The organism is Galbibacter sp. L-19, from assembly GCF_056857615.1.
The window spans coordinates 1-57,671 of the sequence record NZ_JBSXNL010000046.1 but is presented as its reverse complement, the minus strand read 5'-3'; the positions used below and the strand labels follow the sequence as shown (position 1 = coordinate 57,671).

The window sequence follows — 57,671 nt, the reverse complement described above, 5'->3', positions numbered from 1 at the left end:
AAATTCCTCAACAAGCATTTATGGCGGTATTAAAACTTAACGATTAAACATAAAAAAAGACTGTTAAAAACGGTCTTTTTTTATGTTGTTTATATTTTTAAAAGAGTAGGTTATACTTTTCGGATGTAATAATCGCCTATTTTGTCTACTACAAATTCGTAATCTATATAATTTTCTGCGGAAGGGTTGTAAAATGTAACCGAAAATACTACTTCATTTGTAGTAGAAGCAATTTCATTCAGTTTAAAAGATTGCATAAATGCAGCTTCTAACATAGGGTTGTCTTTTATATTGAAAGTATCTTTTTCAACACGCTTTTTCAGCACAAGATTGTTTTTATAATAAACAGAAAGATCAGAATGAAATTCTTTATAAACAGTTTTATGGATCTCTCCAAGCTTGTTTTTTTCTACTTTAAGAATTTTATCATCTGTAGTATGATATTTTGTATTTACAACAAAATTGTTTGCTAAAGCAGAATCGATTTGAATTTCTGCATAGCCTTCGGGCACTTCTTTAGATGTGTAATTTGTAGTTGCTAGGTATGGATTTTCCCCAAAAAGTTGATTGCCTTTATTACGAAAGCGTGTTTGGTCACAACTAGAAATCCAAATAATAGCAAGTAAGAAAATTATCAGTTTTAAAAAGAGAGTTTTCATGTGTTTGTTTTTTACCATTTTTTAAACGGTCAAATGGAACATCCAAATAATTATTCTGCTGTGTGTCTATAAATGGATATTTCATTATTTTTTAATTGTTATCGGGAGCTTCTTCTTCGTCGGATTTATCGTTTTTAACATCCATTACATCCATTGGTTTTCCTAAATATACCAATTTATTACCTTCAGCTATTTCCATATTACTGGTGTAAGAAGCAATAATATGTAAGTCTTCATTATTGTCTTTTATGAAGATAGGAATGGCATCCTTTTCATTGTTAAGCTTTTCTATCTGCTCCAAGAAATGTTTTTTAGATTCCAATTCAACTTCATTAATTTTAGGATAGTCACGGGCAACTTCACTTAAGTTAATATAATCGTCTTTTTTTGAGAAGAGCAATTCTACCATTTCAATATAATCGCTTTTCATTTCTTCGGTTGTAATTAATCTAAAAGCGCCATTCTCTCCTAATTGATTTTTGAAGCGTTCTATAGCATGTTTATTAACCTCTTCACTTGCAGTTAATGCCATTAGATATCCAATATCGTTGAGTTCGATATTATTAGTTAAATCATCAGAAAAAATATTAGCCTCTTCAGCATCCAAATCCATACCTTTTGCGCGCTCAATATTTTCTTTATTACTATCTATAAGCACAACATGGCGACCGTTTTTTTGAAGATATTTAGCTATAATTCTAGAAATATTAGAAGCTCCAACAATTAAAATACCAGTAGACTCTTTTAAGAAAACTCCAGAAATTTTAGCAAATAATCTGGCTGTTGTTGCGTTAAAAAGTACAGTACCTAATACAATCATAAACACAAGTGGTGTTATGTACTCTGCGCCAGGTTCCCCTTCTAAAACAAGTCGGTTTCCAAATAGAGAAGCAATCCCAGCCGCTACAATACCACGAGGGCCTACCCAACTTATAAATGCTTTTTCGTTTGTTTTTAAACCAGAATTAATGGTACTTAACATAACCCCAATTGGGCGAATTAAAAATACAACGCATCCAAATAAGATGAGTGTATTCCAATTGTAAATTAAATACAAGTCTTGCATATTTATATTTGCAGACAGCAGAATAAAAAGAATGGAAATTAGTAAAACACTTAGCGACTCTTTAAAGTAGAGTAATTCTTTAATATTAGGTAAATCTATATTACCAAGTACCATTCCCATTACCACTACAGAAAGTAGTCCAGATTCATGAGCAAATTGTTCAGATAATACATACACACCAATTACAAAAGAAAGAGAAACTACATTCATTAAAAAATGAGGAATTGCATTTTTCTTAATGGCAAAATAGAGAGCATATGCAAAAGAAAACCCGATTGAAAAGCCTACTACCACTGTTTTTCCAAACTCTACTAAAGCTTGTTGGGTATATTCTGTTCCTTTTCCAACGGATATAAATTCGAAAACCAATACGGCAGCAACCGCTCCAATTGGGTCTATTAAAATACCTTCCCATTTTAAAACTGCAGAAATATCTTTTTTCAGAGGGATATTTCTAAGAATAGGGGTAATTACGGTTGGACCAGTTACAATAATTAAAGCGGCAAATAAGAAAGAAATAGGCCAGCTTAAATTAAAGAGAAAATGAGATGCAAAACCAGCACCTAAAAAAGTAACTATAGTACCTATGGTAATTAGTTTAAAAATTACAGGGCCAACATTTAAAACTTCGTTTCTCTTTAAAGTTAAACCTCCTTCAAAAAGAATTACACTTATGGCTAATGATACAAAGTGAAATAATCCTTCTCCAGGAAATAATCCTTTATCCAATTGCGGGTTCCAGATAGGTTCAATAAGCTTTGTTCCATCTTCCGTAAACAGCGTAGAAAAAGGACCAACAAACATTCCTATCAAGATGAGGGGTAGAATAGCAGGTATTTTAAATCTCCATGCTACCCATTGTGCAATAATCCCCAATATTACAATTCCAGCAAGCTCTATCATAAATTTTTGATTGTACAGCGAATATAACTTCAATAATAGTAAAAAAATGTTAAAAAACATTTAATAAAAGATGTCTTTATGATGAATGTTATTCCCTTTTCTTAATTTGCGGTGCGTTGGAATCATAACATTTTACATGAAGTTATACACAATTGAAACAGGAAATTTCAAATTAGATGGGGGAGCTATGTTTGGAGTAGTGCCAAAATCAATTTGGAATAAAACAAATCCTGCCGATAGTAATAATATGATAGATATTGCCGCTAGGTCTTTATTGATAGAGGATGGCGACAGACTTATCCTTGTCGATACAGGCTTAGGGAATAAACAATCTGATAAGTTTTTTGGGTATTATTACTTGTGGGGAAATGATAATTTGGATGCTTCACTTAAAAAGCACGGTTTTCATCGAGATGATATTACAGATGTTTTTCTTACACATCTTCATTTTGATCATTGTGGCGGTTGTATTCAGTTAAATAAAGAAAAAAACGGCTATGAACCTGCTTTTAAAAACGCACGTTTTTGGAGTAATGAAAACCACTGGCAATGGGCAACAAAGCCTAATGCACGAGAAAAGGCTTCTTTTCTTTCAGAAAACATTCTCCCCATTCAAGAAAGTGGACAATTAAATTTTCTTTCTGTTCCAGAAAACAGATTTTTAAAGAATTCTGAACTCGGTTTTGATATACTTTATGTAGATGGACATACCGATAAACAAATGATTCCGCATATAAAATACCAAGATAAAACCTTAGTTTTTATGGCCGATTTACTTCCAACCGTAGGCCATATTCCGTTACCATATGTAATGGGTTATGATACTAGACCATTACTTACCATAGAAGAGAAAAAAACATTTTTAGAAACAGCTGCAGATAATAATTTTTATTTATTATTAGAGCACGACGCACACAACCAAGTGTGTACACTTCAAAAAACAGAAAAAGGGGTTAGATTGAAAGAAACCTTTTTATTTAACGAATTATTTATTTAAATATTTGACAATGACTATTAAAAAATCTGTTGCTTATTGCGCAATTGCAACTTCCTTATTTGTAGGATGTGGATCTCCTGCTATAATTTTAACACCAGAAGAAAATATAGATTCTGTAGTATTAAAAGTGGATCCACTTACAGATACTCAATTAAAAGATTGGGGGCACAAAGACTTACTTACGGATACCATTCCTGGGATGAGTGTAGATAAAGCCTATAGCGATATTTTTAATAAACTGAAAAGTTTAAAGCCTACAACAGTAATTGTTGGAGTTTTAGATTCGGGAGTTGATATTGAGCATCCAGATCTTAAAAATGTAATTTGGACAAATGAAGATGAGATTCCTGGAAATGGAATTGACGATGATGAAAATGGTTTTGTTGATGATATCCATGGATGGAATTTTTTAGGCGAAGCTAATGATGAGCAATTAGAGTTTGTAAGAATTTTAGTAAAAGGAGACGACGGTTCTGAAGAATATAAAAGAGCTTTAAAAGAATATGATGAAAAGTATAACGAAGCAGTTCAAAATAAAACAAGATATGAGCAGATTTTAAGTTCTGTAAATGCTGCTGATGCGTTTCTTCAAAAAGAATTAGGGAAAGAAGTTTATACTAAAGAAGAGTTGGCTGCATACGAGCCTTCTGCAGAGCAAGGACAAGCGGCTAAAGGAATGATGATGCAAATGTTTAGTTTTGAAGATTCTGTTCCTGCAGTAAAGAAAGAATTAAAAGAAGGAATTGAGTATTTTGCAGATCAATTAAATTATAACCTAAACAAAGATTTCGATGGAAGAAGTATTGTAGGAGATAATCCAGACGATATTAATGATATTGGATACGGAAACAATGATGTTATTGGAGATAAAGAGCATGCAAAACATGGAACGCATGTAGCTGGTATTATTGCTGCAGAACGTAATAACAGTGTTGGAATGGATGGAGTTGCAGAGCATGTTAAGATTATGGCGGTACGAACTGTTCCAAATGGAGATGAGTACGATAAAGATGTTGCTTTGGCAATACGTTATGCTGTAGACAATGGTGCTAAAGTTTTAAACGGAAGTTTTGGTAAATACTATTCTCCACACAAAGACTGGGTTTGGGACGCTATTAAATATGCGGCTTCAAAAGATGTTTTAATTATTAAAGCTGCTGGAAACGAATCGATGGATTTAGATGAAAACAATGTATATCCAAACGATAACGAGAATAATACAGCAGAAATAGCAGATAATTTCTTAACTGTTGGAGCTTTAAATTACGAATATGGGCCAGAAATGGTAGCTACTTTCTCTAATTATGGGAAAAATAATGTAGATGTTTTTGCTCCAGGAACCAAAATTTGGTCTACTACTCCAAACAATGGATATGAGTATTTACAAGGGACCTCTATGGCAGCCCCTGCGGTAGCTGGTGTTGCAGCATTGATTAGAGCATATTACCCTTCATTAAAAGCATCAGAAGTAAAGAAAATTATTATGCAATCTGGACTTACTTCAACTGCAAATGTAATTTTAGGAGGGAATCCAAATTATAAAAAACCATTTGCAGAGGCTTCAAAATCTGGGAAAATGGTAAATCTTTATAACGCTATGATTCTTGCTGATAAAGTTGCAAACGGAAAAGCGAAGTTATAAATCATACTTTTTAACTAAACTCAAATATATGAAACGAACATTTATCACTGCTATAGGTTTAAGTGTTGCTATGCTATCTCAAGCATTTGCAGTAACTACGCCTACTAACGGTAATCCATTAGAAACTATACAACCCAATTCAACAACTTATTGGCAACAACATGTTGACTATAAAATGAATGTTGATATGGATGTAAAAGATTATAAATATACAGGAACACAAGAATTAAAGTATACCAACAATTCTCCAGATACTTTAAAAACGGTATTTTATCATTTATTCTTTAATGCCTTCCAACCAGGGAGCGAAATGGATGTGAGAAGTAGAACAATTCAAGATCCAGATAGAAGAGTAGAAGATAGAATTAGTAAACTATCACCTTCAGAAATAGGGTATTTAAAAGTAATTAGTCTAAAACAAGATGGAACTGCTATTGAATATAACGAAGAAGGAACTATTCTTGAAGTTACCTTAAATAAACCGATTCTTCCTGGGCAAACAGTTAAGTTTGATATGGAATTTAACGGGCAAGTGCCACAACAGATTCGTAGAAGTGGACGTAATAATGCGGAGGGTGTTGCTCTTTCTATGACACAGTGGTACCCTAAAATGGCCGAATATGATTTTGAAGGTTGGCATGCAGACCCATATATTGGTCGTGAATTCCAAGGCGTTTGGGGAGATTTTGATGTAAAATTAACCTTAGACAAAGAGTATGTAGTAGGTGGTACTGGATATTTACAAAACCCAGAGGAAGTTGGACATGGATACCTTCCAGAAGGGACAAAACAGAAAAAAGTAAAAGGAAAAACACTTACATGGCATTTTGTAGCACCTATGGTACACGATTTTGCTTGGGGAGCAGATCCAGAATTTATTCATGATACTTTAGAAACTCCTAGCGGTACAACGCTTCATTTTTTCTATAAAGACAAGGAAGAAATTAAAGAAAACTGGAAAAAACTTCAGCCAAAAACAGCAGAAATGCTAGCGTTTTATAATAAAAACGTAGGAAAGTATCCTTACAAACAATACTCTGTTATTCAAGGAGGAGATGGTGGTATGGAGTATGCTATGTGTACGCTTATTACTGGAGAACGTAAATTTGGGAGTCTTGTAGGAGTAACTGCCCATGAGTTTGCGCATTCTTGGTTTCAACATGTTTTAGCTTCTAATGAGTCTAAAAATGAATGGATGGATGAAGGATTTACTTCTTTTATTTCCGATTTATGTATGAACCAAATTATGGGAGAAAACAAACCAAATCCATTTGAAGGGGCTTATAGAGGTTATATCGCACTAGCAAATTCTGGTTTTGAACAACCACAAACTACGCATGCAGATAGATATAATTACAACAGATCATATAGTATTTCTGCATACAGCAAAGGGGAAGTTTTCTTAGCACAGTTAGGGTATGTTATTGGTCAGGATAATGTAATGAAAACACTTAGAAAGTATTACAACGATTTTAAATTTAAGCACCCAACTCCAAACGATATTATGCGTACTGCTGAAAAAGTTTCAGGAATGCAGTTGGATTGGTATTTAACAGATTGGACTAAAACTACCAATACTATAGATTACGGAATTAAAGGTGTTACTGAAGAAGACGGGAAAACAAAAATAGAAATGGAACGTATTGGACTTATGCCAATGCCTATTGATGTAATGGTGTTGTATAAAGACGGTTCTGCTAAGTATTTCTACGCTCCACTTAGAATGATGCATGGAGAGAAAGCTAATCCATTTGATGGAGTTGAAAGAACAGTACTTCCAGATTGGCCTTGGGCTTTTCCAACATATAGCTTTACAATTGATACTCCAAAGAGTGAAATTGTAGGAATAGCAGTAGATCCTTCTGGATTAATGGCAGATGTTAATAGAGAGAATAACGAATATCAAGCAGAATAAGGGTTTGGATAATGTTTAAATCCTTTATTGAGAGTTTATTCCTCAGAACCTGTTCTGAGTATACCGAAGTGCTCTACGTCGAAAAGGATTAAATTATTTTCTTTTGAATACCTCGTAAGCTTGGCTCGAGATAGTTGATTTAACTAAAGTTATACGGACGGATATTTTTTAAAAAGTTAGCTTATTAACGGAAAGAATACCTAGTTCAAACATACATATCTAAAAGAAAAGGCTTTTTAAATAAAGCCTTTTCTTATTTTTACACCCAATTTTAAATAGTATATGGATCAGTCATTTCCTTCAAAAGAAAAACTCAAAAGCGCTACGCTTATTAGCCAGTTATTTGCTGAAGGAGATTCTGTGTCCAAATATCCTATCCGATTAGTTTTTACAAAGCTAGAAGATGAGGTAAAAATTAAAGCAGGGGTGTCCGTCTCTAAACGCTCTTTTAAAAAAGCAGTAGATAGGAATAGAATAAAAAGACTCCTACGAGAAGCATACCGACTTAATAAACATCTCTTTTTTGATACTGTTGAAGGAGATTCTTATGGCTTTATGTTTTTATATACTGGCAAAGAAATGCCTACGTTTGAAAAACTGAACAGTGTGATGCAGAAATTGCACCAAAAATTTCAAGAGCATCTTAAAAAAGAATCATAGTATAGGTAAATTAAAGTCATTTTTCAATAGATTCATCTTCAACTTGCTAAATTTTAATGAATCTAGTACCTTGTACTTCACTATGAGAAGTATTAATTCTCATTTTTCAGAAAATAATATGAAGCTATTATGAAGAAGAAAATTATAATTCCAGCACTAGCATTAATTGTTTTACTAGTAGGAACTAGTTTTAAAAACGATTTTTTTGAAATTGCTAAGCAAGTAGAGATTTTTACTACGTTGTTTAAGGAGTTAAATATGAATTATGTAGATGAAACGAATCCTGCGGAACTTATGGACACCGCTATAAAAAGCATGCTTGAAGATTTAGATCCTTATACAAACTTTATGAATGAGCAGGATGTAGAAGGTTTTAAAATAAGCAATGCAGGAGAGTATTCTGGAATTGGAGCTGTAGTGAAGAGTTATGATGATAGACTTCTAATTATTGAGCCTTATGAAGGGTATCCTGCCGATAAAGCAGGATTAAAAGCTGGAGACGAAATTGTAAAAATTGGAGACATAAACGTATCAGATTTTAAAGAAGATGCAACAGAATTATTAAAAGGAGCTACCAAAAGCAATGTTTCTATAGCTTATAAAAGGCAAGGAAAAACAATGACTACAACGGTTTCTAGAGATGAAATAGAAATTGATGCCGTCCCTTATTTTAATATGATAGATGCTGAAACAGGATATATTGTACTTTCAAAATTTAATAGCAAGGCTTCTAAGCAAACAGAAGAAGCTTTGGAAGATTTAAAAGAAAGAGGAGCAAAGAAAATTATCTTAGATTTAAGAGGAAATCCAGGTGGATTGCTAACCGAAGCAATAGATGTTTGTAATTTATTTGTGCCTAAAAAGGAACTTATTGTAAGTACAAAATCGAAGGTTAAAAAATTCAATCAAGAATATTATACACGTAGAAATCCTGTTGATACAGAAATTCCGTTAGCAATACTTATTAATGGAAGAAGTGCTTCTGCAAGTGAAATTGTAAGTGGTGCCTTACAGGATTTGGATCGTGCTGTTATTGTTGGCGCACGTAGTTTTGGAAAAGGATTAGTGCAGCGTCCTATTAAATTAAACTATGGAACCCAGCTTAAAGTAACTATTTCTCGTTATTATACACCAAGTGGACGTTGTATCCAGTCGATGGATTATTGGAATAGGGATGCAGATGGAAAAGCGGTTGTTAAGAAGGATTTCAATGAATTTAAAACTCGTAGTGGAAGAAAAGTTTATGATGGTGGTGGTGTAATGCCTGATCTTGAAGTGAAGGGATTGAAAGATAATAGTCTTACTTCAGCATTAATAGCTAACAATGTACTTTTTGATTATGCTACAGACTACTATTATAAACACCCAATAACTAACATGGACAATTTTAGTTTTTCTGAAACCGATTATCAAGACTTTAAAAAATACGTTACTGAAAGTGGATTTACTTATGAAACTAAAACCGAAAAAGCACTTAAAAAAGTAATGAATAGTCAAGAAATAGATGAGTTTGGAGAGTCTGTGAAGAATGATTATAAGAAATTACTTACAGATATAAATCATAGTAAATTAGCATCTCTTGATGAATATCAAGAAAGTATTACAAAAAATCTCGAAGACGAACTTATTGTACGTTACTTCTATAGAGACGGCTTGTACAAATATTATTTACAGAATGACGATGCTATAAAAAATGCAACTGCAATTTTAAAAGATGCTGCAAAGTATAAAAGTATCTTGAAGTAATTTTATAAATAGCGTTTTTGAAAAGCCTAGTCTAATGAGTTACTCTTCCGCAGGATCTTTTATAAAATCAAGATAACCACGACGAAGTAGAGTTTCTACCCGTCTTCTATCTGGAGTACGATGGATGGCTTTGTATTTTTCTGAAATATAATAACAAAACAGCCCGAATTGATCCCTCGGAACATCCAAATCGTTTAAAATATAATCTTTGTAATTGTCTTCTAAAAAACCAACAATTATATTTTTAGTTTCTGCTTTTAATCGTTTTTTTAATTTTTTTGTGCGTCCGCTTATTGCGTTAATTAATGGATCTAAACTCACAGACATTCCTCCTCCTTTGTAATGATATTTGGAGGCTGCTGCTAAACGTCTTTCTGCTGGAGTGTAGGTTTTAGGAGTATAATCGGTTAATTTTCCGACATTAATTCTGTAATCGGTAAGTACTACTTCTTCAAGCTGAATTACACCATCTTTAATGTAAACCTCTATTTTACCATTCATAATATCTTCTGTGGCCACAATTTTATAGAAGTTTTTAAACGCTTCAGAAGCAATAAATAATTGGTCGCCTTCTGAGGCTGTAATGGTATGAAAATCATTTTTATAACTCCCTTCTGTTTTTGTTGTGATATTGGCAATCCCAAATTTTGTCATTGCTATATTATCTTTATAAATAAAGATTTTAAGTACTTTTTTTTCTTCTTGAGAAAATAGCTGGAATGAACTCAAAAATAGTAAGAAGAAAAATAATAATAGATTAAGTAATTTTATCACATGTATAGCGTATTAGGAAAGCCAATATATCTCATTTCAAAGCTGTCTGGGTTTCCTTTAACACAAGTTTCACGGCAATTTGTGATAGTTTTTGTAATCCTATCAAAATCTTAAGAGTTTTTTAGTAATTATAGTAGTTACTGATTGAATTTATGGTAAAATAAAATGATGATTTTTTTCCTTTATATAAAGCAGAAAAATAAAGCATAGTCTTCGCTACATACTCTTTTTTATCTTGAAATTGAAAGGGAAAGAGTACATTTTATTCCAGTAAATTGCATTGGTAAATGGTATTACAGTAACTTTATTGAAATTTAAAATTAAAACGTATGCCCAAATCGTTTAAATTATGCTTAACTATGGCTGGTGCTGTTTCTGCAGGGTCTTTTACTGGTGGAGTACTAGATTATTTAATAGAAACCTTAACACTGTGGGAAGAAGCAAAAGCCACCAACAGGAAATTAGGAGTTAATCATCCAGAATACAATCATTCTGTTCCAATGCATAACGTAGAAATTGATGTGCTTAGTGGCGCTTCTGCGGGAGGTATTACAGGTACACTAACGTTGATGAGTTTATTGAGTAAAAATCATAAACCTGTAAATCGTTCAAACCCAAAAGGAGAGGATAATTTGTTTTACAAATGTTGGGTCAAAATGGCCGATGATGATAAAAGTAAAACGCTCGAAAAACTTTTAAATACCAACGATTTATCAAAAAATAAAATCCCTGAATCGCTACTTAATAGTATTGCTATAGATAAAATTGCCAACGAAGCACTAACAATAAATTCAGAGGTGCGTTATCCTCCATTTGTGTCTAAAGATTTGGATTTAATTTTAACCACAACCAATCTTCGAGGCCTTAATTTTAAAGTTGATTTTAGTGGAGATAGTAAAACCAATTCAGCAAATATTATTACCAATCATGGCGGTTTTTTTAGATATAAAGTGAAAAATGAATTGTTTGAAAGAGGAGTTCCTCCACAGGAAGATTCACTTTTTTATGTGTTAGACCTTAGCGAAAATCAAGACATAAATTATTTAAAAGATGCCACGCTCAGTACTGCAGCCTTTCCAATTGGTTTAAAGTCTCGGGAGATAGAAATCTCTAAAAAATATATTGAACGTTACCCAAAATATTTGTTCGGGATGCGAAAAGGGATTTCACCTTTAATTTTAGATAATGAAGAGAGTTATAAATTTAATTCTATTGATGGCGGACTCATAAATAACGAGCCTTATGGGATTGGGATTAAGGTTTTAAATGAAAAAAATAAAACCCTAAAAACGAACGATAATTATGCGGTAGTAATGGTAGATCCGTTCCCTAATCAAGATAATAATCCGTCGTTGTTTAATTCTGAGCGAGATATTTTGAGTGTTGCCAAAGGCATGTTTAAGGCATTGAGAAATCAGGTGATGTTTAATCAAGATGGAATTTTTGAAGCATTATCTTTAAGCGATAGAACTAAATTTTTGGTGGCTCCCAGTAGGAAAACAATTTTAAATGGAGAGGCTATTAGAGAGCAACATCATTTAGCATCGTCTCCTATAAGTGGTTTTTCGGGTTTTATGGATGAAAAATTAAGAAAGCACGATTTTGAATTAGGAAGAAAAAATTGTCAGGATTTTCTGAGATATCATTTTTCAGTAAAAGAAGAAAATATTGTCAAACGTTTGGGAGAAGAAATTCCAAAGGAAGCTATAGATAGGTTTTCTTATACAAACCCGCCATCTACTAAAAATGGAGCACGTTTTTTCCCGATTATTCCAGACATGAAAACCATAGAGGCTTTTAATCAAAAGTTTAATTTAGAAGACTACGGAACCGATGCTACTCTAGACTACCCTACATATCCAAAAATTGATTTAGAGGAGTTTGAGCAGGCTTATAAGGCTCCTATAAAGAAAAGGATTAGAAGCTTAGTACGAAGTATTTCTAGAAGTGGAATATTAACTTTTGCTTTTCGACTTATATTTCAACGAAAAGCTTATAAACTAGTTATAGATACTGTGAGAAATAGTTTAAGTGAAGCGAATTTATTGAGGTAGTAAACCCCTTCAGAATATGCTTTTTAAAAATTGATTAATGTAGGTACGGGGGAATCTATACCGTTGAATTTACAAACATCATAGCTTCCTCCATTTGAGAAGCGTCAAAGTACCTTTCATAACGTCCTTTACTGGCGCGTTCAAAAAATAAATTATCTATTGGAACTAGCACTTTAACTATATTAGAATGTGCAACAATTGCTAGATGCCCTAGCTTTTTATAATGCCGAAGAGACCATAAAATATCTTCAAAAAATGCTTTGGTACTACTTTTAGAAATTTTAATTTCATCCAATTTAATCAAGATATTCACCTTTTCGAAACCATGCTTTAGCTTCTCTTCAAATAATTTTTGACATATTTTTTCATCCGCTTTAGTAAAGCCCTCAAAGACTTCAAAAGCAAGCACATTACTTTCGAATGTTTTAATTTGTGAAATCATAATTTGTTGATTTTTCTCTGCGAGATATATAACCCATTACTTTCAAATTTAAGAAATATAACATAGCTAAACTTAAGATTAACACTATTTAACTGTCTGATAATTGGATAATTACATTATTATTTGTATACTGTATATATGATAGCAACAGATAAATTAAATTATACAGAATTTTTAAACAGATCAGTTAATTATTTAGAGAACCGTGGGTTTGATAATATTAAAGCCGATTTAGAAGGGTATGAAACGCCAAAATCGTTTGTTAAAAAGGGGAGTGATGTTATCATTACTCCAGATATTGTTGCAGACAAAAAAGGAATCAAACATTTCTTTGAAATTAGTGTTAAGTCAGAAAAACCACACTTATTAAAGTCTAAATGGATGTTTTTAGATGTGTTGAGTAAGATGAAGTCGTACCGATTTAAAATTATTAGTACTAAAGGACATTATAAGTTTACCAACACTATGCTTGACGATTTAAATATGGATAAAAAAATGATTAAGATTAATTCTTAATCATTTTTATATGTGGAATCCCATCCTCTAAATATTCTTCACTTGTTTGAGTAAACCCATGCGAATTGTAGAATTTTCTTAAATAGCATTGGGCGGAAATTTCTATGTCTTGTTTTTCAAAACGTTCATAAATAGCTTCGATAGAAGCTTTCATAATAGTATGACCATAACCAAACTTACGTTCCTCCATTTTAACAACAACTCTTCCTATACTTGGGTTGTCAAAGTAATCTCCAGAGTTGAAAATACGGGTATAAGCAACCAGTTTCCCCTCTTTTTTCCCTAAAACATGTAAGGCTTTTTGGTCTTTGTAATCAATATCTTGATATACGCAATCTTGCTCTACAACAAATACTTCACTCCGTAATTGAAGCATTTCGTATAATTCTTCTTTAGTAATTGCTGAAAATGATTTTACTTCTATAGAAAGCATCTATTAATTGTTTTTGCAAAAGTATTAATTTGTAGCAGAGCTAAAATCTATTTTATTACTTTTTATTTCTTCAATAATTACATGAGTTGTCATCTCGATACTATTTCAACTTCTTATATTTGCTAAAACCTAATTAGCATGCTCGAAGTAAAAAAGGTCTCTTTTGAATATGAGGAAACCCCTATTTTAAAAAATATTAATTTTGATTTAGATAAAGGAGAACACCTCTCTATAATTGGAGAAAGTGGTTCAGGAAAAAGTACCCTTTTAAAAATTATTTATGGATTATACGATTTAAAAAAAGGAAAACTTTTTTGGGATAAAAAACCCATGCTTGGACCAAATTATAACATAGTTCCTGGGGAACCTTTTATAAAATATGTTGCTCAGGATTACGATTTAATGCCTTTTATTACGGTAGAAGAAAATATCGGAAAATTCCTATCTAATTTTTATCCTCGAAAAAAGAAAAAAAGAGTTGCAGAATTGCTTGAGCTTGTAGGAATGACAGCCTATGCCAAAATTAAACCAACCGAATTAAGTGGTGGACAACAACAAAGAGTAGCTTTAGCAAAAGCTTTGGCAAGAGAGCCAGAATTACTTTTACTGGACGAGCCTTTTAGTAATATTGATAATTTTAAAAAAAATGCTTTAAGACGCGATATTTTTAGCTATTTAAAACAAGAAAATATTGCATGTATTACTGCAACGCACGACAATACGGACAGTCTCGCTTATGCAGATATAACAATGGTTTTAAAAGAGGGGAAGGCAATCGCTTTTGATAATCCTAAAACACTATTTGAAACGCCAAAAAATAAATACGTAGCTTCACTTTTTGGGGAGGTAAATGAATTGCCTAAGAGCTTATTGTATCCTGATAATTCTTCAACTAAAAAAGTATTGTTATACCCACATCAATTGGAAGTAGTTTCCTCTTCGTCTTTAAAAGTTAAAGTGAAAAAAAGCTACTTTCAAGGAACTCATTATTTAATTGAAAGTGTTAGAAATAGAAAACCAATTTTTTTTAATCACAACTCTAATCTCCATGAGAACCAAGAAGTAATGCTTTCTATAAAGGCTTAGTTTTTAGCAATTTTTATGTTTCCAATATAAATTTGTGCACCATGGTCGTAAGATATTGGAGCACTGATATAAAAATACTTATTCGGATTGTTTAAAAACATTTTCGCATCTAGTAATTTTGACTTGTCTAAGTACAGTCTCATTTGCTCATTATTTACTGCAATAGAGATATGTATAACGGTATTTCCGTATGCATCTAGTGGAAAATCTAAGGTGCTTCTGTTATCTGTAGCACTGCTACTGTGAGTCACATCTTTATTCCAGAAATGTAGTTCAGTAGAGGTAATGGAGTTGTCGTTATAGGCATCAGAAATCCAAGAACGGACACTGTTGTCTTTGCTGAATCCAAAATTCATAGCCCCTAAGTCTTCTGCTTTATCACTTCGGGTTAGGATATCAAATTCAAGGGTGAAATTCTCTGGCATTGACAGTAATGTATCTAGCTTGAAACTTGATCTTTGTCCTAACTCTAACCATTTCCCTGGGATTCCAGAAATTTCAACTATAGAACCTACGCCATTTGTTTTCCAATAAGTAGGCATAGCTCCGAAATCATCATTTTCAAACTCATCCTCAAAGTAGGTGTTTTTTCCAGGAACATAAGAAAAGGTTTTTTCTACGTAAGGAATTTCATCCTTTTTTCCCGCTTCTTCTTGTGTGCTTTTATCACTTCCATTTAAAATATCATCGGTAACATCTTCTGCCTTTTTTTCTACCTTGTCTTGGATTTTTTTCCAAAATTGTGCATGGATTTTATTCGGAAAAAGTAAGAAAGTGATAAGTAAACTAGAAAGGATTAATATTTTTTTCATCAGGTTGATTTTTGATAGATAAAAATATATAATTATTATTTCCCCTACAAGGCAGTTAAGATTTTTCATAAAAAAAGCTGATAATTAACTTTCATTAATATATCAGCTTTTTAACCTAAAACTTTATTTTTAGTCAGCAGGCTCTACATCTGCCAGTTTTTTTGTAAAAGTGTAAGTAACAATTATTTGGAAAGATTTCCCGTTTACATCTGTACCGGTTCCTGTGTTTTGAATTTTGTATTCATTTCTTTCAGTATTAAATTCTAAGTTCTGAATATCTTCATAACAAGCAGAAATAACACCTAAAGAGTTTCCACCTAATTTCCAGGTACCAGTTCCAGACCTTGCATTGGTACAATCTTCGGCATTTTCTCCTACTTCATAAATATAACTTCTATCGGTTCCGTATGTGTATGAGATGTCGTTTTGACAATCTGTTTGTTGTATAAAAATATCGGTAGTTGGATTGTCTTCGTCATCATCTGTTAAATCAAGTTCCTTACTAGATTCAATTGCTGTAAGCTTCCAAGTTCCAGCAAATCCTGATTCTTGTTCAGAAAGTGCTCCTGTATAATCTGGTACACAGCTAGTTGTGTCGTCGTCAGAACAGCTAATAAATAATCCTGTAAGTGCTACAACTAAAGAAGCTGCAATTAGTTTTCTTGTTTTCATTTAAAATATATGCTTTTAAGTTTTTTATATTTATAAGAAGCAAGAATGTAAGAAAGGTTGCGTAGGAAGCTGTTAATTTTTTAAATCCCTCATTGAGGGTTTTATTCCCTAGAGCCTGTTCTGAGTATATCGAAGGGTTCTACGTCGAAAAGGATTAAATTAGTTTCCTTAAAATACCTCGTAGGCTTACTTCGAGGTAGTTTTTTAAAGTGGAAATCTAAATTAAAAGGGATCCCTTACGGGCAATAAGAAGATAAATAACGAATTAATAAATTTCTAGAATTTTTATTTTTGATGATTGAAAAGAAACGTCATCGTTAATTGTTTTTCCTAATAATAGTTGTCCAATAGGAGATTGCGCTGAGATGCAATAAATGTCCTCATTTTGAACGGTAAGTTGTCCTAAGGAAACAGCTATAAAATAAGAAGCAAGGTTGGTTTTTATAAGACTACCTACTTTGACTTTTTGATTTTTTTCTTCAGAAGACTTATCATAGTTAATTCTAGAAAAAGCATGCAGCATATTTTCAATTTCCCGAAGTCGATTTCCGGCTTTTTCTCTTTCTAATTGAAGCATTGCACGGCCAGTTTCATGTTTATCTCCTGCACTACTTTTTGTTTCAGAAGCAAAAGATTCTTCAATTGTGGCAATTGCTTTTTGTACTTGATATAGCCGTTGGTTTAAAAGCTCTTGGCATTTACTTATTAAAAGTTCTTTTGTAGTTTTCATCATTTCAAATTTATGCAAAAACTTGTATTCCAAACACTTTTAAAACGCTCATTATTCCAAGTCCTAATGTTAATACCACAATAATGATTCCTATAATATTCTGAATTAAAGTATTCTTATATGTTTTTAAAATGGAAGTTCTGTTTACTGCCCAAAGTAAAAAAATGGTTATAATAGGGAGTAAAATACCATTTGCTATTTGCGCCAGTTTTATAACTTCAATAGGCTTTATTCCAAAGGACATTAAAATAACGCCAAGAATAATTATAAACATCCAAACTGCTTTGAAGCGTTTGTTTTGCATATTAGAACCCCATCCAAAGCAACTATTGGCAACAAATGCGGCAGCTAGTGGGGCGGTAATGGCAGAGGTTAATCCGGCTGCAAAGAGTCCTATTCCCATAAAATATTTGGCGCTATTTCCGTAAATCGGTTCTAGTCCAATTGCGAGGTCGAGCACATTTTTTATTTCTAAGCTTTGAGTTTTTGCTGCTGTAATCATTATAGCTATGGATACTAATCCGCCTAAGGAAATGGATAGAATAGTGTCTCTTTGTGCATATTTTAAATCTGTAGTTTTATTCCATTTTTTGCTTACTAAAGAAGCGTGCAGAAATAAATTATAGGGTACAATTGTAGTTCCAACTAAGGCTATTATGCTTAGAAGGCTATTTTTTGGTGCTGTAGGTATAAAAAGACCTTTAAGAATCTCTATAATATTTGGTTTGGTTACAATGGCAGTGAGTATAAAAGAGATACTCATTAGAATTACTAGAGCAACAAGAATTTTTTCTATTGTTTTATATTTCCCGATGTATAAAAATATAAATGCCAAACTACCAATAATTAGTGGGTATAAATAAGAGTGTTCGGTTCCAAATAGTGCTTGGAGGCCAAGGGTTGCTCCGCCAATATTTCCGCCTTCATAAGCGGTGTTTCCAATAACAATTGCTCCTAAAATTAGGGTCATAACAAGCCATCGCAACCAAGGTTTGTATATTTCGGTTGCAACTACATCTCCTAAGCCTTTTTGGGTTATAATTCCAATACGTGCTGCCATTTCTTGTAAAAAAATAGTAGCTATTATAGAAAATAACATTGCCCATAACAGTGAAAATCCAAAAGAATTTCCTGTTAACATACAGGTAGTAACTGTTCCCGGCCCAATAAAAGCCGCTGCAACTAAAACTCCTGGTCCTACTTTTTTAAACATTTATTTGGGTACATGGTTTAAAGAATACAAGGCAAAAGTTCCTAGCCAATGTGTGCCACTGTAATTGTTGTCTACAATATTTGGTAGTGAATAATTAATATGTTGATTGGCAATATTTTTTAAATGATTATATTCTGGAAGTGTTTGTGCAATGCCATATAAACACCATGCGCGACTAAAATTTAAACCATCTAAATGAACTAATTTACCATCCTCTCTGTCGCCAACTTTTCCTGGAGCTAATTCAAAATCTGAATGTGTTAATTGAGGTAAAAAATTATTTAACCAAACTTTAAAATCCTCTTTAGCATATACTTTTCTTACAAGGTTTACTTCTTCTAAACAAGGAGAAAGGAAATCAAATCCGCTTGGTTCCCAACTCAAAGGGCAATTTGTATCGCTTTTATAAAATCTGTTTACGGTTTCTGCTATGCTTGTCTGTAATTCATTGTTTTGAAGTGTAGAAGCGTAATCCCAAGCTAAGGAAAGTCCGAAGGCAGTATTTGTATGTTCCCCAACACGAATAGGATAATTCAATTTAGGGAGAAATTCAATATATGAAGTTGCAATATAATTGGTTAATGGCGCTAAATTTTTTTCTAGTTCTTTACCTAGCGGATCGTCCCAAGTATGTAATTCCTCAGCTAATTTTAGGATCCAAGCCCAACCGTACGTTCTTTCGAAGGAGGTGTTGCCTTTCATTTTAAAATAAGCAAGTTCAGCTTCTATATTTTCTTTTGAGATGTTCTCTTTTAATTTTTTTCTGATGATTTCTGAATGATTTAAAGAAGGAAACTGCTTTAAAAGTGAAACTAAAGACCAATGTCCATGTACAGAAGAATGCCAGTCGAAACATCCATAAAAAGCTGGGTGTAGTTTTTTTGGTGCTGCTAATTGAGAGCTATCTTGAAGGGTTTGGTTGAGTTTGTTAGGAAATTCTATTTGCATACATTCAAGTGGTAAGGATGCAAGTCGGTTAGCCTCCTCAAGATTCAAAACAGGAATTGGAGCAGTATTTTGAACAGTTTCTTTTTTAGTTTTATCGCCTTTACAAGCATTAAATAATAAGGTAATTATAAAAATGAAAAGCAATTTAGTTTTCGTCATAATCTATTTTGATTAAATTTTATTTCGCCGTTGTTTAGGAGTACATATTTGAAAAGCATTATTTTTTCTCAAACTGAAAAAGCTAAGATAATCCCTTTCACTTAAAAGTAAATATAAGTTATTGAAAGCAATTATTTAACAAAGCCAAGCTTTATGTAATTAATTATTGAAATATAGATTATTTTTTACTATTTTTCAATAATTATAAATTTTGACTCTTAATCTAGTTGAAAATGGATGTATTTAACACTTTTATTGAAGAAATAATAAATTTTTTAGGGATATCTCAGGCTTGGGATATTTTGCAGAGCGGTAATTATGAAGCTCTTAGAACATATGAAGGGATTACAGCTTTAATATTTCCTATTATTCCATTATTAATTCTTTTGGAATTTATATTGGGTTTAATCTATAAAAAGCCACAAACTAAAGTTTATAAAATTACATTTTTGACTTATGTCCTAAATCGTTTTATCGGTAGGTTTATTGCTATTGCAGTTACAACTTTTCTTATTGGCGTATTAGAGCCATACGCACCTATACAAACATCTCTAAAATGGTATTGGTTTCTATATGGATATGTTGTGTGGGAGTTTGCTCATTTTCTTTATCATTATTGGGGACATAAAGTTCGTTTATTTTGGTGTTTGCATTCTACACATCATGCTCCCGAAGACATGAATCTTTCCGTTACTCATGCACATTTTTTCTTAGAAGCTCCTTATGCAGATGCAATCCGGACTACTGTATGTATTTTGGCGGGAATCAAACCAGAAATGCTGTTTATTATTATGTTTATAGATGGCACTTATGGAGCATTTATTCATGTTGGTGAGAATTTAATTAAAGATGGGAGGCTAGGTTTTTTGAATAAAATTATTTTAACTCCTTCCCATCATAGAGTACATCATGCTAAGAATCCCTTATATATGGATACCAATTTTTGTAATCTCTTGAATATATGGGACAAAGTTTTTGGAACCTTTCAAAATGAAGAAAAGAACTTAAAAATAGAATACGGGATTACCCGGAAAATGAATTCTGGAAATTTTATAGATGTTTATTTTGGTGAAATTATTGCGCTTTGCAAAGATGTATATCATGCTCCTGGCATTAAAAACAAATTGGCTTATATAGTAATGCCTCCTGGATGGAGTCATACGGGCGAACATAAAACTGCAAAAATTGTACGACAAGAGTTTTTAAAAGAGAGAAGTATGGATTAATTATTTCGGATTTTTTAAATTGAAGGGACCGTAAAAATTCATCTGCCTTAGAATCCAATTTTTCCTATTCTGAATATAGCTTGATGCTGGAGAAGCTTTTAAAACCAATGGATTTGGTAATATTGCTGCTATTGCTGCGGCTTCTTGTTTAGATAATTGGGATGCTTTTTTATGAAACCAAAATTTAGAAGCTGCCTCCGCTCCGTAGATTCCATTTCCCATTTCAATACTGTTTAAATAGACTTCTATAATGCGTTCTTTGCTCCATAATTGTTCAATTAAAAAAGTAAAGTAGACCTCAAAGCCTTTTCTAATCCAGCTTCTTCCAGGCCATAAAAAAACATTTTTTGCTGTTTGCTGACTTATAGTGCTTGCGCCTCTAAGTTTTTTCCCTTCTGATGAGTTTTTAATTACTTTTTCAATTGCTTTCACATCAAAACCATTGTGTTTTTCAAACTTTTGGTCTTCACTACAAATAACTGCCAATTGAAGGTTTTTTGAAATTTTATCAATAGAAACCCAGTTGTGTTTCCAAGTGATTGTTTCTTGCTTATTATTTTGCTGAATAGTCCGTATTGCCATTAAAGGAGTAACAGGAACGGGAACCCATTTATAGATTAACACCCAAATAACAGAAATTCCTATAAACCACAGCAAAACCTTAAAAAGAAAACGAAAAACCTTCATAAACGACGTCAATAAATTAAAAAACCCGTATCAAATGTATAAAATGATACGGGTTTATATTTTAAAAACACTAGAAGATTTATTCTTCTACTGGAGGGTTCATTTTAAAAGTCTCCATAAACTTAGTTGTGTAGTTACCAGAAATATAATCTGGTTCGTCCATTAACTGTCTATGAAATGGAATCGTAGTTTTTACACCTTCAATTACAAACTCGTCCAAAGCACGCTTCATTTTATTGATAGCTTCTTCTCTTGTTTGCGCAGTTGTAATCAACTTAGCAATCATAGAGTCATAGTTTGGAGGGATAATATAGCCGCTATACACATGGGTGTCTAAACGTACTCCGTGTCCTCCAGGGGCATGTAAAGTTGTAATTTTTCCTGGAGAAGGTCTAAAGTCGTTATACGGGTCTTCCGCGTTAATTCTACATTCAATAGAGTGTAGTTTTGGAGTGTAGTTTTTACCAGAAATTGGCACCCCAGCGGCAACTAAAATTTGTTCACGGATTAAGTCGTAATCAATTACCTGTTCTGTAATTGGGTGTTCTACTTGAATCCGCGTATTCATTTCCATAAAATAGAAATTACGGTGCTTATCAACTAGAAACTCAACAGTACCAGCTCCTTCATATTTAATAAACTCGGCTGCTTTTACAGCGGCTTTTCCCATTTTATCTCGAAGTTCATCGGTCATAAATGGAGAAGGAGTTTCTTCGGTAAGTTTTTGATGACGTCTTTGTACCGAGCAATCTCTTTCTGAAAGATGGCATGCTTTTCCGAATTGATCTCCTACTACCTGGATTTCTATATGTCGAGGTTCTTCGATAAGTTTTTCCATATACATACCATCGTTACCAAAAGAAGCTGCAGCTTCTTGTTTAGCACTTTCGTATGCTTTTTGTAAATCTTCTTCTTTCCAAACGGCACGCATTCCTTTTCCTCCACCTCCGGCAGTAGCTTTTAGCATAACAGGATATCCCATTTCTTTAGCTAGCTTTTTGGTTTGGTCTAAAGATTCTAAAAGACCATCAGAACCAGGAACGGTAGGTACTTTTGCAGCTTTCATGGTAGATTTAGCACTCGCTTTATCTCCCATTTTTTCAATCATTTCTGGACCTGCACCAATAAATTTGATACCATGTTCCTTACAAATTCTTGAAAAATTAGCATTTTCAGAAAGAAACCCATACCCTGGGTGGATAGCATCTGCATTTGTAATTTCTGCAGCAGCAATAATGCTTGATATTTTAAGATAAGAATCCTTGCTTGGTGCTGGACCAATGCAAACAGCTTCGTCGGCAAAACGTACATGCAAACTTTCTTCGTCTGCTTTTGAGTATACAGCCACTGTTTTGATGCCCATCTCTTTGCAGGTTCTAATAACACGAAGTGCTATTTCTCCTCTATTTGCGATCAATATTTTTTTAAACATCTCTGAAATTTTAAATTCTAAATTTTAAATCCTTTTAAATGATGATTTCTAAATTCATCATTAGTAATTCATCCTTTCAAATTTCTTATGATGGGTCTACCAAAAATAATGGCTGATCGAATTCAACAGGAGAAGATTCATCAGCCAATACTTTTACAATTTTACCAGAAACTTCTGATTCAATTTCATTGAAAAGTTTCATCGCTTCAATAATACAAAGTACATCACCTTTAGCGATAGTATCTCCAACTTCAGCAAAATTAGGCTTGTCTGGAGAAGGTCTTCTGTAGAATGTACCAATAATTGGCGATTTAATTGTAATGTATTTACTGTCGTCTTCTTTAGCAGCTGGTGAAGAAGCTTCGGTTTCTGCAGGAGCAGCAACTGGTTGAGGAGCAATGCCTTGTTGAGGCATTGGTTGATTCATAGGGATTTGTTGAACAAAAGTAGTAGTTTCACCATTTTTGTCTTCAGACCCTGTTTTAATAGTAATCTTTACATCCTCCATTTCAAGCTTTACTTCGCTTGCACCAGATTTTGCCACGAATTTGATCAAATTTTGAATCTCTTTTAAATCCATGATTTAGTTTTGTTAGTTTTGAGTTCTATTGTTTTGCGTTATATGCCCATTTTAAATAAATGGAACCCCAGGTAAATCCACCTCCAAAAGCAGCAAATATTAAATTGTCGCCTTTTTTGAGTTGCTTTTCATAATCGTTAAGTAACAAAGGCAGTGTTGCCGAAGTTGTATTACCGTATTTCTGAATATTAACCATTACTTTAGATGGATCTAATTCTGCACGATTAGCAGTAGCATCTATAATGCGTTTATTAGCTTGATGCGGTACTAGCCATTGAACGTCCTCTTTAGTAAGATTATTACGTGTCATTATTTTTTCTGTAACATCTGCCATATTTGAAACAGCAAATTTAAATACAGTTTTACCATCTTGATATACAAAATGTTGTTTATTTTTCACAGTTTCTTCGGAAGCTGGTAAAATAGAACCTCCTGCTTCAATTTTCAGAAAGTCTCTTCCAATTCCATCACTTCTTAAATACTCATCTTGTAATCCTAATCCTTCTTCATTAGGTTCAAAAAGAGCGGCTCCAGCTCCATCTCCAAAGATTATACAGGTAGTTCTATCGGTATAATCTAATATAGAAGACATTTTATCGGCTCCTATAAGTAATACTTTCTTGTAACGTCCAGATTCTATATAACTAGCAGCGGTAGACATTCCGAATAAAAAGCTGGAACATGCTGCTTGTAAATCGTAGGAAAATGCATTTACAGCTCCTATTTGAGAAGCTACATAAGCAGCGGTTGCTGCTACGGGTTGGTCTGGGGTTGCCGTTCCGACAATAACCATGTCAATCTCTTCTGGATTGGCACCACTTTTTTGAAGGAGGTCTTCTGCTGCTTTAATTGCAAGGTACGAAGTACCCTTTCCTTCTTCTTTTAATATATGCCTCTGCTTAATTCCAGTTCTAGAAGTTATCCATTCATCATTTGTATCAACCATAGTTTCCAATATTTGGTTGGTTAATACATATTCGGGCACATATGCTCCTACAGCTGTAATAGCTGCCTTAAGTCTATTCATAATTCGCTTAGTTTTTTGTCAAAAACGGCAAAATTCGACGGAAATTAATCGAATTTACTAATTTTCCTTCGAATAGCGGTGCAAAATAGGGTGTTTTTGACTTATAGAAAAATTTTGAATAAAAAAACTCTCACTTCATGTGAGAGTTTTAACTTTTAACTAAATTTTTTAGCATTACGCTACTTCTTCAGTTGTGTTATCGATAAGAACTTGTCCTCTGTAATAAAGTTTACCTTCATGCCAGTGAGCTCTGTGATACACATGCGCTTCACCCGTTGTTGGGTCTGTAGCGATTTGAGGAGTCGTAGCTTTGTAATGCGTTCTTCTTTTATCTCTTCTTGTGCTAGACTGTCTTCTTTTAGGATGTGCCATTTTAAATCTTATTTATCCGTTAATAGTTTTTTCAATTGATCCCATCGAGGATCTGTTTCTCCGTCTTTATTTTCCTTTTCTTCTTTTGGTTGAAACGCTTCCAGTTTCTCTAAAATTTCTGTCGATAAAGTTCCATCTTTTACTCCCGGATGAATCCTTTTGTTAGGAACCGAAAGTACGATCATCTCATAAATATATTGTGCTACATTTATTTGATATTCGCTATGTGGTATAATTAGAACTTCTTCGTTCTCATCGTTATACTCATCACCAAACTTAACTAATAGATGAAGTTTACTTTTGATTTCTTGATCGTAAGGCTCATTGGATAAATCGCAATAAACATTTACAAATCCTTCACATTCAAAGGTTAACTCCAACATAGTGCTTTTTTTATCCAAAGTAAGATCAACATGCACATTGGCATCGTTAAACTCTTCAAACTCAAAAGCATCAAAGAACTTTTGCTTTATTTCAAAGTCGAACTGGTGTTTTCCTTGTTTTAATCCTACAAATTGGATGTCAAACTCCTTGAACTTCTTCATTTTAAACATCAGTTTTAATTGCCTATACCTCAAGTATAAGGCGGGTGCAAAGATATAAATTTTTATTTATGATAATAATGTTATTAACTTTTTTTTGTTTATAACTATCATTTCCCGCATCCTTGTAGTTAATTCACTTTGAGAACACTAGAAAACACTAGTGTTTTAAAGAGATGTCTACAAAAATGTAATAGATCTATAAGTACCTGCAAAGAATATATATTTAAGATTGAATTCGTCTTTTAAAGGAAATCCAAGCTTAAAAAGAACGATTGGACTTAGTTTAGTTTCTTTCAGGTGTTTTCTTGCTTAATTTTTTTAGCTGATTTTCTGTCAGCTCTTTATATTCTTCTCTATTCTTGAAAATTTGAAGGGCAGTAAATACTGCTTCTTCAAATGATTTATGATTAGCTTCTCCCTTTCCGGCAATTTCAAAAGCCGTTCCGTGGTCTGGAGAGGTACGTACTTTAGATAGCCCTGCCGTATAATTTACTCCTTTTCCGAAGGAAAGTGTTTTAAAAGGAATCAAACCTTGGTCGTGATAAGATGCTAAAATAGCATCGAAATTATGATGTGCTCCAGAACCGAAAAAACTATCGGCAGCATAGGGACCATACACTAGTTTTCCAGAATCGTTTATTTTAGTAATAATTGGACGGAGTACTTCGTCATCTTCTTTTCCTATAACCCCATTATCTCCTGTATGTGGATTAATGCCCAATACAGCAATTTTTGGTTTCCTAACCCTAAAATCTTCTATTAAAGAGTTGTAAATTTTATTGACTTTAGTTTCTACTAATTTGGCTGTTATTTTTTTACTGACGTCTTTTACGGGCACATGGTCGGTTAATAAACCAACTTTTAAATCGTTTGTAACCATAAACATTAATGCTTCTCCTTCCAGTTCTTTGGCTAAATAATCTGTATGGCCAGGGAAATTAAATTCTTCCGATTGGATATTATGCTTATTAATTGGGGCAGTAACTAATACATCAATTTCATCATTTTTTAAAGCGGTAACAGCTGCTTTTAATGATAAAAAAGCATATTTTCCGCCTTCTTCAGTCTCCTTTCCTGGTTCTATATTTGGAGTTTCCTTCCATACATTTACCACATTTAGTTTTCCATCAACAGCTTTATTTGCAGCATCCACACCATTATAAGCAAGTTCCATTTTTAGCATTTTGCGTTGATAGTTTATAACCTTGGTGGATCCAAATATTACAGGCGTACAAAACTCCAACATTCTGCTATCTTCGAAGGTTTTAAGAATTACCTCGCAACCTATACCATTTAAATCTCCAATGGAAATTCCCACTCTTATGCTGTTATCTGTTTTCATGCGAATATATTGATATTAAACATTTAGTTTTTTAGACCTTATATTAATTATGCAAGGAGCTGCTATCTTTTAAAAATCGATGCTTTTTTATCTCTTTTTTTTAGAGGCAATTGCCTTGATTATGTAAAATCCCTCTAAGAGGGCTTCCTATTGTTTGCTTTGCGCTTGTAACAATTCAGTTTATAAAAAGACCTATTGCGGATTGTTGTTATCTTTAGTAGGTTTGTTTATTGGTATCCGACTAAAAGTGAATACATGCAAATTTAATTAATAAATATAGAAATGTTTACGGGAATTATAGAAGAGTTAGCATTGGTAACGAATATTGTAAAAGAAGCTGATAATTTACATATTACAATAAAAAGTTCGATAACCAACGAATTGAAGATCGACCAAAGTGTTGCGCATAATGGTGTATGCCTTACTGTAGTTGCTATTAATGGGGATGAGTATACGGTAACGGCAATTAAAGAGACCCTAGATAAAACCGCTTTAAGGAAACTTACTACAGGAGATGTAGTAAATTTAGAACGCGCCATGAAAATGGGAACCCGCCTAGATGGGCACATTGTACAGGGGCATGTAGATCAAACAGGAATTTGCGATAAAATTGTTGAAGAAAACGGAAGTTGGCGATTTACCTTTGTTTATGATGCTTCTAAAAATAATGTAACTATAGAAAAAGGCTCTATTACTATAGATGGAACTAGTTTAACAGTGGTAGATTCTAAAAAAGATGAGTTTAGCGTTGCTATTATTCCATATACTTTTGAGCATACCCGTTTTAAAAACTACAAAATAGGGGACGAAGTAAACCTAGAATTTGATGTTATAGGGAAATATGTATCGCGACTAATGGGGTTGCAAAAATAATTTTTTTAAGCGTAGATATAATTCGTTATTTTTAGTGATGCTAAACTAAGAATGGATGCGATTTTTATTCTTCCTTATACTTTGTACACAAATAACATACAGTCAAAATCAACTACAAGCGGTGCTTTTAGATAGTACTACAAAAGCACCAATTGAGTTTGCAGATGTGTATAATCATTATAATTATACTACTTCCAATGCCGATGGTTCTTTTATGTTTACGTCTAGTGGAGATTCTGTTTTTATAAAATACCTCGGATATAAACCTATTAGAACTACTTTTAATGAGCTTCAAAATAAAAAAATAATATTTCTGGCTGAAGAAACTGTGGTTTTAGATGCGGTAGTGCTAACTGGTAAGAATGATATTTACAGTCAGCTTGCTAAAAGTATAGAGAATAACTATCCCTTTTTTCCGTATGAGGAGCGTTTTACATTACGTGCTTTTTTAAAGAAAAATGATACGGTTCTAAAATTGCAAGACCTTACAGGTAAATTAAAACGAAAGCAGCTTTTTGCTACCCAAAAGCATCCAATGCCAAGAAAAAACTATGAAGTGGAGCTTTTAAATATGCGAAAAGCAGGTTTGAAAGAAGAAAATGTAGAGTTTATGTTGGGAGATTTTACAAAGATTCTAAACTGGTTTATTTTACATGCTCCCTTAGAAAATGATAAATACGATGTTAAATCTGGAGCAATAAATGACACAGTTGATATGGTGGAATTTACCGTAAAAGATTCTATTGTAAATGCTATACATAGTAATAATAGTGGCTATTTAAAAATTAATTCTAATAACAAAGCAATTCTCGAAAACCATTTAGTTATTCGAAGAGATTCTGTTGATTATGAAAAATCTGGTCCCTATAAATACAGAACTACCCATATGGAAGTTAATGCCTTTTATGAAAAAGCTACTAACCGAAAGTATTTTTTAAAAAATGCTAAAGTTGAAGTTTTAGTAGCGGTAGTTAATATTAAAACGGCAAAAAAAGATATTTATAACTGTACCTATATTATTACTACCCACGATAATTTTAAAGAATTAAATACTCAAAAAAATGTCTCGGTTAAAAAAGATATTTTTAGGCTGAAGTATCCTTATAACCCCGATTTTTGGGAAAAACAAAATCAGCTGTTGCTAACCAATGAAATGCTCGATTTTTTAAGCACGGTTAATGCAAAAGACAACGAGTATCGAGCAATTTCTAATTTAAAATAGCATGAGGGATTGAGCGGTCTGTTTGAGCTCTCCAAATAAATATTTGGAAGCGAGTAGCGAAAGCCCGACCCGAAGGGGCATGCCATAAAAGGTATATAGAATTTTTGAAGGGATAAACACCTTTTAAGAAAACAATAACGCTACTGGTTTTTTAGTCTCTAAGCAAGCTTTTATCTTTATGTAAAAATTAAAATAAATGGACTTAAAAGGAAAAGTAGCCTATATAACTGGCGGTACAAAAGGAATAGGATATGGAGTAGCCGAGAGCTTGCTTGAGGCGGGAATGAAAGTTGCAATTAGCGGACGTAAATTAGAAGACGCTCAAAAAGCTGCAAAAAGTTTGAGTAACGATGCAGATTTGGTTCTCGGACTCTCTTCTGATGTAACAAAACTCCAAGATGAAAAGGATGCAATTAAAAGCATAGAAGAAAAGTGGGGGCAAGTAGATGTGGTATTAGCAAATGCTGGAGTTGGACATTTTGCTCCGATTGATGAGCTTGAAGATGATAAGTGGCACCAGATGATTGATACAAATTTGAATGGAGTCTACCATACGTTAAAAGCGTCTGTGGCTGCTTTAAAACAGTCTAAAGGATATTATATAACGCTAGCAAGTTTGGCAGGAACTAATTTCTTTCCAACAGCGGCAGGATATAATGCTACAAAGTTTGGAGTTGTTGGTTTTACGCAAGCTGCAATGTTAGACTTACGTCAATATGATATTAAAGTATCTACCATAATGCCTGGTTCTGTGGCTTCTCATTTTAACGATCATACGCCTTCTAAAGACGATGCATGGAAAATTCAGCCAGAAGATATTGGGCAGCTTGTGCTTGATTTATTAAAAATGAATCCAAGAACATTGCCTAGTAAAATAGAGGTAAGACCAACGCGTCCAGATAAAAAATAAATTTTTTTACTATAAATTGCAGCAAACAGATTTTAAGTCAGATACAAATCTCTTTCTTTTCAGAGTAGCGCAATTTAGTTTTTAATAAATTTAAGAGAAGCTTCTACAACTTGTTTCATGTGTTGTGGAAGCTTTTTTTCTTCCCAAGGATGTTTGCCACCAAAAACATGGTCTGCTTCTTCAATAACAAGTAATTTGCTATTTGGATTCCATGTATGCAATGCTTTTGCTTCTTTTAAATCGACAGTTGGGTCGTTTGTTCCATGGATAATTAGAAAAGGGATTTCAATTTTTTCTGCTGAAGTTTTTATAGTGAAGCGTTCTTCATTTTCAATAAAATCTTCGTAAAATTGATAATAATGGGGTAATTGCTGTTTTGTTCTGCTATTTTCTACATGGATTACCCCTTGGCTTTTCCAATAAGCACGTGCCTTTTCATCCGCAAAACGTGCCTTAAAATCGCTTACACTTGCCCAAGTAATTAGTTTGGTAATTCTTTTATCTTCGGAAGCTTTTATGGTAACAATTCCGCCACCACGAGAATGACCTATTAAAATAATATTAGAAGTATCTATAGTTTTAGAAAATTCATTTTCTGAATTTGTAATCCAATTTATTACGGAATTTACATCATCAAGCTCAATACTAAAATTATTTAGAGCAAAGGCTTCTAGGTCAGGGAAATCAATAGGTTGTTCTATGGTTCCTCCGTTATGAGAAAAATTGAATTTAATAAAGCAGTATCCATTCGAAGCAAATTCTCTAGCAACCAAATCCCAATATCCCCAATCTTTAAAACCTTTGTAGCCGTGGCAAAATAGTACAATGGGGCTTTTTTTAGACTCTTCTTTTATGTAAACATCGGTTAGGATAGGTCTGGTATGTTTTCCTTCTAAAATTATATTTCTTTTAATATGCATGCGTCTTTATTTCTTTTTCTTGGAAAGGAGTTTCCTTGTTAAATATATCAAGGATTAGTTTTTCCAGTTCTACTTTGTATTTTGATTGAATTTCAGCATCAATTTTATATTGTCTCTCATTATGCTTTGAGCCGTATTTAAAATTGAATTTTAGAAGTCCTCCTTTTATGTTTTTAAATGAGATTATTCCTCCTTCAAATTCATTGTAAATGGTTTCGCTTTGGATCATGTAGGCATAACATAATATCTGAAACGCTTTACTGTATTTATAATCTTCTGTAAGAATCTCCCAATCTGTAATGCTAACATCTTTTTGTTCTACCTTGCCCGTTTTATAATCTATAATGTTTATAGTGCCGTCTACTTCTTCAACGCGGTCTACTTTACCTCTAATGTAAACAGGGAAATCTAATGCTTGGATTGGAATCAAAGCTCTTAAATTACTTTCAATTTGAAGAATTTTGATTTGCTTTCCGCTTTTTAATCTATTTTCTTCAAAATTTAAGAAGTTTTGAATATAACGTTTCGCAACATGAAAAGAAATCAGATTCTTCCCTCTTAAATCGGTAGTTTCTGTATACGATTTTGAAAAGTGATTTGCTACTTCTTTGTTAAGTTCTTTCCGCATTTTGTTGAGGTCCTCAATGCTAATAAACTTTCCTTCTAAAGGTTTGTAAAAAGATTCTAGCGTGTCGTGTACTATGGTTCCTAATGTGTTTGCTGCAATAGTTTCTTCAACCTCTTCTGTTTCTCTAATTCCAAGAACAGATTGTGTGTAAAAATCTAATGGGTTACGAACATAATTACTTAGCGATGTTGGTGAAAATCCTTTGGCAGCTATTTCTTTAAGTCTATGGATTACATTTTCGTCTTTTGTAATTGTAGATAATTCAAGAGTGTTATTTTTTATAGTTGGACTCGCAACAATTTCAGTAATGGCATGTTTTTCTTCTTTTAGCATAGTTAATTGCTGTAAGAGTCTGCTTTTTTCACCTCCTTCAAGAGCATCTGGTTCGGTATTATACACCAAATAAATATTTTTAGCTCGTTGTAATAATCTGTAAAAGTGATAGGAATAAATAGCATCCTTTTCTTTGTATGTAGGGAGACCAAATACCGTTTTTAAATCGAAAGGAATAAAAGAATTGTTAGTTTTTCCAGTTGGTAAAATACCTTCATTTACGGAGGTTATAATAACGGTTTCAAAATCTAAATTTCTACTTTCTAGCATTCCCATTATTTGTAAGCCTTCTAAAGCTTCTCCTTTAAAATCGATAGTTTCACTTGCTAATAATTCACTATAAATTTTCTTGAGTGCTTTTATTCCTGTAATTGTATTGTATTCAGCATTGAATGTTTTAAGCTGATTAAAGACCTCGTAAAAGCGATATAGATATTCTAGAAAAAGAGGATTCTTCTGTTCTTCCGAAGTATAAGTGTTTTTTAATGATAGGATAATGGCTAAGCAATTATCAATAACCGAAGAAATGGTTGTGTCTTTTTTGTTTATGAATAATTTAGCATCTGTTTTATTTATAGTTTCTAACTCACTTTGTTTGATATAGATGAGGTTCTGATTCTTAATTTTTTCAATTAGTTGTTGGATTTCCTCAGCCGTATCTGTTGTCATGCTATAGCTAATCGGGTTCGAAAGTATATTTATAACATCTTGATAGTACCAAACCCCATCTGTATTTTTCTCCCAGATTTCAAATAATGTTTCAAAGAAGGAGGCAAAAGGCGATAAATCTAATGGAAATCCACTTGTTATATTTGCTTTATTTATTTCTGAAGGGATGCTATTTAATATAGGAGCTAGTAGATTTTCATTTCCTAAAACAATGGCTGTATTTTTTATGGAGCCTTGTAATTTTCCTAAAATTTTTCCTACATATTTTGCTTGCCCTATATTTTTTGGAACCCCAATAATTTCAATGTTTTTTTCTTCTGAAAAATAATTGCTTATATTTTTAAATTCCTTGTTCTTAAAATAAGGCCACGATGCTTTGTAGTTTCTTAAAAACAGACCAGCATCATGGTCTTTATTATCCATAAATTTTTGGTCAATATCCCAAAAAACTTCAGCATTTGTATTGGTGAGAAACTCCTGAATTATGTTTTTTTCAGCATTATTCAACGCATTAAAACCAATAAATAAATGTGTGGAGTTTATATTGTTTTGAATGTAGTATTCAACATTATCATTCGCTTCACGGTAAATCATACCTTGGTATCCAATGCCTTTTTTTTGGAGGTGTTCGTTATATACAGTATAATAGACGTTTAGTTTTTCCCAGAATTTTAAATATTTTTTTTGTAAAAGGGTCTTGTCGTCAGCATTGGTCCAATGGAATTGGTCTAGCTCTTTTATATTAAATAAATGAGAAAAGAATGTTTCTGTATCAATTAAATATCTATCAATCTCATTAAAATCTTGTAAGATAGTTTGAGACCAAGAGGTAAACGCGTAAAAGTCTTCCTGTTCGTTTTCGGGAGTTATTTTTTTATAGACTTCATATAGCTCAAATGATAATTGAATATTGGATGCCAATTTCAAGTTTGCTAACTCCTGAATAAATTCTTCAATGCTTATAATTTTAGGAGCAATAGTAGTTTTTTCAACAAGGTTTAAAAGTTCATTTTTTAAAAAAGTTACCGCTCTTTTACTTGGAAGAATAATAGCAAGATTTGGTAATTGTTCTTTGTGTTTGGAATATATTTCTGAGGCTACTTGAGCTAGGAATGATTTCATTGGTTGTTATTTACTCGCTTTATGAGTCCCGAATCCTCGGGATGAATACAACAACTAAATTACCAAAATTTAAAGTATAATAAATAAAAAAACGCTCCGAATATCGGAGCGTTTTCTATTATATGGTTTGAACTAATTTAGTTAATTACTTAACTAAGTTAATTTCAACTCTTCTGTTTTGAGCTCTACCATCTCTAGTAGAGTTAGAAGCGATTGGTTTAGTTTCACCGTAACCAGCAGAAGATAATCTGAATCCGTCAATTCCATGAGAAGTTAAATATTCTTTCACAGAAAGAGCTCTAGACTCAGAAAGTCTTTGGTTAAGAGAATCACTACCAGTACTATCTGTGTGACCGTCTACAGTAAATTTAGCATTTGGATATTCATTAAGAATTGCAATGATATCAGATAACACTTGCTCAGACTGAGGTTTGATAGAAGATTTACCAGTATCAAACAAGATAGTTTTAGCATAGTTATTTAATGCTTTTTGAACTTCAGCAGATAATTCAGGACATCCGTCATTAGCTACAGTTCCAGGAGTTTCAGGACACTTGTCATCTTTGTCAAGTACACCGTCTCCGTCTTTATCTGGACAACCGTTAGAAGAAGCAGGACCAGCAACATCTGGACACTGATCATCTTTATCAGCTACACCGTCACCGTCAGCATCTGGACATCCAGCTAATTCTTTAAGACCTGGAGTATTAGGACACTCATCTTGAGGATCAGCTACACCATCTCCGTCAGAATCAGGACAACCATTCATGTCAGCAGTACCAGCTTCGTTAGGACAAGCATCTTTAGAATCTTCGATACCATCTCCGTCAGAATCAGGACAACCGTTGAAAGCTTTTAAACCAGGAACTTCAGGACAAGCATCGTCTTTATCGTATACACCATCTCCGTCAGAGTCAGTACCACCAAATTTGATAGCAAGACCAGCTAAGTGTTGGAAGTGAGGAGTGCTGTAATCTTCGAATACATGCTTGTATCCAGTTTGTACAGTAAGACCAAGGTTTTCAGTAAACCATACATTGAAACCAACACCTCCGTTAAGAGTTCCAGCTCCAATTTCGTCTAACCATGTATAACCCCCACCGATTTCGATGAATGGATCAAATACATGACCTTGAGTAAAGTTGTACTTAATAGTACCATCTACACCGTAGTAAGATAAATCATCTACACTAGTGTCACCAAGGTTTTCAATTTTGTTAAGTGATCCACGAACTCCTAAAGAGATTCCACTACCTACGTACTTAGAAACAGATACGTAAGAAATAGAAGGTAGGATGTTCCAGTGATCACTTGCGTTGAAATACTCGTCGAACCAAGCTTCAGAAGCATATGGTCTATCAGAATTTGTTGGGTATGCATCAACTGCGTTTACCCCAAATGCGATTTGCCATGGATTGTTTTGGTCTTGAGCATTCATGTTGCTAATTCCTACAAAAAGGAACGCAGCAACTAGTAATTTGCTAAGATGTTTCATGTTCAATTATTTAATTTTAAGTGTTAATTTAAAGACAAATGTAAGTTGTTACAACTTATTAACAAAAACAAATATATAATTTTTTAGTTAAAATGAAAAGAGATGTAGTTTAAACTACCCCTAATTTCTTCCCAACTTCGGTAAAGGCATTTATGGCTCTATCCAAGTGTTCTCGGGTATGCGCAGCCGATAATTGAACTCTAATTCGAGCTTTTTCTTTAGGTACAACAGGGTAGAAAAATCCTATAACATATATTCCTTTTTCTAAAAGCTCATCGGCCATAGTCTGCGATAATTTGGCATCATAAAGCATTACTGGAACTATTGCTGAATCTCCGTCAATGATATCAAAACCCGCATTTTTCATTCCTTTTTTGAAATATTTTGTGTTTTCTTCAAGTTTATCTCTAAGTTCTGTACTTTTTGACAACATGTCGAAAACTTTTATTGATGCGCCAACTATATTCGGTGCTAGAGAATTTGAGAATAAATATGGACGAGAACGCTGACGTAAAATTTCTATAATTTCTTTCTTTCCGGTAGTATAACCACCCATTGCCCCACCAAGTGCTTTTCCAAGGGTTCCTGTTATAATATCAATTCTATCTAGCACTCCTTTTTCTTCCAAAGTACCTCTTCCTGTCTCTCCAATAAAGCCTGTAGCATGACATTCGTCTATCATTACTAAGGCATCATATTTGTCTGCTAGATCACAAATTTTATCCAGAGGAGCAACCAAGCCGTCCATAGAAAATACTCCGTCTGTTACAATAATTTTAAAGCGTGATCCATCTGCATTTGCTTGTTGTAATTGTTTTTCGAGATCTGCCATATCGCTATTTTGATAACGGTAGCGTTTTGCCTTACATAATCTAACCCCATCAATTATGGATGCATGATTTAAGGAATCTGAAATAATAGCATCTTCGGCAGTTAGTAAAGGTTCAAAAATACCTCCATTAGCATCAAAAGCGGCTGCATAAAGAATGGTGTCTTCAGTTCCGTAGAATTCGGCTATTTTTCCCTCAAGTTCCTTGTGGATGTCTTGTGTACCACAGATAAAGCGTACCGAAGACATTCCGAAGCCATGAGAATCTAATGTGTCTTTTGCTGCCTGAATTACCTCTGGGTGTGATGATAAGCCAAGGTAATTGTTTGCACAAAAGTTTAATACCGTTTCTCCAGTATCAACAGTAATTTCTGCTCCTTGTTTAGACGTTATAATGCGTTCTTTCTTATAAAGTCCTGCCTCTTTGATATCGGCTAATTCTTGTTCTAAGTGTTCTTTTATTTTTCCGTACATGGTATTCTGTTTTTTGCAAAGTTATAGGATTATTGGAACTATACCTTTATAATTTCAATATTCTCATTTACGAAAACCAATAATTTTTCTTTCACTTCGTAACCAATTTCAGAAATAGCACTTGCGTATCCTTTTATTTGGCTTTTATAAGTTTCAGAAAAAGAACCAGTTTTATAATCAATAATAGTTACTTCGTTGTTTTTAACAACAAATCTATCTGGACGAAGAAAAACTCCATCGGCAGTAATAATTTCACGTTCATTAAAAATTTTATATGCTGAAGTAAAGTAGGCTTCTAGCATAGGATGTTGAGTTAAATTTGTAAGATAATTTTCAAATTGTTCTTTTTCAGTCTCAGGAATTAAGCCATTTCCTATAGCCTCTTCAATGGTTGGAATTACATCATGACTGAAGAATATTTTAGATAATAAATGATGATAAATATTTCCTTTATCTATAGCTCTTTGCTGCTTTGTATCCCATAGAGAGCCACTTTTAGTAATTAATTCAAAGGAGTTTCCAAAGGAAGCATTGGATATAAACGGAATATCTTCAGAAGTACTCAAGTGTTTCTTTTTTACTTCTGAATGTTTTTCTGGATCTCCAAGAGTGTATTCTGTGTTGTTATCATTCCAAAGTCCTTCAGCTTTTAAAAAGTTAATGAAGAGTCCCGCAAAAGTTTTTACATTTTCCTCTCCTTTTGTATTAATTTCTCTTTTGCAAATTATATGAAGTTGCTCTACAGCGCGCGTTAATGTAACATATAATAGGTTTAAATTATCGAGCTCTTCTTTTTCCTCATACTCTTTAACAAACAGTTTTCCTGTGTCGTTTATGTTTTCAATAGCGCTTTTAGAATTAAAGAGACTGTAGTCTATTCCAAAAAGGTTTTTATCAACTGGAAACCATAAATTAAAGTTCCGAGAGTCGTAAATACTAGTATTTGCAAAAGGATAAATTACCACAGGAAATTCAAGACCCTTAGATTTATGGATGGTCATTAGTTGAATAGCATTTGAAGACGATGGAGCTACAATGCTTAAACTATCTTGCTTTTGTTCCCAATAGGCTAGAAAGTTACTCAGACTGTCGTTGTTGTTTTGTGTAAAAGATATTATTTCATCTAAAAAGAATTGTAAATAAGCTTCGTTGCCATTACTAATTTCAAACGCATTAATAGCATATTCTACTGCGTTATAAAAAGGGAGTTGTAGGAAATATTTGGTATTAAAGTTCTCTTCTTCGAATACTGAATTTATATCGGAGAGCTTTTTACTGTAATATTCGTGTAGGTTTTCTACCTTATTTTTTTCAGCTAAAAAACGCAATATCTTTAAGTGAATTTCAGCGTCTAATGGTTGATTAAAATACGTAATTAAATCTATTAAAAAAGCTACTTTTTTATCGTTTTTAAGAAGTAAAGTCTCCGAAGAAATAATTGGAATTTCTTGTTCAGCTAGATAGTTTGCAATAGTAATTCCTTGTGCTTTAGATCTAGTTATAATACACATATCATTGTATGTAAATCCTTTTTCTAGAGATGAGGAAATGGCATTTTGAGTGGCTGTACAATAGAGATTATCCTCACTTTCTTTATTCTCTTTTTCGTTTATAAAAGTAAGATTAATAAAACCTCCAGCTTTGTTGTTAGTTTCTTGTTTACTGTATTTTTCAAACAGTTCTCTATAGGTTTCGTTATTTAAGTATTGAGAAATATGCTGAAAAAAGTTGTTGTTGAATTCTACTATTTTGTCATGACTACGGAAGTTTTTAGGCAGATTTTCAACATTTATTTCCGCTTGAAATGGATTCTTTTTATTGTACAAATCTATAAATTGTTCTGCTTTTCCACCTCTCCATCTATAAATAGCCTGTTTAGCATCTCCAACAATCATTAAACTTCCAGTTTTTCCGCTTGGTAATTCGGCTTCTAGCGCGTTAGAAATTAAAGGTTGAATGTTTTTCCATTGCATAGAAGAGGTGTCTTGAAACTCGTCTATAAAATAGTGCTTGTATTTCTCTCCAATGCGCTCATAAATAAAGGGAGCAGGCTGGTTGGCAATAGCAGAAGAAATGAGCCTATTGAATTCGGAGATTAACAATAAGTTACGTTCTTCTTTAATTTTATTAAGCTCCGCATTTATAGCATTTAAAAGAGATAATGGAACTAAATTTTTATAAAAGTTTTTTAGAAAGTTTAATTGACCGAAGTGATTTTTAATTTCTAAGTAATTTTCTAACAGAAAAGGTCTTATCTCATCTATTGTAGACTTAATACTGTCGTTGGTGGTTTTAGTGTATAGTTGGCTATTGTTAATTAAATTTTCTTCTAACTTATTTTCATATAATCTAGCAATATTATTTTCAATTATTTTAATGAAATGATTATATAAAGTTCCGCGGTTAAAAGAGGAGGCATCAAGCTGATTTGAGTGTAATTTTTCAATTACGTTTTTTGCTTTACTTGTAATTGCAGTTTCCAGCTCAGCAATCAGTTCTTTTAGTTGTTTTCCTAGCGCTTTAAAATCTTCTAAATTTTTGCTTTCTAAGGCTTCAATATGGTGTATGTATTCTTCGTTAGAAAGTAGCTTGGCAATTTCGTTTAACTCTCTAGAGATATCCCAACTTTTATCATCATCGGTTTTTTCTAATGCAAAATCTATTAAAACATCGGTAAGAAGTTTGTTGTTTCCTGCCTGATAGATTAGATTGTCTACCGCCTCATGGGTTAATGTTTTTTCGTCTAAAGAAACTTCAAAATTAGTGGGGAGTTTTAAATCAAATGCAAAAGTTCGAAGCAATCTATGGTTAAATTTATCAATTGTTACAATATCAAAAAAGGCATAGTTGTGTAGAATTCTTGTAAGTATTTTCTTGGATCTAGCATTTAATTCTTCTTCAGAAATAGCAAGTTCTTCACTAATAATAGAAAAAAGGGGTGTAGGTTTGGTTAGAATACTCTCCTGAGAGAATTCATATAAATTATTTAGCACCCGCTCCTTCATTTCATTTACCGCTTTATTTGTAAATGTGATAGCCAAAACTTGCTTGAAAGTGTCTATGTTTGAAGTACTCAGAAGGATGCTTAAGTACTTTTTTACAAGCGTAAAAGTTTTTCCAGAGCCAGCAGAGGCATTATATATTTGAAAAGGTGCAGAATTCAACATAAAAAGTTTATTGCAAAATAAGGAAACTCTATGAGGTATTAACAAATTATTACCATGTTTTCCGAAGCTTTTTCTTAAATTTGAAGAACTAATATTATTAACTAAAAAAAGATAAAAATGGCTTTTGATTTACCAAAATTACCGTACGCATACGACGCATTAGAACCACATATTGATGCAAGAACTATGGAAATTCACCATACAAAACATCACCAAGGATATACAAGCAAATTAAATGATGCTATTAAAGGTACAGATTTAGAAGGAAAATCTATTGAAGAGATTCTTAAAAATCTAGACATGAATAATGGTGCTGTTAGAAATAACGGGGGAGGATTTTTTAACCACAGTCTTTTCTGGGAAGTAATGTCTCCAAACGGTGGTGGAGAACCATCTGGAGAATTAGCAGAAGCAATTAATAGCGCTTTTGGTTCTTTTGAGAAATTTAAAGAAGCTTTTACAACAGCTGCTGGAACTAGATTTGGTTCTGGATGGGCATGGTTATGTGTTCATAAAGGTGGAAAAGTAGAAGTTTGCTCTACACCAAACCAAGATAATTCTCTAATGCCAGGTGTTGGTTGCGGAGGAGATCCAATTTTAGGATTGGATGTTTGGGAGCACGCTTATTACTTAAATTACCAAAACAAGCGTCCTGATTATATCTCTGCATTTTTTAATGTAATTAATTGGGAGAAAGTAGCAGAACTTTATGCTTCTAAAAAATAAATAATAGGCTAGAATTAGCAGATTAAAATTTTTAAAAACAGCTATCTCAAAATGAGGTGGCTGTTTTTTTATAAACCAACTTTTTGTTGTAGTTGATTCATTTTTTCTAATACTTTCTTGGGAGCATCAAACCGATAGCCAATATGGAATTCTACATACGCATGTTGGTCGGAAAGTTTGTTGTTTCCATCTGTATTATGGTTAAAAGATTGAGAATTGAGACTTACACCAGTAAAGAAATTAGGAATATTATATCCTAAACCTAAGGTTACTTGCCCTTGGTAATTTAAGCCATCCATGCTTGTGGTAACATTATTAGATTTAGAAGTTATGTGGCTGTAACCAACCCCCAAATGTGCACCAGAAGTAACTATAAACCGTTTGTTAATTACCCAATTGTAGAAATAAGAAGGACCGATGGTGATGTCTATAAATTTATCTTTATCAGAGGAGTCGTTAGAAATTCTGGAGTAATAATAGCTCAAAGTAGGCACAAAACTTCCTGCGCTTCTTTTTTGCCATTCATTTTGTTTAAAAATAGTTCTAAAAGAAAAGTTGTCATTAAAAATATAGGAAGTATTTCCGCCAATTCTAAGCACTTCAAAGTCGGGAAATATTATATTTGGTTCCCCAGGCGCAATATCGTTTAGGTCTACATAAAATCCTTTTGTTTTGTTCCATTCTAGGTTTTGCATCCATTTTTTGTAGTAAAAACGTGTCCCTATGTTGAAAAAAGTAGTTTTTCCCTTTTCATCGTTGTCGTCATTAAATTTTAAAAAGGCTGGAGTGTATCCTATATTTATTTCTATAAATCTAAATAGTAATGAAATATTAGAGCGCAAACGTTGATTTGGAGCAATAGTAACAGAAAAATCTTCCGAAGGAGTGGTAATCTCGTAAGAATTTGCTTCGTTAGTAAGACCTACGCGTAAGGTTATTTTATCTGGATATTTAGTAATATTCCCTACTTCTACAGAGATGCTGTCTAGATTACTCTCTTGAGCTTTTAAGCTTAAAATAAAACTTAAGAAAATGATGAAAAAAAGAAAATCTTTTAATTTCACAAAAGTAAAAATTAGATAGGTTGGTTTTGTAAAACTATAGAACAATTGTGTAGTTTCCTAATATTCTGTTAAGCTTGTTCTAGAAGTGTTAACTCATTCCTAATCAGTAGGAAGTATTTATTCAATTTTATATCTTTAAAATACCTATTCGTGCCTATTTAGTTATTGTAATGCAATTATGTAGCCTTGTTACACTTCTTATTTTGTTTAATTTGAATGCATTATACATGGAGAATAACATTTTTCAAAAAAGTATATATTTTATTCTGTTGGTTGTATTTTTTATTTCCTGCGGAACTCAAAAACAGTCTCAAACTTCTGAGGTAGGAATGTCGTTTGAGCCAACTGAGCCTTATGATAAAGTTATTCCTGAAGGTTCAGAGTCTAAAAAAGGTCTTTTTACAGTTCATAAAGTAAACGAGGATTACTATTTTGAAATTCCAGATAGTTTGCTAAATAGAGAAATATTGGTAGTTACGAGGTTTATAAAAACCCCTGGAGGTGCTGGGAATTATGGGGGGGAAGAAATTGGAGAGAAAACTATATTTTTTGAAAAAGGGCCTTCTAATAAAATATTCCTTAGAGTGGCTACTTTTGTAAGTCAGGCTAATGAAGAAGATGCTATTGCAAAAGCTGTAAATAACTCTAATGTTACCCCTATTTTAGAAGCTTTTGATGTAAAAGCTAGAAATGAGGAAAATGCTGCTTCTGTTATAAAAGTTACCGATTTTATAAATAGTGAAAACAATCTTTTAGCTCTAAGTGCATCGCAAAAAGAGACTTATAATTTAACTTCTTTGGAAAAAGACAAGTCTTATATTTCAACAATAAATAGTTATCCTATAAATACAGAAGTTAAGACGGTTAAAACGTATAATGCAAGCATAGCTCACAATAATAAAAAGAGTCTTCCTGCTGCTGCCTTGTCGGGAGTTGTTACTTTAGAGCTAAATAACTCTTTTATTTTATTGCCTAAAGAGCCAATGAAAAAGCGTTTTTATGATCCCCGAGTAGGGTATTTTGCTAGTTCTTATCTTTTGTATGGCGATAATCAACAAAAAGTAGATAAAAATATTTATATCCATAGATGGCGATTAGAACCAAAAGCGGAGGATATTGAAAAATGGAGACGAGGCGAATTAGTGGAGCCTAAAAAGCAAATTGTATATTATATAGATCCTGCTACGCCAAAAAAATGGAGACCTTATCTTATTCAAGGGATTAACGATTGGCAAAAAGCATTTGAGCAGGCTGGTTTTAAAAATGCAATTGTAGGAAAAGAATGGCCAGAAGCTAACGATTCTATGAGCTTGGAAGATGCTCGGTTTTCTGTTTTGAGATATTTTGCTTCGCCTTCTAAAAATGCATATGGTCCTAATATTGTTGACCCAAGAAGTGGGGAAATTTTAGAAAGTCATATGGGGTGGTATCATAATTTAATGAACCTACTTCATAATTGGTATTTAATTCAGGCAGGTGCTGTAGATGAAAGAGCAAGGAAAATGACATTTGATGAGGAGCTGATGGGAGAGCTTATTCGTTTTGTTTCCTCGCATGAAGTAGGGCATACCCTCGGACTAAGGCATAATATGGGTGCAAGTTATGCAACACCTGTAGAGCGTTTGAGAGATAATGAGTGGCTCAACAAAAACGGACACACCAGTTCTATTATGGATTATGCACGTTTTAATTATGTGGCGCAACCAGAGGATAGTGTTTCTGTTGAAAATTTAATGCCTAGAATTGGAGATTATGATAAATGGGCAATTCAATGGGGATATTCGCAATTTCCAGATAGTCTTTCTTCAGAAAAAGAAAAAGAGCAACTAAGTACCATGGTTGTAGATAGTATTTCTAAAAATCCGAGACTGTGGTTTGGAGGAGAGGGTCGCGATTTTGATCCGCGTTCTCAAACGGAAGATTTAGGAGATAATGCTATGGTTGCCTCTTTCTACGGAATTCAAAATTTACAACGTGTGGTTCCAAATTTAATGGAATGGACTAAAGATGAGTCAGGAAAAAGTTATAAGGATTTAGGAGAAATATATAATGATGTGGTAAAGCAATACAGTAATTATTTGTTTCATGTGGCCAAAAATATTGGTGGGATTTATGTTACGCCAAAATCTAATAATGAAGAGGGAGATGTGTATAGGCCTGTTTCTAAAGCGAAGCAAAAAGAAGCATTATTATTTATTGATAAATATGTTTTTAATGAGCCTACTTGGCTTTTAAATGATGAAATTTTAAATAAAATTGAAGAACCAAATACCAAAAATTCCACTACCGAAATGATGGAGAGTTTAATGATGACACTTTTGGGAGGAAGTAGAATGAGTAGAATTTCTTTTATTGCAGATAGGTATAATTTTAACGATCCATATACTCCAGAAGAATACCTGAATGATGTAAGCAGTTATATTTGGAGTGATTTAGATGTGTTTTATAGTCCAAATGATTATGAACGAAAGCTTCAGAAAACCTATGTTTCGGATATGATAGCTTTGTACAAGCCAGATGAAGCACAAGGGCCATTGGCCGGATTAATGGCAAAACTTTCTGAAGAAAAAACAGCTAATACAGATATTAGGGCATTGGCTTTAAATAATTTAATTAACCTAGAAAGGAGAATAAAAAACCTCCTTCCTAGTGTTTCAGATAGGATTTCAAGAGCACATCTTCAGTATTTATTAAAAGAAATTGAAGCGGTGGTGGGCGATACAAATTCTATGGAGCAGAGCTACCGTCCGATTAAAAATTAAGTAGGAAATCTACATCTTATTCTGTAAGTTTTTATATAATTATCGACCATAAAAGGTACATTTTATACTAATAAAACTAGATAATTATATGTCTCAAAATATATTACAAAATACTAAATTTTCAGTTTTAGATTTAGTACCAATTCCTCAAGGAAAACAACATATAGAAGCTATTGAGAATAGTTTGGATTTAGCGCAACACGCCGAAAAATATGGATACAACCGTTTTTGGGTTTCCGAGCACCATAATATGGAAAGTATTGTAAGTTCTGCAACAGTTGTATTATTAGGTTATTTGGCACAAGGAACTTCTACCATCCGAATTGGTTCTGGAGGTGTAATGTTGCCAAACCATGCGCCGCTTATTGTAGCGGAACAATTTGGAACCTTGGCAACTTTATATCCTAACCGGATTGATTTAGGTTTAGGAAGAGCTCCAGGAACAGATCAACTTACAGCACAGGCATTAAGGAGAGGAAAACAAGAAAGTGTTCAAGATTTTCCGAATGATATTGAGGAATTACAGCAGTATTTTTCTATAGAAAATCAAGATTCTAAAGTACGTGCTATTCCAGGGGAGGGTCTTGATATTCCGATTTACTTATTGGGTTCTAGTACTTTTAGTGCGCAATTAGCTGCTGAAAAGGGACTGCCATACGCTTTTGCGAGTCATTTTGCACCTGCGCAATTATTTAATGCCCTCAATTTATATGCTGAAGGATTTAAAGCTTCCGAAGAAAATAAAACCCCTTATCCAATGGCTTGTGTAAATGTTATAGCCGCCGAAACAGATGAGGAAGCACAGCGTTTAGCAACAAGTTTATATCAGTTTGCAATGGGAATAATTACAAATACCCGCCGACCATTACCGCCACCAATTGATTCGATGGATGGAGTTTGGAGTATGGAACAAGAAGCCATGATAAAAAATATGATGTATTTTACTTTTATTGGCTCTAAAAATACAATTGCAAGCGAGCTATCTAAGTTTGTGGAAAGTACAGGTGTAAAAGAAATTATTGCTGTTTCACACATCTACAATCATGAAGCGCGCTTAAAATCCTATAAAATTTTAAGTGATATTTTTTCTGAAACTACTGCTTAAAATTACTCAATAATTAAGCTACATTGGAGCAAGCCCTTTGTTAAACTCAGGGCAGGCTTTGGAGCATTTAGCTTAATTATTGAATAACTTTTAATGGGGAGCTTAGTTTTTTAGCAAAGTCTGAAAGATAAGCTTCCCATTCTTTTTGAGAAGTAAATTCTCCTGCTTTTTTCCATCCAAATCCTGCGTAATAAGTCACCTCATTATTGTTTAAATTCAGCGTAGCAAAAAGGTTGCTCTCGTCTGTTTTATTGGTAATATATTTATCAAAATTAACTATGTTTTCTGGAGCTGTTACAATTCCCATCCCTAATTCAGAATCGGCATGAGGTTCCCAATAACTCATCCAACCTTCCTTTTTATTGGTGTTGGTGTTACCTTTTTGTTCATGAAGTGTTATTCCAGGTGAGATAGAATTTACGCCTTCTACTTGAAGCGTTATTCTTGATACATTCTGACCGTAATCAAGAGAGATGATTTTCTTTTCAGAAATGGTTTTTCCGTTAGCGTCCCAAGCTTCATAAGTAAGTTCAAAGCTGGTACGCAATGGACCGTTGGTAATTGTTTTCCAACTGGTAAAGTTTTTTGAAAAGTAATAAGAGGTGTCTACTTTTTTGGCAATTCCACCAATACCACGACTACTCCCAACATGAAAATTGTCAAGTCCTTCCCCAGTATCTTCATGATAAGTACCCGTTCCAGAAACATATTTTTTGTACCATTTATTAATAATTGGATATTCAACACGTTTTAGCCAAGCGTCAATTCCGCTAGAAAGCGTTCCGCCTGGCACACTATCTTCTACCATTTTTTGAGCTACGGGGCCATAAGTTCTAAAAGCAACTTTGTTATTTTCCCACGCATAATCGTCGGTTCTTTCTGGAACAAAACGAGAATAGCATACAGTAGCTGTGTCTGCTGGAGACTTATCTTTCTTCGGATAAATTTCAAATTTTATTTCAGAAGAAGCATTAATTTTTGGTTGAAATAAAAGCACATCCCACTTTCCGTCGTCATCAATATCAATTAATTGAGAAGTTAATTCAGATTTGTCTTCTGCATTTCTAACTCCCCAATAATTATATGCTTCGTCTAGCGCATCTGGGGCTAAATCTTTTAAATTAATTTCAACAGTTTCAAATTTCCTGTCGAGATTCAATTCGTTTTTAACAGTAATAATTTTTCCATCATTACTACAAGAAATAGCAAATAATGAAGCGAAAACGAGGAAGTATGCTTTTACTTTTTTATTCATTTTGGTTAAATTATAAATTTTTAATCTTCGTTAGAAGGTTTTCCTATAGTTGCCAAAATACCTCCATCAACATACAGTATATGTCCGTTTACAAAATTACTAGCCTGAGAAGCTAAAAATATTGCGGCTCCACCTAAATCTTCTGGTGCTCCCCATTTGGCAGCAGGAGTTCTGTTAATGATAAATTCGTTAAACGGATGTCCGTCTACACGAATAGGCGCTGTTTGGGAGGTAGCAAAGTACCCAGGTCCAATACCGTTGATTTGGATGTTGTGCTTAGCCCATTCGGTAGCCATATTTTTGGTTAGCATTTTTAAACCTCCTTTGGCAGCGGCATAGGCTCCAACAGTATTTCTACCAAGTTCCGACATCATGGAGCAGATATTGATAATTTTCCCGCTTTTACGAGCTATCATACCTTTTACTACATGTTTAGATACTATAAATGGCGCTACTAAATCTACATCAATAACCTCTCTAAAAGCCTCAACTTCCATAGTTTCAAGAGGAATTCTCTTAATAATTCCGGCATTATTTACCAAAATATCTATGGCACCTACTTCTTTTTCTATAGAAGCAATGGCTGCTTCTACTTCAGATTCTATAGTTACATTGAATTTGTATCCAAAAGCTTTAATGTTTTCTTTTTTGTAAACTTCTAGTGCATCATCTATTTTTTGTTGTGATGAGTTTCCGTTTATAACAATTGTAGCACCAGCTTTTCCAAGTTGCATAGCCATTGCCATTCCTAAACCGTGTGTAGCTCCTGTTATTAAAGCTACTTTTCCTTCTATGTTAAATAATGATAAGCTCATTTATCTTAATTCTTTAATTTTTGCAATATCCATATCAGCATAATCTAAATTCTCTCCAGCCATTCCCCAAATAAAACTATAATTTGAAGTACCAGAACCTGCATGAATAGACCATGGTGGCGAAATAATTGCTTGGTGATTATGCATCCAAACGTGACGAGTTTCTTGTGGTTCCCCCATGAAATGGCAAACAGCTTGTTCTTCTGGAATATCTAAATAGAAATAAATTTCCATTCTTCTGTCATGAACATGTGCAGGCATAGTGTTCCAAACACTCCCAGTTTTAAGTTCTGTTAATCCCATTTGTAACTGACAAGTTTCTACAATTCCGCCTATAATTAATTGATTTACCGTACGGTGATTTGCAGTTTCTAAAGAGCCTAATTCTAATTTATTAGCCTCTTGCATGCCTACTTTTTTTGTAGGAAGTTCTTTATGAGCAGGAGCAGAGTTGAAATAGAATTTAGCTGGGCTAGTGCTATCTTCACTCTTAAAAACAACATCCTTTTTTCCGCGGCCAATATACAAGGCCTCCTTATGCTCTAAGGTATAGGTTTCTCCATCAACCGAAACACTTCCTTTTGCTCCAACATTTATAATTCCTAGTTCTCTTCTTTCTAGAAAGTATTCCGCTTTTAGTAAATCAACAGTTTCTAGTTTTAGTTCTTTCTTTTTAGGAACTGCAGAACCAGCAATATATCTGTCGTAATGAGAATAAGTAAGACTAATCTCGTCTTCCTGCATTAAATCGTTTATCAAGAAAGTCTCTCTTAAGGTGTCCGTATCCATTTGTTTAACTTCTTTCGGACTAGAAGCGTATCTTTTACTGTAAATCATAATTTTAATTGTATTATTTACGCAAATTACATAAATGTATTTGTTTTTACAATCGATTGTAGCTTAAATTTGTTATATTATTTAATAAGTTGATGAGTATTCATGTTGGTTTGTATGAGACAATTAGATATGACCTTATTAATTTATTGGAAATAAGTACATTTGTAGGTGCTAAATATTACTTTTATGTAATTAAATACCCCTTCTGGGGCTTATTATTTTAATTTTTTGATGAAAAAGAATAAACCGACGATTCATGAGATAGCAAGATTATTGAATATTGATAGTTCAACAGTGTCCCGAGCTCTTAATAACAGTAATTTAGTGACCCAAAAAACGAAAGACAAAGTTCTAAAAAAGGCAAAAGAGATTGGGTACCAACGAAATCTTTTAGCTTCAAATTTAAGAAAGAGCAAATCTAATACCATTGGAGTTATTGTTCCTAGAATTTCAAGGCATTTTTTTTCGTCTACTATTGCAGGAATTGAAGAAGCATCCTATGCGCAAGGCTATAATGTAATTATTTGCCAATCCATGGAGAAGCTTGAAAGGGAAATTAAGATTGTAAATAATTTGATTTCAAATAGGGTGGATGGGATATTGGTTTCTGTTTCTATGGAAACAACTGAAGATACCCATTTAAAACAGTTTGACTTAAGTAATATTCCGTTAGTATTTTTTGATAGAGCTTTATCTGAAATGCCAAATAGTAAAGTTCTTATAGATAGTATAAAAGCTTCTTATGATGTAACACAGCATCTTATAGATCAAGGATGTAGGAAAATTGTGCATATAGGAGGACCTGCAACTTTAGATATCTATAAAGATAGGTTTAAAGGGTATAAACAGGCATTGCAAGAAAACAATTTACCTTTTGAAGAAAACCGTGTATATACTTCTGCACTTAATGAGCAAGAAGGAAGAAAAATTATAAAAACACTTATAGATTTAGGGATTGAATTTGACGGGATTTTTTCTGCAAATGACTTAGCAGCTATTGGTGCTATTAAGTATTTAAAATCTGTAGGGATTAAAGTGCCTCAAGATGTTGCTGTGGCTGGGTTTAGTAACGAACCGATTTCTGAAGCCATAGAACCATCTTTAACCACTGTAGATCAATCGGGTTATGAAATTGGAAGAATAGCGTGTAATTTATTATTAGATAGAATAAGTAGGACAGATAATGAAAGTGCAATAGCTAAATCTGTTACTTTGAGTCCCACATTAATTATAAGAGAATCTAGTAAAAGGAAGAAGTAACTTTTTTCGTTTTTAAAATTTATTCATTTTGATATAAAAAGAGGCTGTCTAAAAAGTATCTAAACTCTAGATGTCGTCTTGAGTTTGACAACTATAAATCACTTTTTAGACAGCCTCTTTATCTTTTTAAAAGATATTCTAAATTAGAATACTAATAAAACTAATTTTTATAAAAAGAATTGCTTGGCCAAGTATCATTGGAGTAATTCACGTCTGGTAAAATCTTGTCTGGATCTATCTCTATGCTTATTGGAAGCACCTCCGTTTTTAATAAATAACTCCATGTATCTCCTCTTTGCCATATTTCTACTGGAAGGGTGATGTTTTCTATTGAATTATCTCGATGTGTAACCTTCATTTTAACAGGCATAGGAACTCCTCCTTTATTAGCAATTGTAATAATAAAACCAGTTTTATCTTCATTTTGTCTTACACCTTCAATAGCTAAATCAATATTTCCTGTTCCATAAAACCAATTTTTAAAGAACCAAGAAAGGTTTTCGCCCCCAACATTTTCCATATGATTAAAGAAATCTTTAGGCTGAGGGTGTTTATAAGCCCATGTTTTTATGTAGGATTTAAAAGCATTATCAAAACGCTCATGTCCTAAAATATATTCTCTCAAAAGCAATAAACCAATAGCAGGTTTACGATAGGCAGTCATTCCTAGATTTCTCAAATTGGTAACATCTGGGTAAGTGTCAATACCTTCACGAGTTTCGCTATTAAACCAATCCGTCATATTTCTGGTTTTGTTAAGTCTGGCTGGATACTCTCCAAACTCCAAAGTGCTGTAATAGTTAATAAAAGAATTAAAACCTTCATCCATCCAAGCATATCTTCTTTCATTAGTACCAACAATCATAGGGAACCAGTTATGTCCAAATTCATGATCGGTAACACCCCATAAACCAGCACCTGTACTTTTCCAGCTACAAAAATTTAATCCAGGATATTCCATACCACCTATATCAGCAGCAACATTTGTAGCCACAGGATAAGGATATTCATACCATTTGTTTGAATAATTCTCAATAGAATGTTTTGAGTATTCTGTAGAACGACTCCAAGCATGAGAGCCTGCGCTTTCTTTAGGATAGACAGATTGAGCCAAGGCTTTTTTACCACTTGGAAGATCTATTTTAGCAGCGTCCCAAATAAATGCTTTAGAGGATGCAAAAGCAATATCTCTAGAATTATTCATGGTAAAATGCCAAGTTAAAGTACCACTTTGTTTAGCCTTTAAAGAAGCATCGTTTATTTCTTCTGGCTTTATTATATGTACAGTTTCGTTACTTTCTTTAGCCTTTTCCATACGGTTTCTCATAGTTTCAGACATTACCTCTCTAGGATTTTCTAACCTACCAGAACCTACTACAATATGATTGTAAGGAGCAGTAATTTCATAATCAAAATCGCCATATTCTAAATAAAACTCTCCCGCACCTAAATACGGTTCTACATTCCAACCTTCAATATCATCATAAACGGCGGTACGTGGATACCATTGAGCCATAGCATAAATTGTTCCGTCTTCTACATCAAGTCTTCCCATTCTATCCATTCCTTTAACAGGTATTTTGTAAGTAAAGTTCATAGAAACTGTTGCCGTTCCTCCATTTGCTTTTATAGGCTCTTTAAACCAAACTTGCATTCTGGTATCTGTAATAATATGTTTTGTAGAGGTATTTCTTCCAGTTTTAGCTTGAAGGTTTGTAATTTCATACCCTCCGTCAATATCGCCATTGTATCGATTCCCTTCAATAGGAGTGGTTAAGTTACCTCTTGAATTTTCGGTAAATCTATTTTGCTCTAAATACAACCATATAAAGGGAAGCGCATCTGGACTATTATTTGTGTAGTTAATAGTAATTTCTCCTGTTAGGGTATGTTGAGTATCGTTTAATGTAGCTTTTATCTTATAATCAGCTTCATTTTGCCAATAATCGGGACCGGGAATCCCAGAGGCCGAACGGTAACGATTCCCGCTACGATCCATGAATTCACTAAAATCTTGTTGATTGTTGTCTAACCCTTGTGCATTTGCAACATAACTTGTAAAAGCTGTAAGCATAAAAAATAAGGAAAGAAAAAGCTTCCCTTTTGGAAATTGATTTTTCATCTTCATATTGAAAATTATTCTAATGATTAAAAAAGTAAATTGAATTTTCTTGTAAAAGAACAAACCTAGTGAATTGAATGAAAAAACCGTATGCTTTTATATGAAATATCTTAAAACAAAAAGAAAGAAACGCTAAATACAGCCTCTTTGCAGGCTAGATTGATTAATTTACTACAGTTGATTTTTCATTTTTATATTGAAAATTATTCTAATGATTAAGAGGATCAATAAAACAGACTTCGGTAATTTTGCTGCTTTTAGTTTTTAAATTATTCCTACATACTATATCTTTATAGTAAGAATAACTTCATGCGTCAATCTATTACTAAAGATTTTAAATCTAACTTGGCTAGCTATAGCAATTATTTTTGTGTTTTAGCAATTTCCTTTTTGGTTTTATTATTATTTACTAGGATAGTAGAAATCGTTTTTTATCAAAATAGTCATTCTTTACCACTCACTTTATTTAAATTGGTAGTTGCTTCTTGGAAAGTAGACTTCACTTTTTGGTTACAAAATATCCTACTATTCTATACTGTTTTTGTTGTACTATCTTTTATATCCTTTAAGCTGTCTAAATTATTTTATAAAATAATGATAGTCCTTTTTTTGTTTTTAGAACTTTTGTTTGTTTTTTATTATAAATCAACTCTTGTTTTATTGGGTGCAGATTTATTTAGTTATTCATATAATGATATTTTTCAAACAGTAGCATCTTCGGGAGGGGTTGTAGTTTTAGCAATTATTTCCTTGTTAATTTATGGAGTGATTGTAATTAAATTCTTAAATTTTTTCACCAGAAAAATAAAGTTATCACTTAATGTTTTAGTACTATTATTTCTTCTCGTTGGTTTCACATTTTTAGGAACTATTATAACAGCGAAGCATAACCATTCAGATTTTGTAAGTAATATAACTACTAATAAAACCTTATATTTTCTTGAAGCAACACATACTTATTATTATCCATATATTAATGAAACAGATATTTATGCGGATACTTATTTAAAGAATTCTATAGCTACTAGAGCTTTTAGGAAATTTGAATATCCACAACCATCAGAATTTCCATTTCTTCATAAATCGATAGATGAAGATGTACTTTCTTCTTTTTTTGTTACTGAAACAACACAACCAGATCTAGTTTTTCTAGTTGTAGAGGGTTTAGGAAGAGCCTTTTCTGGGAATGGAGCATATTTAGGTAGTTTTACCCCTTTTTTGGACTCGTTAGCACAAGAAAGTTTATATTTGGAAAACTGTTTAAGTAACACAGGACGTACTTTTGGAGTGCTTCCTTCGCTTTTTGGGTCGCTTCCGTTTGGAAAAAATGGGTATTTGGAAATGGGAGAAAAGATGCCTAAATCACTATCTCTAATCAATTTGTTGAAAAAGAATGGGTATTCCACGAGCTTTTATTATGGAGGTAATGCCTCTTTTGATAAGATGGATATTTTTTTGAAGAAAAATAATATAGATTTTGTTTTTGATGAGGATACATTTCCAAAAAAATTTGCAAAGCTTCCTAGTAAGAATAACTTTAGTTGGGGATATGGAGACAATGAATTGTATCAATATTATTTTGAGACAAAGAAAAAAAATAAAATAAAACCGAATTTAGATATTCTCCTTACTATTTCTACGCACTCACCATTTAAAATTAATGATGCAGCAATATATAATGATTTATTTGAAAAGCATTTAAATAGCCTTGAACTTTCTCCAAAAGAAAAAGACGATTATAGAAATTATAGAGACCAATATGCAACTATTTTATATGCTGATGTTTCTCTAAAAAATTTTTTTGAAAATTATAAGAAGAAAGACAGTTTTGAAAATACCATTTTTTTAATAACTGGAGATCATAGATTACCAGAGATACCAATGCAAAATAAAATAGACCGTTACCATGTGCCGCTAATTATTTATTCTCCAATGCTAAAAAGCACTTCTACAATGTCTTCTATAGTTTCACATTTTGATGTTACTCCAAGTGTAGTTACTTATTTGTCTAATAAGCATCAAATAAAAAAGCCTGAGTTAACAACTTGGATGGGATTCGGTTTGGATACTTTAAAAAGCTTTAGAAACCAAAATAAGATTCCGATTATGCAAACAAAAGCCGATTTTGTTGATTATTTGGTTGGGACTTATCATTTAAATAATAATACGCTGTATAAAGTAAATGAGCATTTAGAGGAATATATTATAGAAAACGATACTTTAAAAGCAGAAATAAAATCGATGTTTGAAGCTTTTAAGAGGAAAAATTCTGAAATAACAGAAGGAAAACAACTACTTCCAGACTCTTTACTAGTTAAGTATACCCCTTAGGCTAATTTTTTACATAGCTGTTTAACATGGTGCTAATCATTGGTTTATAAAACCGCCAAAAAAATTCGCTGCGTTTATCTGTATCGTAAAAAGAACTTTGAAAAATTTCAATCCCTTTAAAATAAGAAGTTTTCATAGATATTTTATTGTCACAAAAATCTCCAGAGAGATAGGTAAATTTATAGGATCCTATTTTATTATTTGTTACTGCTGGAAAGCTATTAGGAATGCCATATGTATCTAATAAATGCTTGCCTTTTTTGGTAACATCTAGCGTATATATTGCATTAGACTCATTAATATTAGTGTCTATTTCTATGATGTCAAACCAGAAAGTATAGTCTATTTTTTCGGGTACATTATACATGGATTGCGCTTTTTCATTACTGGTAATAAATGGTTGTGGAGTTTTTAATTCTTCCCCTATTTTTAATACTACCACCTGTTCGTCTTTTACTAAAATAATTCCTTCATTTTGAAAAGTCCATTTTGTATTATTAGATTTTTCATAGTTATTGACAATCCATTTAGGAAGTTCAGTATTGCTTTTTTGATTTAAATTTTGGTAATATCTTCCAGACCAACCAGTCCATTTTATATGAAATAAATTTTCAAACTTTTTTCTGTTTTCAGAATTGGTAGGCTCTCCCAATACATTAAATTCTGTGATGATGGGTTTGTTTTTTTTCTTCATCAATTGTAGAAATTCAATATCTTGAGTGCTCAAACCGCCATATAAAACCCCATAAGGCTTTTCTTTATTATACCAATCAATATTGTATAAACCATAAGCATCTGTATAATACACTACATCAGAATCTAGACTTAATTGTGCTAATTGCTCATAAGTGTACCTTTCTAGTCCTTTAACTTTATAATTGTTTTGATCGAGAGGGAAAAAGCCAAAATAATCATGATTAGTATTATAGAGTTTTTTTGAAGTTTTAGAGAATTTATTGTGATTTAAAATCCAGGATAAAGAAAGATGCTCTTCAGTAGCTTTATTAATTACAGTTTTATCAATAATAGCAATAACTATTTTTTGTTTGGGACTGCATAACCAGACGCCCCACATTATAAGAGGGGTGCATACTATAGTTAATAAAATACCAAGCAAAATTTTCCTTTTCACCTTAAAATCTTTTAATATATCCTATCCCTATTGTGTATTGGTTTCCTCTAGAATCTGTTGCATATTCAATATTTTCATATGCTGCTTGTGCATATATAATATGTGTTTTTTTAATAAGTTTTCTATAACCTACAGAAAAGTTAGTAGAATTAAGTTGTGTATTACTGTTAATTAATACATTGTTTGTGGCATCGTCTGGAGAGAAACCTGTACCTGCGCTAACACTCAAATAATCGTCTGCTCCTCCTAAATAATACCGTACTGTTAATGCATAGGAGTTGGAAACGCCACTATCTGAGGGGGTTAAATATGTTCTAAAATTAAACCAATAATTTTTGTAGTACTTTCCAATAGCAGCAGTATATACCCATGTCTGATCGGAAAATACTAAAAGCCTAAAACCAGCATCGGCTTCAAAGGCTGCAGGGAGATTTGCATACAGCGAAAAACCTGCTCTATATTCTGGAAAAATTCCTTTATTATTAGAGATTCCACCATTAATATATGCATAGAATGTATTTGAAATCCTTGGATATAAATCTAATTCAAATTGTGTACTTCCTGTTCCAAAACGATTTGCATAATTAAAGCGGCTTATAATAGAACCATATTTAGTTTGCCTAGAATAGTCAACACTGGCAAGATGCCAAGGTTGATCAAAACGTTTGTCAAAATGCACAAAATCATAGGAAACGCCGATTTCATTTTTAGCAGATTCTTTTTTAACATTTTGCATTAAGGCTCGAGCTTCGGTTGATTTTGGATTGTTCTCTAATATTGTGTTAAGGGTAGTATTAGCTTCTTGATACTGCTTTAGATCCATTAATATTTTGGATTTTAGTAACAATAAATCTTCAGCGTTTGGATTGTACGCTAAGCTTGTATTTACAATCTCCAAAGCTTTAGGGGAGTTATCATTCCAATATTCTAAACTAGCATATGCAATTGCAGCATCTTCATAATTTTTATTGTTTTCGAAGACTTTTTTTAAAGTAGTTCGAGCTTTATCTGTTTGATCTGTCCAAGTGTATAATCTTCCTAAAAAGATGCTTAAATCTGCATATTCTGGAGCTTTTTCAGTGGCAATATTCATTAATCGGATAGCTTCATCGTAATTATCATTATCAAAAGCTTCTTTACGTGCCATTACAAAAAGTTCGTCGCTAGTTTTTTCCTCTTGAGCAAAAGAATTAAAAGCTATTAATAGACAAATTGCAAAATATATGGCGTTTTTCTTATCCTTATAGTGAGCTAATAAATTTGTTGTAATTATGGAGTTAATCATTTTAATAATATCTTAGTTTACCTATTTTGCTGCATTTCTTAATCCTGACCTACTCATGGTTCCCCATGTTTTACGTCCTCTAAACAAATCAATATTACCTTTTAAAGATGCCCAGAGTAAAAATGGATGATAAAAAATAGGCTCTAAGCATGCGGTAATTATTAATTTATAGATGTAATTAGTTTTTTTGTATTGTTGAAACGAATATTCTTCAAATAGTAAAGCTGTAATTGAGTATAAAATACCAAAGCTATAAGAAACTAGAAAGAAGCTTAGGGCAAATAGCCAATTTATTTGACCTAGACATAGTAAAACTATAAAAAAGAGAATTCCTGTAAATTCTATTATTGGTGCTAGCCACTCAAAAAACAGCCAATAAGGAGTGCTTAACATTCCTAAAACTTTGTATTTAGGATTAAATATCATAGCTCTATGAAGCCATAAAGTTTCTGCAGTTCCTCTTGTCCATCTATTTCGTTGTCGATGTAAAATACTCCATTTTTGAGGGACTTCTGTCCAGCACAATGGGTCTGGAATAAATCCAACAGTATAATCAATGTTTTGGGTTCTCATTATTCTTCGCATACGAACCAAAAGTTCCATGTCTTCTCCTACGGTATTGGTATTATACCCTCCAGCATCCATAACAGTTTTTTTATCGAACATACCAAAAGCGCCAGAAATAAGGAGTAATCCATCCATGCGAGACCAAGCCATTCTTCCCATTAAAAAGGCTCTAAAATATTCTATAACCTGAGCTCTTGCTACAAATTTATTTGGCAGTTTTACTTCTATAATTTTACCATCTTCTATAATACAAGAATTTGCAATACGGATAACCCCTCCAGAAGCAATTACCTTTTTCTTATTGTTTAAAAATGGTTTTATGAGTTTTAAAAGCGCATCGCTGTCCAAAATACAATCAACATCAATACTAGATATAATGGAGTGCTTACAGATGTTTATTCCGGCATTGAGAGCGTCGGATTTACCGCCATTCTCTTTATCAATTACTTTTAAATTTTTAAAAGATTTACTTTTAGACTTATATACTTTTCTTATTTCTTTAGTAGGAATAAAATTAAAGTATAAGGAATCGTCTTCTACTAAATGAAAGTTTTTAATAAGCCTTTCTAAAGTCCCATCTTTACTCCCGTCGTTAATAATTACAATTTCATAAGAAGGATAATTGATTGTGAGTAAGGATCTTATGTTTTCTACAATATTAGCTTCTTCATTATAAGCAGGTGCCAATATGGAAATAGAGGGGAGACTAGTTGATTGTAATAAAGCTACTTCGTCTTTTAAGCTATATTTTCTTTTATAATCTCTAATTTCAAAGAACGAGAATATTGCAGAAAAGAGGTATCCAGAGCATACTATAATTCCATAAATTAAAAATAGCCAACTAAGTATTTCCGATATTTGGTTTAAATTAATGATAGCTTTTCTTTTTAAAATTAATTAACTAATAAACTCTTTTCTGCTTGTAAGTATGTAAGCTGTATATTTTTATCTTGATTATTTATATACACTTTCAGTTTTTTTAACTGCGTTATGTATAATACTCCCCAAATTTAGGACAGGAAATTAAGTTGTAATTTTAACCCTGTCAATATGAAAACATCAAGAAGAAAATTCAGCGCATCCTTTAAGGCCAAAGTAGCCATTGAAGCGATAAAAGAGCAGACAAGTAT

48 protein-coding genes (1 of these 48 running past the window's edge) are annotated in these 57,671 nt (G+C 32.9%); 18 read left to right on the top strand and 30 right to left on the bottom strand.

Annotated elements, in window-relative coordinates; genetic code table 11:
* Window positions 1-47: the end of a translation elongation factor 4 gene (gene lepA, locus AC13CQ_RS06255; RefSeq protein WP_335587666.1), read on the top strand. It extends 1,750 nt beyond the left edge of the window; 47 of the gene's 1,797 nt are visible here — the last part of the coding sequence; the start codon falls outside the window, past its left edge; its stop codon occupies window positions 45-47.
* A gap of 63 nt (window positions 48-110) precedes the next feature.
* Here the strand turns inward: lepA and AC13CQ_RS06250 are convergent, their stop codons facing one another.
* Window positions 111-659 carry a hypothetical protein gene (locus AC13CQ_RS06250; protein ID WP_008611315.1) on the bottom strand — a complete coding sequence of 183 codons (549 nt, stop codon included), beginning with the start codon at window positions 657-659 and terminating at the stop codon, window positions 111-113.
* A 91-nt stretch (window positions 660-750) separates the two neighbouring features.
* On the bottom strand, window positions 751-2,628 hold the full coding sequence (locus AC13CQ_RS06245) for a cation:proton antiporter (RefSeq protein WP_335587667.1): 1,878 nt from the start codon (window positions 2,626-2,628) through the stop codon (window positions 751-753).
* Between the two features lie 136 nt (window positions 2,629-2,764).
* Between AC13CQ_RS06245 and AC13CQ_RS06240 the strand changes: the two genes are divergently transcribed.
* From AC13CQ_RS06240 to AC13CQ_RS06220, 5 genes are all read left to right on the top strand, one after another.
* Window positions 2,765-3,625 carry an MBL fold metallo-hydrolase gene (locus AC13CQ_RS06240; protein WP_474506855.1) on the top strand — a complete coding sequence of 287 codons (861 nt, stop codon included), beginning with the start codon at window positions 2,765-2,767 and terminating at the stop codon, window positions 3,623-3,625.
* Window positions 3,626-3,635: 10 nt separating this feature from the next.
* Complete coding sequence (locus AC13CQ_RS06235) at window positions 3,636-5,267, top strand: S8 family peptidase (protein WP_474506856.1); 1,632 nt, start codon at window positions 3,636-3,638, stop codon at window positions 5,265-5,267.
* 28 nt (window positions 5,268-5,295) lie between these two features.
* The gene (locus AC13CQ_RS06230; protein WP_474506857.1) at window positions 5,296-7,182 is read left to right on the top strand and encodes a M1 family metallopeptidase; all 1,887 of its coding nucleotides are present in this window, start codon (window positions 5,296-5,298) and stop codon (window positions 7,180-7,182) included.
* 282 nt (window positions 7,183-7,464) lie between these two features.
* Complete coding sequence (rnpA, locus tag AC13CQ_RS06225) at window positions 7,465-7,842, top strand: ribonuclease P protein component (protein WP_335587670.1); 378 nt, start codon at window positions 7,465-7,467, stop codon at window positions 7,840-7,842.
* A gap of 129 nt (window positions 7,843-7,971) precedes the next feature.
* The gene (locus AC13CQ_RS06220) at window positions 7,972-9,588 is read left to right on the top strand and encodes a S41 family peptidase (protein ID WP_008611306.1); all 1,617 of its coding nucleotides are present in this window, start codon (window positions 7,972-7,974) and stop codon (window positions 9,586-9,588) included.
* 39 nt (window positions 9,589-9,627) lie between these two features.
* Here the strand turns inward: AC13CQ_RS06220 and AC13CQ_RS06215 are convergent, their stop codons facing one another.
* Window positions 9,628-10,242: a hypothetical protein gene (locus AC13CQ_RS06215; protein WP_474506858.1), complete on the bottom strand. Its 615-nt coding sequence runs from the start codon at window positions 10,240-10,242 to the stop codon at window positions 9,628-9,630.
* A 449-nt stretch (window positions 10,243-10,691) separates the two neighbouring features.
* On the opposite strand from AC13CQ_RS06215, the gene AC13CQ_RS06210 reads away from it, so the two are divergent.
* Window positions 10,692-12,416 (top strand): hypothetical protein, encoded by a 1,725-nt coding sequence (locus AC13CQ_RS06210; RefSeq protein WP_474506859.1) that lies wholly within the window; start codon window positions 10,692-10,694, stop codon window positions 12,414-12,416.
* A 55-nt stretch (window positions 12,417-12,471) separates the two neighbouring features.
* On the opposite strand, the gene AC13CQ_RS06205 is transcribed toward AC13CQ_RS06210, so the two are convergent.
* Entirely contained in the window at window positions 12,472-12,858 is a 387-nt protein-coding gene (locus AC13CQ_RS06205) for a SpoIIAA family protein (protein WP_008611303.1), read from the bottom strand.
* 138 nt (window positions 12,859-12,996) lie between these two features.
* Here AC13CQ_RS06205 and AC13CQ_RS06200 point away from each other — a divergent pair, with 138 nt between their 5' ends.
* Window positions 12,997-13,374 carry a hypothetical protein gene (locus AC13CQ_RS06200; protein WP_335587086.1) on the top strand — a complete coding sequence of 126 codons (378 nt, stop codon included), beginning with the start codon at window positions 12,997-12,999 and terminating at the stop codon, window positions 13,372-13,374.
* Here AC13CQ_RS06200 and AC13CQ_RS06195 read toward each other — a convergent pair.
* Window positions 13,364-13,807 carry a GNAT family N-acetyltransferase gene (locus AC13CQ_RS06195; RefSeq protein WP_335587087.1) on the bottom strand — a complete coding sequence of 148 codons (444 nt, stop codon included), beginning with the start codon at window positions 13,805-13,807 and terminating at the stop codon, window positions 13,364-13,366. The genes AC13CQ_RS06200 and AC13CQ_RS06195 overlap by 11 nt on opposite strands.
* Before the next feature lie 138 nt (window positions 13,808-13,945).
* Here AC13CQ_RS06195 and AC13CQ_RS06190 point away from each other — a divergent pair, with 138 nt between their 5' ends.
* Window positions 13,946-14,893 (top strand): ABC transporter ATP-binding protein, encoded by a 948-nt coding sequence (locus AC13CQ_RS06190; protein WP_474506860.1) that lies wholly within the window; start codon window positions 13,946-13,948, stop codon window positions 14,891-14,893.
* Here the strand turns inward: AC13CQ_RS06190 and AC13CQ_RS06185 are convergent.
* The 5 genes from AC13CQ_RS06185 to AC13CQ_RS06165 form a co-directional block, all read right to left on the bottom strand.
* Entirely contained in the window at window positions 14,890-15,705 is an 816-nt protein-coding gene (locus AC13CQ_RS06185; protein WP_337900897.1) for a hypothetical protein, read from the bottom strand. The two genes, AC13CQ_RS06190 and AC13CQ_RS06185, sit on opposite strands and share 4 nt — an antisense overlap.
* 129 nt (window positions 15,706-15,834) lie before the next feature.
* Window positions 15,835-16,377: a DUF5004 domain-containing protein gene (locus AC13CQ_RS06180; protein ID WP_456867975.1), complete on the bottom strand. Its 543-nt coding sequence runs from the start codon at window positions 16,375-16,377 to the stop codon at window positions 15,835-15,837.
* A gap of 265 nt (window positions 16,378-16,642) precedes the next feature.
* A complete protein-coding gene (locus AC13CQ_RS06175) occupies window positions 16,643-17,107 on the bottom strand; it encodes a GreA/GreB family elongation factor (protein ID WP_337900898.1) in 465 nt (154 codons plus the stop codon).
* 10 nt (window positions 17,108-17,117) lie between these two features.
* The gene (locus tag AC13CQ_RS06170) at window positions 17,118-18,320 is read right to left on the bottom strand and encodes an Nramp family divalent metal transporter (RefSeq protein ID WP_474506861.1); all 1,203 of its coding nucleotides are present in this window, start codon (window positions 18,318-18,320) and stop codon (window positions 17,118-17,120) included.
* Window positions 18,321-19,427: a DUF2891 domain-containing protein gene (locus AC13CQ_RS06165; RefSeq protein WP_474507654.1), complete on the bottom strand. Its 1,107-nt coding sequence runs from the start codon at window positions 19,425-19,427 to the stop codon at window positions 18,321-18,323.
* Between the two features lie 233 nt (window positions 19,428-19,660).
* On the opposite strand from AC13CQ_RS06165, the gene AC13CQ_RS06160 reads away from it, so the two are divergent.
* The gene (locus tag AC13CQ_RS06160; RefSeq protein WP_337900901.1) at window positions 19,661-20,653 is read left to right on the top strand and encodes a sterol desaturase family protein; all 993 of its coding nucleotides are present in this window, start codon (window positions 19,661-19,663) and stop codon (window positions 20,651-20,653) included.
* Here the strand turns inward: AC13CQ_RS06160 and mtgA are convergent, their stop codons facing one another.
* The 7 genes from mtgA to pdxA all read right to left on the bottom strand — a co-directional run bounded on the left by mtgA (window position 20,654) and on the right by pdxA (window position 26,638).
* Complete coding sequence (gene mtgA / locus AC13CQ_RS06155; protein ID WP_474506863.1) at window positions 20,654-21,340, bottom strand: monofunctional biosynthetic peptidoglycan transglycosylase; 687 nt, start codon at window positions 21,338-21,340, stop codon at window positions 20,654-20,656.
* 79 nt (window positions 21,341-21,419) lie between these two features.
* A complete protein-coding gene (gene accC / locus AC13CQ_RS06150; RefSeq protein WP_008611287.1) occupies window positions 21,420-22,772 on the bottom strand; it encodes an acetyl-CoA carboxylase biotin carboxylase subunit in 1,353 nt (450 codons plus the stop codon).
* A gap of 85 nt (window positions 22,773-22,857) precedes the next feature.
* Window positions 22,858-23,352: an acetyl-CoA carboxylase biotin carboxyl carrier protein gene (accB, locus tag AC13CQ_RS06145; protein WP_335587095.1), complete on the bottom strand. Its 495-nt coding sequence runs from the start codon at window positions 23,350-23,352 to the stop codon at window positions 22,858-22,860.
* A 25-nt stretch (window positions 23,353-23,377) separates the two neighbouring features.
* Window positions 23,378-24,379: a beta-ketoacyl-ACP synthase III gene (locus tag AC13CQ_RS06140; protein ID WP_008611285.1), complete on the bottom strand. Its 1,002-nt coding sequence runs from the start codon at window positions 24,377-24,379 to the stop codon at window positions 23,378-23,380.
* Between the two features lie 174 nt (window positions 24,380-24,553).
* Window positions 24,554-24,751, bottom strand: coding sequence for a 50S ribosomal protein L32 (gene rpmF / locus AC13CQ_RS06135; RefSeq protein WP_008611284.1), 198 nt, complete (start codon window positions 24,749-24,751; stop codon window positions 24,554-24,556).
* An 8-nt stretch (window positions 24,752-24,759) separates the two neighbouring features.
* Complete coding sequence (locus AC13CQ_RS06130) at window positions 24,760-25,296, bottom strand: YceD family protein (protein ID WP_008611283.1); 537 nt, start codon at window positions 25,294-25,296, stop codon at window positions 24,760-24,762.
* Window positions 25,297-25,579: 283 nt separating this feature from the next.
* Window positions 25,580-26,638 carry a 4-hydroxythreonine-4-phosphate dehydrogenase PdxA gene (gene pdxA / locus AC13CQ_RS06125; protein ID WP_008611282.1) on the bottom strand — a complete coding sequence of 353 codons (1,059 nt, stop codon included), beginning with the start codon at window positions 26,636-26,638 and terminating at the stop codon, window positions 25,580-25,582.
* 282 nt (window positions 26,639-26,920) lie between these two features.
* Between pdxA and AC13CQ_RS06120 the strand changes: the two genes are divergently transcribed.
* The 3 genes from AC13CQ_RS06120 to AC13CQ_RS06110 all read left to right on the top strand — a co-directional run bounded on the left by AC13CQ_RS06120 (window position 26,921) and on the right by AC13CQ_RS06110 (window position 29,643).
* Window positions 26,921-27,511 carry a riboflavin synthase gene (locus AC13CQ_RS06120; protein WP_474506864.1) on the top strand — a complete coding sequence of 197 codons (591 nt, stop codon included), beginning with the start codon at window positions 26,921-26,923 and terminating at the stop codon, window positions 27,509-27,511.
* 55 nt (window positions 27,512-27,566) lie between these two features.
* Complete coding sequence (locus AC13CQ_RS06115) at window positions 27,567-28,733, top strand: hypothetical protein (RefSeq protein WP_474506865.1); 1,167 nt, start codon at window positions 27,567-27,569, stop codon at window positions 28,731-28,733.
* Window positions 28,734-28,929: 196 nt separating this feature from the next.
* Window positions 28,930-29,643: an SDR family oxidoreductase gene (locus AC13CQ_RS06110; RefSeq protein ID WP_008611279.1), complete on the top strand. Its 714-nt coding sequence runs from the start codon at window positions 28,930-28,932 to the stop codon at window positions 29,641-29,643.
* 74 nt (window positions 29,644-29,717) lie between these two features.
* Here the strand turns inward: AC13CQ_RS06110 and AC13CQ_RS06105 are convergent, their stop codons facing one another.
* The 5 genes from AC13CQ_RS06105 to AC13CQ_RS06085 form a co-directional block, all read right to left on the bottom strand.
* Complete coding sequence (locus AC13CQ_RS06105; RefSeq protein WP_474506866.1) at window positions 29,718-30,563, bottom strand: alpha/beta hydrolase family protein; 846 nt, start codon at window positions 30,561-30,563, stop codon at window positions 29,718-29,720.
* Entirely contained in the window at window positions 30,553-33,315 is a 2,763-nt protein-coding gene (locus AC13CQ_RS06100) for a PD-(D/E)XK nuclease family protein (protein WP_474506867.1), read from the bottom strand. The genes AC13CQ_RS06105 and AC13CQ_RS06100 overlap by 11 nt, the downstream gene beginning before the upstream one ends.
* A 145-nt stretch (window positions 33,316-33,460) precedes the next feature.
* Window positions 33,461-34,810 carry an OmpA family protein gene (locus tag AC13CQ_RS06095; protein WP_008611275.1) on the bottom strand — a complete coding sequence of 450 codons (1,350 nt, stop codon included), beginning with the start codon at window positions 34,808-34,810 and terminating at the stop codon, window positions 33,461-33,463.
* Between the two features lie 109 nt (window positions 34,811-34,919).
* Complete coding sequence (kbl, locus tag AC13CQ_RS06090) at window positions 34,920-36,113, bottom strand: glycine C-acetyltransferase (RefSeq protein ID WP_008611274.1); 1,194 nt, start codon at window positions 36,111-36,113, stop codon at window positions 34,920-34,922.
* Between the two features lie 38 nt (window positions 36,114-36,151).
* Entirely contained in the window at window positions 36,152-39,280 is a 3,129-nt protein-coding gene (locus AC13CQ_RS06085) for a UvrD-helicase domain-containing protein (RefSeq protein WP_474506868.1), read from the bottom strand.
* 117 nt (window positions 39,281-39,397) lie between these two features.
* Between AC13CQ_RS06085 and AC13CQ_RS06080 the strand changes: the two genes are divergently transcribed.
* On the top strand, window positions 39,398-40,006 hold the full coding sequence (locus AC13CQ_RS06080) for a superoxide dismutase (RefSeq protein WP_008611272.1): 609 nt from the start codon (window positions 39,398-39,400) through the stop codon (window positions 40,004-40,006).
* 68 nt (window positions 40,007-40,074) lie between these two features.
* Here AC13CQ_RS06080 and AC13CQ_RS06075 read toward each other — a convergent pair whose 3' ends face one another.
* Window positions 40,075-41,070: a DUF4421 family protein gene (locus AC13CQ_RS06075; protein WP_474506869.1), complete on the bottom strand. Its 996-nt coding sequence runs from the start codon at window positions 41,068-41,070 to the stop codon at window positions 40,075-40,077.
* 227 nt (window positions 41,071-41,297) lie between these two features.
* On the opposite strand from AC13CQ_RS06075, the gene AC13CQ_RS06070 reads away from it, so the two are divergent.
* On the top strand, window positions 41,298-43,832 hold the full coding sequence (locus tag AC13CQ_RS06070) for a zinc-dependent metalloprotease (protein WP_474506870.1): 2,535 nt from the start codon (window positions 41,298-41,300) through the stop codon (window positions 43,830-43,832).
* An 88-nt stretch (window positions 43,833-43,920) separates the two neighbouring features.
* Complete coding sequence (locus AC13CQ_RS06065; protein WP_008611268.1) at window positions 43,921-44,937, top strand: LLM class flavin-dependent oxidoreductase; 1,017 nt, start codon at window positions 43,921-43,923, stop codon at window positions 44,935-44,937.
* Window positions 44,938-45,013: 76 nt separating this feature from the next.
* Here AC13CQ_RS06065 and AC13CQ_RS06060 read toward each other — a convergent pair whose 3' ends face one another.
* Genes AC13CQ_RS06060 through kduI form a run of 3 tightly spaced genes read right to left on the bottom strand, consistent with a single transcriptional unit; the run spans window position 45,014 to window position 47,844 of the window.
* Window positions 45,014-46,192, bottom strand: a complete 1,179-nt coding sequence (locus tag AC13CQ_RS06060) for a DUF4861 domain-containing protein (RefSeq protein WP_474506871.1) — start codon at window positions 46,190-46,192, stop codon at window positions 45,014-45,016.
* Between the two features lie 20 nt (window positions 46,193-46,212).
* Window positions 46,213-47,007, bottom strand: a complete 795-nt coding sequence (locus AC13CQ_RS06055; protein WP_008611265.1) for a gluconate 5-dehydrogenase — start codon at window positions 47,005-47,007, stop codon at window positions 46,213-46,215.
* Window positions 47,008-47,844: a 5-dehydro-4-deoxy-D-glucuronate isomerase gene (gene kduI / locus AC13CQ_RS06050; protein WP_335587105.1), complete on the bottom strand. Its 837-nt coding sequence runs from the start codon at window positions 47,842-47,844 to the stop codon at window positions 47,008-47,010.
* A gap of 231 nt (window positions 47,845-48,075) precedes the next feature.
* Here kduI and AC13CQ_RS06045 point away from each other — a divergent pair, with 231 nt between their 5' ends.
* Entirely contained in the window at window positions 48,076-49,104 is a 1,029-nt protein-coding gene (locus AC13CQ_RS06045; protein WP_008611262.1) for a LacI family DNA-binding transcriptional regulator, read from the top strand.
* A gap of 160 nt (window positions 49,105-49,264) precedes the next feature.
* On the opposite strand, the gene AC13CQ_RS06040 is transcribed toward AC13CQ_RS06045, so the two are convergent.
* Window positions 49,265-51,232 (bottom strand): M1 family metallopeptidase, encoded by a 1,968-nt coding sequence (locus AC13CQ_RS06040; protein WP_008611260.1) that lies wholly within the window; start codon window positions 51,230-51,232, stop codon window positions 49,265-49,267.
* A gap of 588 nt (window positions 51,233-51,820) precedes the next feature.
* Here AC13CQ_RS06040 and AC13CQ_RS06035 point away from each other — a divergent pair.
* Complete coding sequence (locus tag AC13CQ_RS06035; protein WP_474506872.1) at window positions 51,821-53,557, top strand: LTA synthase family protein; 1,737 nt, start codon at window positions 51,821-51,823, stop codon at window positions 53,555-53,557.
* 1 nt (window position 53,558) lies between these two features.
* On the opposite strand, the gene AC13CQ_RS06030 is transcribed toward AC13CQ_RS06035, so the two are convergent.
* Genes AC13CQ_RS06030 through AC13CQ_RS06020 form a run of 3 tightly spaced genes read right to left on the bottom strand, consistent with a single transcriptional unit; the run spans window position 53,559 to window position 57,414 of the window.
* The gene (locus AC13CQ_RS06030; protein WP_456867964.1) at window positions 53,559-54,689 is read right to left on the bottom strand and encodes a hypothetical protein; all 1,131 of its coding nucleotides are present in this window, start codon (window positions 54,687-54,689) and stop codon (window positions 53,559-53,561) included.
* A gap of 1 nt (window position 54,690) precedes the next feature.
* A complete protein-coding gene (locus AC13CQ_RS06025; protein WP_456867963.1) occupies window positions 54,691-55,974 on the bottom strand; it encodes a YaiO family outer membrane beta-barrel protein in 1,284 nt (427 codons plus the stop codon).
* A 21-nt stretch (window positions 55,975-55,995) separates the two neighbouring features.
* Window positions 55,996-57,414: a glycosyltransferase family 2 protein gene (locus AC13CQ_RS06020; RefSeq protein ID WP_456868250.1), complete on the bottom strand. Its 1,419-nt coding sequence runs from the start codon at window positions 57,412-57,414 to the stop codon at window positions 55,996-55,998.
* Between the last annotated feature and the right edge of the window lie 257 nt (window positions 57,415-57,671).

Excerpts from the sequence above, each read along its gene's own strand:
- AC13CQ_RS06250 (WP_008611315.1), bottom strand. The coding sequence starts at position 659 with ATGAAAACTCTCTTTTTAAAACTGATAATTTTCTTACTTGCTATTATT.
- AC13CQ_RS06245 (WP_335587667.1), bottom strand. The coding sequence starts at position 2,628 with ATGATAGAGCTTGCTGGAATTGTAATATTGGGGATTATTGCACAATGG.
- AC13CQ_RS06240 (WP_474506855.1), top strand. The coding sequence starts at position 2,765 with ATGAAGTTATACACAATTGAAACAGGAAATTTCAAATTAGATGGGGGA.
- AC13CQ_RS06235 (WP_474506856.1), top strand. The coding sequence starts at position 3,636 with ATGACTATTAAAAAATCTGTTGCTTATTGCGCAATTGCAACTTCCTTA.
- AC13CQ_RS06230 (WP_474506857.1), top strand. The coding sequence starts at position 5,296 with ATGAAACGAACATTTATCACTGCTATAGGTTTAAGTGTTGCTATGCTA.
- rnpA (WP_335587670.1), top strand. The coding sequence starts at position 7,465 with ATGGATCAGTCATTTCCTTCAAAAGAAAAACTCAAAAGCGCTACGCTT.
- AC13CQ_RS06220 (WP_008611306.1), top strand. The coding sequence starts at position 7,972 with ATGAAGAAGAAAATTATAATTCCAGCACTAGCATTAATTGTTTTACTA.
- AC13CQ_RS06215 (WP_474506858.1), bottom strand. The coding sequence starts at position 10,242 with ATGACAAAATTTGGGATTGCCAATATCACAACAAAAACAGAAGGGAGT.
- AC13CQ_RS06210 (WP_474506859.1), top strand. The coding sequence starts at position 10,692 with ATGCCCAAATCGTTTAAATTATGCTTAACTATGGCTGGTGCTGTTTCT.
- AC13CQ_RS06205 (WP_008611303.1), bottom strand. The coding sequence starts at position 12,858 with ATGATTTCACAAATTAAAACATTCGAAAGTAATGTGCTTGCTTTTGAA.
- AC13CQ_RS06200 (WP_335587086.1), top strand. The coding sequence starts at position 12,997 with ATGATAGCAACAGATAAATTAAATTATACAGAATTTTTAAACAGATCA.
- AC13CQ_RS06195 (WP_335587087.1), bottom strand. The coding sequence starts at position 13,807 with ATGCTTTCTATAGAAGTAAAATCATTTTCAGCAATTACTAAAGAAGAA.
- AC13CQ_RS06190 (WP_474506860.1), top strand. The coding sequence starts at position 13,946 with ATGCTCGAAGTAAAAAAGGTCTCTTTTGAATATGAGGAAACCCCTATT.
- AC13CQ_RS06185 (WP_337900897.1), bottom strand. The coding sequence starts at position 15,705 with ATGAAAAAAATATTAATCCTTTCTAGTTTACTTATCACTTTCTTACTT.
- AC13CQ_RS06180 (WP_456867975.1), bottom strand. The coding sequence starts at position 16,377 with ATGAAAACAAGAAAACTAATTGCAGCTTCTTTAGTTGTAGCACTTACA.
- AC13CQ_RS06175 (WP_337900898.1), bottom strand. The coding sequence starts at position 17,107 with ATGAAAACTACAAAAGAACTTTTAATAAGTAAATGCCAAGAGCTTTTA.
- AC13CQ_RS06170 (WP_474506861.1), bottom strand. The coding sequence starts at position 18,320 with ATGTTTAAAAAAGTAGGACCAGGAGTTTTAGTTGCAGCGGCTTTTATT.
- AC13CQ_RS06165 (WP_474507654.1), bottom strand. The coding sequence starts at position 19,427 with ATGACGAAAACTAAATTGCTTTTCATTTTTATAATTACCTTATTATTT.
- AC13CQ_RS06160 (WP_337900901.1), top strand. The coding sequence starts at position 19,661 with ATGGATGTATTTAACACTTTTATTGAAGAAATAATAAATTTTTTAGGG.
- mtgA (WP_474506863.1), bottom strand. The coding sequence starts at position 21,340 with ATGAAGGTTTTTCGTTTTCTTTTTAAGGTTTTGCTGTGGTTTATAGGA.
- accC (WP_008611287.1), bottom strand. The coding sequence starts at position 22,772 with ATGTTTAAAAAAATATTGATCGCAAATAGAGGAGAAATAGCACTTCGT.
- accB (WP_335587095.1), bottom strand. The coding sequence starts at position 23,352 with ATGGATTTAAAAGAGATTCAAAATTTGATCAAATTCGTGGCAAAATCT.
- AC13CQ_RS06140 (WP_008611285.1), bottom strand. The coding sequence starts at position 24,379 with ATGAATAGACTTAAGGCAGCTATTACAGCTGTAGGAGCATATGTGCCC.
- rpmF (WP_008611284.1), bottom strand. The coding sequence starts at position 24,751 with ATGGCACATCCTAAAAGAAGACAGTCTAGCACAAGAAGAGATAAAAGA.
- AC13CQ_RS06130 (WP_008611283.1), bottom strand. The coding sequence starts at position 25,296 with ATGAAGAAGTTCAAGGAGTTTGACATCCAATTTGTAGGATTAAAACAA.
- pdxA (WP_008611282.1), bottom strand. The coding sequence starts at position 26,638 with ATGAAAACAGATAACAGCATAAGAGTGGGAATTTCCATTGGAGATTTA.
- AC13CQ_RS06120 (WP_474506864.1), top strand. The coding sequence starts at position 26,921 with ATGTTTACGGGAATTATAGAAGAGTTAGCATTGGTAACGAATATTGTA.
- AC13CQ_RS06115 (WP_474506865.1), top strand. The coding sequence starts at position 27,567 with ATGCGATTTTTATTCTTCCTTATACTTTGTACACAAATAACATACAGT.
- AC13CQ_RS06110 (WP_008611279.1), top strand. The coding sequence starts at position 28,930 with ATGGACTTAAAAGGAAAAGTAGCCTATATAACTGGCGGTACAAAAGGA.
- AC13CQ_RS06105 (WP_474506866.1), bottom strand. The coding sequence starts at position 30,563 with ATGCATATTAAAAGAAATATAATTTTAGAAGGAAAACATACCAGACCT.
- AC13CQ_RS06100 (WP_474506867.1), bottom strand. The coding sequence starts at position 33,315 with ATGAAATCATTCCTAGCTCAAGTAGCCTCAGAAATATATTCCAAACAC.
- AC13CQ_RS06095 (WP_008611275.1), bottom strand. The coding sequence starts at position 34,810 with ATGAAACATCTTAGCAAATTACTAGTTGCTGCGTTCCTTTTTGTAGGA.
- kbl (WP_008611274.1), bottom strand. The coding sequence starts at position 36,113 with ATGTACGGAAAAATAAAAGAACACTTAGAACAAGAATTAGCCGATATC.
- AC13CQ_RS06085 (WP_474506868.1), bottom strand. The coding sequence starts at position 39,280 with ATGTTGAATTCTGCACCTTTTCAAATATATAATGCCTCTGCTGGCTCT.
- AC13CQ_RS06080 (WP_008611272.1), top strand. The coding sequence starts at position 39,398 with ATGGCTTTTGATTTACCAAAATTACCGTACGCATACGACGCATTAGAA.
- AC13CQ_RS06070 (WP_474506870.1), top strand. The coding sequence starts at position 41,298 with ATGGAGAATAACATTTTTCAAAAAAGTATATATTTTATTCTGTTGGTT.
- AC13CQ_RS06065 (WP_008611268.1), top strand. The coding sequence starts at position 43,921 with ATGTCTCAAAATATATTACAAAATACTAAATTTTCAGTTTTAGATTTA.
- AC13CQ_RS06060 (WP_474506871.1), bottom strand. The coding sequence starts at position 46,192 with ATGAATAAAAAAGTAAAAGCATACTTCCTCGTTTTCGCTTCATTATTT.
- AC13CQ_RS06055 (WP_008611265.1), bottom strand. The coding sequence starts at position 47,007 with ATGAGCTTATCATTATTTAACATAGAAGGAAAAGTAGCTTTAATAACA.
- kduI (WP_335587105.1), bottom strand. The coding sequence starts at position 47,844 with ATGATTTACAGTAAAAGATACGCTTCTAGTCCGAAAGAAGTTAAACAA.
- AC13CQ_RS06045 (WP_008611262.1), top strand. The coding sequence starts at position 48,076 with ATGAAAAAGAATAAACCGACGATTCATGAGATAGCAAGATTATTGAAT.
- AC13CQ_RS06040 (WP_008611260.1), bottom strand. The coding sequence starts at position 51,232 with ATGAAGATGAAAAATCAATTTCCAAAAGGGAAGCTTTTTCTTTCCTTA.
- AC13CQ_RS06035 (WP_474506872.1), top strand. The coding sequence starts at position 51,821 with ATGATAGTCCTTTTTTTGTTTTTAGAACTTTTGTTTGTTTTTTATTAT.
- AC13CQ_RS06025 (WP_456867963.1), bottom strand. The coding sequence starts at position 55,974 with ATGATTAACTCCATAATTACAACAAATTTATTAGCTCACTATAAGGAT.